General features: G+C 58.9%; 48 protein-coding genes (1 of these 48 only partly in view). 30 read left to right on the top strand and 18 right to left on the bottom strand.

Annotated features, from left to right (window positions below; all coding sequences use genetic code 11):
• Positions 1 to 527 carry the 5' portion of a TIGR04211 family SH3 domain-containing protein gene (locus tag FS665_RS09520; RefSeq protein ID WP_145186838.1) on the bottom strand. 127 nt of this gene lie to the left of the window's left edge, so only the first 527 of its 654 coding nucleotides appear in the window; the start codon lies at positions 525 to 527; its stop codon lies off the left edge, out of view.
• Between the two features lie 680 nt (positions 528 to 1207).
• Between FS665_RS09520 and tssB the strand changes: the two genes are divergently transcribed.
• From tssB to FS665_RS09405, 23 genes are all read left to right on the top strand, one after another.
• Positions 1208 to 1711 carry a type VI secretion system contractile sheath small subunit gene (tssB, locus tag FS665_RS09515; protein ID WP_145186835.1) on the top strand — a complete coding sequence of 168 codons (504 nt, stop codon included), beginning with the start codon at positions 1208 to 1210 and terminating at the stop codon, positions 1709 to 1711.
• A gap of 33 nt (positions 1712 to 1744) precedes the next feature.
• A complete protein-coding gene (gene tssC / locus FS665_RS09510; protein ID WP_145186832.1) occupies positions 1745 to 3283 on the top strand; it encodes a type VI secretion system contractile sheath large subunit in 1539 nt (512 codons plus the stop codon).
• Between the two features lie 23 nt (positions 3284 to 3306).
• On the top strand, positions 3307 to 4662 hold the full coding sequence (gene tssK / locus FS665_RS09505; RefSeq protein WP_145186828.1) for a type VI secretion system baseplate subunit TssK: 1356 nt from the start codon (positions 3307 to 3309) through the stop codon (positions 4660 to 4662).
• Positions 4659 to 5339 (top strand): type VI secretion system protein TssL, short form, encoded by a 681-nt coding sequence (gene tssL / locus FS665_RS09500; RefSeq protein WP_145186826.1) that lies wholly within the window; start codon positions 4659 to 4661, stop codon positions 5337 to 5339. Before tssK ends, tssL begins: the two co-directional genes overlap by 4 nt.
• A gap of 5 nt (positions 5340 to 5344) precedes the next feature.
• Positions 5345 to 7066: an OmpA family protein gene (locus FS665_RS09495; RefSeq protein WP_145186824.1), complete on the top strand. Its 1722-nt coding sequence runs from the start codon at positions 5345 to 5347 to the stop codon at positions 7064 to 7066.
• Between the two features lie 16 nt (positions 7067 to 7082).
• Positions 7083 to 7586: an Hcp family type VI secretion system effector gene (locus FS665_RS09490; protein ID WP_145186821.1), complete on the top strand. Its 504-nt coding sequence runs from the start codon at positions 7083 to 7085 to the stop codon at positions 7584 to 7586.
• A 151-nt stretch (positions 7587 to 7737) separates the two neighbouring features.
• Positions 7738 to 10392 carry a type VI secretion system ATPase TssH gene (tssH, locus tag FS665_RS09485; protein ID WP_145186818.1) on the top strand — a complete coding sequence of 885 codons (2655 nt, stop codon included), beginning with the start codon at positions 7738 to 7740 and terminating at the stop codon, positions 10390 to 10392.
• Positions 10393 to 10394: 2 nt separating this feature from the next.
• Entirely contained in the window at positions 10395 to 12899 is a 2505-nt protein-coding gene (locus FS665_RS09480) for a type VI secretion system Vgr family protein (protein WP_145186814.1), read from the top strand.
• A gap of 17 nt (positions 12900 to 12916) precedes the next feature.
• Positions 12917 to 15184, top strand: a complete 2268-nt coding sequence (locus FS665_RS09475; protein WP_145186811.1) for an ATPase — start codon at positions 12917 to 12919, stop codon at positions 15182 to 15184.
• 21 nt (positions 15185 to 15205) lie between these two features.
• Complete coding sequence (locus FS665_RS09470; protein WP_145186809.1) at positions 15206 to 16222, top strand: SUMF1/EgtB/PvdO family nonheme iron enzyme; 1017 nt, start codon at positions 15206 to 15208, stop codon at positions 16220 to 16222.
• A 71-nt stretch (positions 16223 to 16293) separates the two neighbouring features.
• Complete coding sequence (locus tag FS665_RS09465) at positions 16294 to 16581, top strand: PAAR domain-containing protein (protein ID WP_256675074.1); 288 nt, start codon at positions 16294 to 16296, stop codon at positions 16579 to 16581.
• Positions 16563 to 17402 (top strand): hypothetical protein, encoded by an 840-nt coding sequence (locus FS665_RS09460; protein WP_145186806.1) that lies wholly within the window; start codon positions 16563 to 16565, stop codon positions 17400 to 17402. The genes FS665_RS09465 and FS665_RS09460 overlap by 19 nt, the downstream gene beginning before the upstream one ends.
• Positions 17403 to 18273: 871 nt before the next feature.
• Positions 18274 to 18633, top strand: a complete 360-nt coding sequence (locus FS665_RS09455; RefSeq protein ID WP_145186803.1) for a hypothetical protein — start codon at positions 18274 to 18276, stop codon at positions 18631 to 18633.
• A 496-nt stretch (positions 18634 to 19129) separates the two neighbouring features.
• A complete protein-coding gene (locus tag FS665_RS09450; RefSeq protein ID WP_218570364.1) occupies positions 19130 to 20146 on the top strand; it encodes an SUMF1/EgtB/PvdO family nonheme iron enzyme in 1017 nt (338 codons plus the stop codon).
• Between the two features lie 84 nt (positions 20147 to 20230).
• Positions 20231 to 20494: a PAAR domain-containing protein gene (locus FS665_RS09445; RefSeq protein ID WP_145187636.1), complete on the top strand. Its 264-nt coding sequence runs from the start codon at positions 20231 to 20233 to the stop codon at positions 20492 to 20494.
• Between the two features lie 73 nt (positions 20495 to 20567).
• Positions 20568 to 21701, top strand: coding sequence for a hypothetical protein (locus FS665_RS09440; protein WP_145186801.1), 1134 nt, complete (start codon positions 20568 to 20570; stop codon positions 21699 to 21701).
• Between the two features lie 46 nt (positions 21702 to 21747).
• Positions 21748 to 25041 (top strand): ImcF-related family protein, encoded by a 3294-nt coding sequence (locus FS665_RS09435; RefSeq protein ID WP_145187633.1) that lies wholly within the window; start codon positions 21748 to 21750, stop codon positions 25039 to 25041.
• Positions 25038 to 26624 carry a type VI secretion system protein TssA gene (gene tssA, locus FS665_RS09430; protein WP_145186798.1) on the top strand — a complete coding sequence of 529 codons (1587 nt, stop codon included), beginning with the start codon at positions 25038 to 25040 and terminating at the stop codon, positions 26622 to 26624. Before FS665_RS09435 ends, tssA begins: the two co-directional genes overlap by 4 nt.
• Positions 26625 to 26647: 23 nt before the next feature.
• Complete coding sequence (tssF, locus tag FS665_RS09425; RefSeq protein ID WP_145186795.1) at positions 26648 to 28417, top strand: type VI secretion system baseplate subunit TssF; 1770 nt, start codon at positions 26648 to 26650, stop codon at positions 28415 to 28417.
• Positions 28381 to 29478, top strand: a complete 1098-nt coding sequence (gene tssG, locus FS665_RS09420) for a type VI secretion system baseplate subunit TssG (protein ID WP_145186792.1) — start codon at positions 28381 to 28383, stop codon at positions 29476 to 29478. Before tssF ends, tssG begins: the two co-directional genes overlap by 37 nt.
• Entirely contained in the window at positions 29459 to 29995 is a 537-nt protein-coding gene (gene tssJ / locus FS665_RS09415; RefSeq protein ID WP_145186786.1) for a type VI secretion system lipoprotein TssJ, read from the top strand. The genes tssG and tssJ overlap by 20 nt, the downstream gene beginning before the upstream one ends.
• Positions 29996 to 29999: 4 nt before the next feature.
• Positions 30000 to 30446 (top strand): type VI secretion system baseplate subunit TssE, encoded by a 447-nt coding sequence (tssE, locus tag FS665_RS09410; RefSeq protein WP_145186783.1) that lies wholly within the window; start codon positions 30000 to 30002, stop codon positions 30444 to 30446.
• An 11-nt stretch (positions 30447 to 30457) separates the two neighbouring features.
• Complete coding sequence (locus FS665_RS09405) at positions 30458 to 31585, top strand: OmpA family protein (RefSeq protein ID WP_145186780.1); 1128 nt, start codon at positions 30458 to 30460, stop codon at positions 31583 to 31585.
• Positions 31586 to 31649: 64 nt separating this feature from the next.
• On the opposite strand, the gene FS665_RS09400 is transcribed toward FS665_RS09405, so the two are convergent.
• Together FS665_RS09400 and FS665_RS09395 are read right to left on the bottom strand one after the other, a co-directional pair.
• A complete protein-coding gene (locus FS665_RS09400) occupies positions 31650 to 32987 on the bottom strand; it encodes a hypothetical protein (protein ID WP_178108320.1) in 1338 nt (445 codons plus the stop codon).
• Between the two features lie 128 nt (positions 32988 to 33115).
• Positions 33116 to 34090: an AbrB family transcriptional regulator gene (locus tag FS665_RS09395; protein WP_371921255.1), complete on the bottom strand. Its 975-nt coding sequence runs from the start codon at positions 34088 to 34090 to the stop codon at positions 33116 to 33118.
• 216 nt (positions 34091 to 34306) lie between these two features.
• On the opposite strand from FS665_RS09395, the gene FS665_RS09390 reads away from it, so the two are divergent.
• Entirely contained in the window at positions 34307 to 35209 is a 903-nt protein-coding gene (locus FS665_RS09390) for a LysR family transcriptional regulator (protein WP_145186774.1), read from the top strand.
• Between the two features lie 20 nt (positions 35210 to 35229).
• Here the strand turns inward: FS665_RS09390 and mrdA are convergent, their stop codons facing one another.
• From mrdA to FS665_RS09360, 6 genes are all read right to left on the bottom strand, one after another.
• Positions 35230 to 37122, bottom strand: coding sequence for a penicillin-binding protein 2 (mrdA, locus tag FS665_RS09385; protein WP_145186771.1), 1893 nt, complete (start codon positions 37120 to 37122; stop codon positions 35230 to 35232).
• 230 nt (positions 37123 to 37352) lie between these two features.
• A complete protein-coding gene (locus FS665_RS09380) occupies positions 37353 to 38732 on the bottom strand; it encodes an 8-oxoguanine deaminase (RefSeq protein ID WP_145186768.1) in 1380 nt (459 codons plus the stop codon).
• A gap of 124 nt (positions 38733 to 38856) precedes the next feature.
• A complete protein-coding gene (gene nhaA, locus FS665_RS09375; protein ID WP_145186765.1) occupies positions 38857 to 40215 on the bottom strand; it encodes a Na+/H+ antiporter NhaA in 1359 nt (452 codons plus the stop codon).
• Between the two features lie 108 nt (positions 40216 to 40323).
• Entirely contained in the window at positions 40324 to 40653 is a 330-nt protein-coding gene (locus FS665_RS09370; RefSeq protein ID WP_145186761.1) for a DUF202 domain-containing protein, read from the bottom strand.
• Positions 40646 to 41032 (bottom strand): YidH family protein, encoded by a 387-nt coding sequence (locus tag FS665_RS09365; RefSeq protein ID WP_256675073.1) that lies wholly within the window; start codon positions 41030 to 41032, stop codon positions 40646 to 40648. Before FS665_RS09365 ends, FS665_RS09370 begins: the two co-directional genes overlap by 8 nt.
• Positions 41033 to 41124: 92 nt before the next feature.
• Positions 41125 to 42447 (bottom strand): MFS transporter, encoded by a 1323-nt coding sequence (locus tag FS665_RS09360; RefSeq protein ID WP_145186758.1) that lies wholly within the window; start codon positions 42445 to 42447, stop codon positions 41125 to 41127.
• A 234-nt stretch (positions 42448 to 42681) separates the two neighbouring features.
• Between FS665_RS09360 and FS665_RS09355 the strand changes: the two genes are divergently transcribed.
• The gene (locus tag FS665_RS09355; RefSeq protein ID WP_145186755.1) at positions 42682 to 43086 is read left to right on the top strand and encodes a DUF2251 domain-containing protein; all 405 of its coding nucleotides are present in this window, start codon (positions 42682 to 42684) and stop codon (positions 43084 to 43086) included.
• Between the two features lie 45 nt (positions 43087 to 43131).
• Here FS665_RS09355 and FS665_RS09350 read toward each other — a convergent pair whose 3' ends face one another.
• Positions 43132 to 44358, bottom strand: coding sequence for an MFS transporter (locus FS665_RS09350; RefSeq protein ID WP_145186752.1), 1227 nt, complete (start codon positions 44356 to 44358; stop codon positions 43132 to 43134).
• A gap of 163 nt (positions 44359 to 44521) precedes the next feature.
• The gene (locus tag FS665_RS09345) at positions 44522 to 46369 is read right to left on the bottom strand and encodes an ABC transporter ATP-binding protein (RefSeq protein WP_145186750.1); all 1848 of its coding nucleotides are present in this window, start codon (positions 46367 to 46369) and stop codon (positions 44522 to 44524) included.
• A 182-nt stretch (positions 46370 to 46551) separates the two neighbouring features.
• On the opposite strand from FS665_RS09345, the gene FS665_RS09340 reads away from it, so the two are divergent.
• Complete coding sequence (locus FS665_RS09340; RefSeq protein WP_256675072.1) at positions 46552 to 46830, top strand: hypothetical protein; 279 nt, start codon at positions 46552 to 46554, stop codon at positions 46828 to 46830.
• Between the two features lie 16 nt (positions 46831 to 46846).
• Here FS665_RS09340 and FS665_RS09335 read toward each other — a convergent pair whose 3' ends face one another.
• On the bottom strand, positions 46847 to 47143 hold the full coding sequence (locus FS665_RS09335) for a hypothetical protein (protein ID WP_145186747.1): 297 nt from the start codon (positions 47141 to 47143) through the stop codon (positions 46847 to 46849).
• Positions 47144 to 47380: 237 nt separating this feature from the next.
• Between FS665_RS09335 and FS665_RS09330 the strand changes: the two genes are divergently transcribed.
• Complete coding sequence (locus FS665_RS09330) at positions 47381 to 47623, top strand: hypothetical protein (RefSeq protein WP_145186745.1); 243 nt, start codon at positions 47381 to 47383, stop codon at positions 47621 to 47623.
• Entirely contained in the window at positions 47620 to 48411 is a 792-nt protein-coding gene (xth, locus tag FS665_RS09325) for an exodeoxyribonuclease III (RefSeq protein ID WP_145186742.1), read from the top strand. The genes FS665_RS09330 and xth overlap by 4 nt, the downstream gene beginning before the upstream one ends.
• Before the next feature lies 1 nt (position 48412).
• Here the strand turns inward: xth and FS665_RS09320 are convergent, their stop codons facing one another.
• Genes FS665_RS09320 through FS665_RS09305 form a run of 4 tightly spaced genes read right to left on the bottom strand, consistent with a single transcriptional unit; the run spans position 48413 to position 53922 of the window.
• Entirely contained in the window at positions 48413 to 50614 is a 2202-nt protein-coding gene (locus tag FS665_RS09320; RefSeq protein ID WP_145186738.1) for a xanthine dehydrogenase family protein molybdopterin-binding subunit, read from the bottom strand.
• Positions 50611 to 51612, bottom strand: a complete 1002-nt coding sequence (locus tag FS665_RS09315; protein WP_145186735.1) for a xanthine dehydrogenase family protein subunit M — start codon at positions 51610 to 51612, stop codon at positions 50611 to 50613. The genes FS665_RS09320 and FS665_RS09315 overlap by 4 nt, the downstream gene beginning before the upstream one ends.
• Entirely contained in the window at positions 51609 to 52115 is a 507-nt protein-coding gene (locus FS665_RS09310) for a (2Fe-2S)-binding protein (protein WP_145186732.1), read from the bottom strand. The genes FS665_RS09315 and FS665_RS09310 overlap by 4 nt, the downstream gene beginning before the upstream one ends.
• Positions 52116 to 52134: 19 nt before the next feature.
• Positions 52135 to 53922 carry a thiamine pyrophosphate-requiring protein gene (locus tag FS665_RS09305; RefSeq protein WP_145186729.1) on the bottom strand — a complete coding sequence of 596 codons (1788 nt, stop codon included), beginning with the start codon at positions 53920 to 53922 and terminating at the stop codon, positions 52135 to 52137.
• Positions 53923 to 54068: 146 nt separating this feature from the next.
• Between FS665_RS09305 and FS665_RS09300 the strand changes: the two genes are divergently transcribed.
• Both FS665_RS09300 and FS665_RS09295 read left to right on the top strand, forming a co-directional pair.
• Positions 54069 to 54614, top strand: coding sequence for a cupin domain-containing protein (locus tag FS665_RS09300; RefSeq protein ID WP_145186725.1), 546 nt, complete (start codon positions 54069 to 54071; stop codon positions 54612 to 54614).
• A 117-nt stretch (positions 54615 to 54731) separates the two neighbouring features.
• The gene (locus tag FS665_RS09295; RefSeq protein ID WP_145186722.1) at positions 54732 to 55415 is read left to right on the top strand and encodes an SOS response-associated peptidase family protein; all 684 of its coding nucleotides are present in this window, start codon (positions 54732 to 54734) and stop codon (positions 55413 to 55415) included.
• Between the two features lie 184 nt (positions 55416 to 55599).
• On the opposite strand, the gene FS665_RS09290 is transcribed toward FS665_RS09295, so the two are convergent.
• Both FS665_RS09290 and FS665_RS09285 read right to left on the bottom strand, forming a co-directional pair.
• On the bottom strand, positions 55600 to 55980 hold the full coding sequence (locus FS665_RS09290; protein ID WP_145186719.1) for a termination factor Rho: 381 nt from the start codon (positions 55978 to 55980) through the stop codon (positions 55600 to 55602).
• Between the two features lie 80 nt (positions 55981 to 56060).
• The gene (locus FS665_RS09285) at positions 56061 to 57533 is read right to left on the bottom strand and encodes an MFS transporter (protein ID WP_145186716.1); all 1473 of its coding nucleotides are present in this window, start codon (positions 57531 to 57533) and stop codon (positions 56061 to 56063) included.
• Positions 57534 to 57671: the final 138 nt, after the last annotated feature.

Here is a 57671-nt window from a genome sequence, read left to right as displayed (position 1 = left end):
TCGCCCAACCGCGCCTGGGTGTCGCGCAAGCTCGACTGGCTCTGGTCAAGCTGTTCGTTCAGCGCCTGATTGCGCGCTTGCAGTTCGTCGATCAGTTGCTTGCGTGAGTCCAAGGTTTCCTGCATGCCCTGCACGCGGTTCTTCCAGCTGTCGTCGATGTTCTTGAGCTGTCCGGAAAGCTCGGCAACCTGGGCGTCGAGTTGCGGCAGGCGCTCGTTCTGGCCGGGTACCGACTGCAGGTCGCTGGTGAGAATCCAGACCAGATCGCCATTCTGTCCACGCACCTGGCTGTAGTTACCTTGGTTGCCAACCAGGGTCACCGGTTGGCCGGACTTGAGCGTGCCGACGATGCGGTGACCGTCGGTCGGACCACTGCGCACGTAGGTGCTCAGGCTGTCGCTGACCCAGCGGGCGTCGCTGGCGGGCGCTTGTTCGGCATGGACCGGGACGGCGAGGGCCAGCAAGGTGGCGAGCAGGCTGATGCGCAGGGCAGGGAAGGCGGGGGAGGCTGGGCGGGATTCAGGCATGTCGGGTCTTCGCTGGAACGGGAAATATAGGCGCGGGGGCTGGGAAGGCAGCCACGGGGCCGGCGAACTGGTCGGTTATTTGACCGTCAGGGACAGACCGCGATTTTCGGGGCAGGTTCACTACCTGACGTCGGAAAATGCTCAGGTTGGCGCCAAGTTTCGCGTTGGAAGTGGCAACTCGTCAATGAGGCGAGCTTGGAAGAAGTAACCGTGATCGCAATAACTTTAAGTAACGGTTTAGTTGCCGGGTCGGGTTGATGCGGGTGCCTAGTAGGGACACCTCGGTAAGTTGGGCTTGCTCACGTAATGAGGAAGTCTCTGACTTCAAATGTGCAACTGCAAACACTGCGTTTATTTTTTCTGCGAGTGAATATATCGTCGAAATGACCACTTTTTGATTTAGGTCAATGCGTCGATGCAGTTCAAGTTGCTTTTATTGAAATGCGGTGGTGGGGTGGCATGAGGACTTTTTGGTCGTTTTTGGGCGCAGCTTGTAGGAAGCTTCCTTATTTCTCTAATGGGCTGGCGTCACCTCAAAAGATCCGTCATTGTGGTCAAGGGAAAGGCTTCCGGCTGTACTGGCGTTCATATACCCGTATTCAAAGTTTCATCCTATAGTTCAGGGGGCGGCGGCGTTTATAGATAACGTCGGTTGCCGCCAGGTATTCGCAGGAGGCGGTATGGCGTCAAACAGTTTTCAGAACGAAGTGCCCAAAGCACGCGTGAACATCAAGCTTGATCTGCATACGGGCGGTGCTCAGCGCAAGGTGGAACTTCCGCTCAAACTCATGCTGATGGGGGACTACAGCAATGGCAAGGAGCAGCGCCCGCTGTCAGAGCGGCCGAAGGTAAATATCAACAAGCAAAATTTTGATAGCGTGCTGTCCGATCTTTCTCCGCGTCTCAAGCTTGTTGTTGAAGATACGCTGTCGGGCGACGGTGGCGAGACCCCGGTCGAACTGACTTTTCAGCGCATGAGGGACTTCGAGCCAGAGCAGGTTGCTCGACAGATTCCCCAGTTGCGTGCGCTGCTGGCGATGCGAAACTTGCTGCGTGAGTTGAAGGCCAATCTTCTCGACAATGCAACGTTCCGAGCTGAACTGGAGCGCATTCTTAAAGATGAAGCGCTGAGTAACGAGCTCCGCAAGGAACTCGCTGCTCTTGCGCCGCAAAGCGACTGCTAGAAAACCATCATCTCGACAGACGGGAAGCTAACAATGTCCGAAGAACAATCTTCTGCGCAATCGCGTGGCACGGCTGTGCAGGTGGAAGAACAGCAAAGCGTCTATCACGCGCTATTCGAAAGAATAAACCTTGACCCACTTGATCAGATGGGCGGTATTGAGGTTTACCAGAGTGTGGATGCCTTGTCGGAGGCAACCGTCAACGAGCGTGTGACGGCGTCAGTGAGTGTCTTTCTGGAACGCCTCAAGCAGGTTTCTCCCAAGGTGGAGAAACTCGACAGGGCCTTGCTCGATGAGCACATCGCTTCGATTGATGCACAGATCAGCGGGCAGTTGGACGCGGTCATGCATCACCCGGATTTCCAGAAGGTCGAAGGACTCTGGCGCGGCGCGAAGTCGTTGATTGACCAGACGGACTTTCGGCAAAACGTTCGTATTGAGCTGCTCGATATCAGTAAGGACCATCTGGCGCAAGACTTCGAGGACGCGCCAGAAATTTCGCAAAGCGGGCTGTATCTGCACACCTATACCCAGGAATACGATACACCTGGTGGTGAGCCGATCGCAGCCGCTGTTTCGAACTACGAGTTTGGACGAGGTCCGCAAGATATCGCGCTGCTGCGCAATGTTTCCAAGGTGGCCGCTGCCGCGCATATGCCGTTCTTGTGCTCGGTTGGCCCTGCGTTCTTCGGAAAGCGCACCATGGAGGAAGTTGCCGCAATCAAAGACATCGGGAACTACATGGATCGCGCTGAGTACATCAAGTGGCACGCCTTTGCCCAAAGTGACGACGCGCGCTACGTCGGGCCGACCATGCCCCGTGTCTTAGGTCGCCTGCCTTATGGGCCCGACACGAACCCCGTGCGCTCTTTCAACTACGTAGAACGCGTCAAAGGGCCGGACCACAGCAAATACCTGTGGGTAAATTCAACATTCGCGTTTGCGGCCAACATGGTCAAGAGTTTCATCGCCAATGGTTGGTGCGTGCAGATTCGAGGGCCGCAGTCCGGAGGGGCAGTCACGAACTTACCGATCCACTTGTACGACATGGGAACCGGTAGTCAAGTCAAGATTCCTTCGGAAGTGATGATCCCCGAAACCCGGGAGTTCGAATTTGCCAACATGGGTTTGATTCCGCTGTCCTACTACAAAAATCGTGATTACGCCTGTTTCTTTTCTGCTAACTCAGCCCACAAGCCGGCGCTGTACGACACGGCCGAGGCCACGGCGAATAGCCGTATCAATGCGCGCCTGCCTTATGTGTTCCTGCTCTCGCGTATTGCTCATTATTTGAAATTGATCCAGCGCGAGAACATTGGCACCACCAAAGACCGGCGCCTGTTGGAGTTGGAACTCAATCGGTGGGTGAGTGGATTGGTTACCGAGATGACGGACCCTGGAGATGATTTGCAAGCCTCGCATCCACTGAGGGAAGCAAAGGTGATTGTCGAGGACATCGACGACAATCCGGGCTTCTTCAGGGTCAAGTTGTTCGCTGTACCGCATTTCCAGGTTGAAGGTATGGACATCAATCTCTCACTGGTTTCGCAGATGCCCAAAGCAACATCTTGACGGCGGTTGCAGGAGTTTATGGCGTGAAGATCGATCGACCTCTATGGGCGTCCGGCGTGGTGTTGTCTGCGCAGCAGTTTCAACAGCAGGCACGCTATGAATCGTGGGCCAATCAAAGTATTGCCTCACTGACCTTGGTCCATCCGTGGGGCATCCGAAATGTGGCATTCGATGCCGATGCACTGAGGTTGGGCAAGCTGATGGCTACTCGGCTTCAGCTGTGTCTGCCGGACGGTACTTTGATTGACACCGATCGGTTGGATCGACTGCCCAGTGCCCTGGACCTCTCTCGGGTAATGCCCGCTGATATCCAGACGGTAACGGTTGTGCTCGCTTTGCCACTGGAGCAGGCCAACGGTAACAACTGCCTGTTCGAAGGGATCTGCGCGCAGCGGCCCATCAGGTATCACCAGGCATGGCGTGAGATCAAGGATCTCTACACCGGTGAGTTGCAGTCGATCAGCGTGCTCGAACAGGCGTTGAGCTTGCGTCTGGCTGATGACGATAACGCGGATTACCTGACGTGCCCGGTGGCTCGTTTGCTGCGTGATAGCAAGGATGGATGGGCCATCGACGCTACCTACATCCCGCCATTGCTGAGGTTTGATGCGCATGCTGGATTACTGCTTCAACTCGACAACCTGCTGACCCAACTGTGCGCCAAGCGTGAGCGCTTGATGGGTATGCGACGGGAAAGCAATGAGCGCATGGCCGACTTCGCCGTTGCGGATGTCACGTTGTTCTGGTTGCTCAATGCCTTGAATACGTACCAGCCTGTTTTCGCTGACCTGAAGGCGCAGCCTGGTCGACATCCCGAGCAGGTTTACCAGCAACTGGTGAAGTTCGCTGGCGGCCTGATGACCTTCTCGCTCGACCAGCAGGTGGAAGACATTCCTGCCTACCAGCACGCGAATCTCGAGGCGGTTTTCCCACCGTTGATGCGCATCCTTTCCAGCTTGCTAGAGGCAAGTCTTCCGTCTCGTATGTTGGCGTTGGTCCTGGAATCGCGTAGCGCAAACCGCTGGCAGGTTGCTTTGAACGATCCGCGTCTGCGGGAACCTGGAGGTGCCGACTTCTATTTGTCGGTCCGCTGCCGGCTGCCTGCCGTTCAAGTTCAAAGCCAGTTCCCACGGCTTTGCAAGATCGGCTGCCCGGATGATGTCGACCACTTGGTCAATGCTGCGCTCGATGGCGTCCCTCTGACACCTTTGAGCCACGTGCCCGCCGCAATACCGCTGCGCCTGGAGAATCAGTACTTCGCGGTTGACCTCAGCCATGCAAAAGGTCGCGCCATGCTGGCCGATGGGAACTGTGCGGTGTATGTCCCGAGTGTATTTCAGGATGTCCAACTCGAATTGTTCGCGGTGCTTCGCTCATGAATCGTGCAAGGCAGAAGACCATCGCAGCCGAAGTGGACATCGATGCACTGCTACAGGACACCTATCTGTTGGTGGTCGAGCTGCGACACGGTAAAGAGGCGCACGCCAATCCAGCGCTGTGGTCACATTGCGTTGCTGATATAGAACATGTGCGAGCCATGCTTCAACAGGGCGGTATGGATCACCGTAGCATTGAGCTGATCAGTCATGCGCAATGTGCCCTGCTGGATGAGACGGTGCTTGCTTGCGCCGAGGGGCAAGCCCACGAGGGCTGGGTGATGGAGACCTTGCAGGCGAAGTTCTTCAGCAGCCACCAGGCGGGGGAATCGCTTTATGAAGACATGCGCGCTGCGCTAAGTGACGCGACGGTGCACCCTCACGTACTCACGGTCTTTCACCGGGTACTGATGCTCGGCTTTCTTGGCCGCTACCGAGATGTCAATGACCCAGAGCGACAGCAGTTGTCTACCGCCATCTCTGCCGCGGTGCCACCTATGGGCATTAGCCACTCGCTGGTCATCCCGTCAGGCACTGGCCCGCGGATGCCTATCTTCGGATGGCTGCGCGCTCCTCTGATCCACATCGTCATGGCCGCTGCCCTGGTGGTGGGGGCCTGGTGGGGGCTGGATTACGCGTTAAGCCAGGCAGTGGACTCACTCTTGCCGGTGCAGGAGTGAGCGTAATGCCGCAGATACACAAACAAGGGCTTTGGCTATGGGCCGGTGTACTGTCCTTGTTGGTAATTGCCACGTTGCCGCTGCCTGTAGAAGTTCAAGCCTTCGCTGTTCTGGTAGTCGCTGCTTTGGTGGTGTTGGCTTGGCGGCGGATTTCGCGTGCTGCAGGAAGACGTACAGCGCAGCAAAGGATCGGTTCTGTAAGCCTGCCTGCTGGGTCCTATCGTCATCCCGTAGTTCTAGTGGTCGGCGATTGCTTGGCCGAACTGTTTGGAACCTCGTCTGCTGAACAGTTGGCGCTGCGGGTTACAGGTGAGGGGTGTTATGTGCCAGTGCCCGATCTTTTGCAGTTGCCCGCAACCGTGGCCGATCTCTTGCTCGAGCGGCCAGAGTGGCACGGGCAGCTCAGCGTCATGTGGCTCGTCAATCCCAGCGCCCATTCTGACGGCGCAGTGCTTGCGAGCCAGATACAAAGCTTGCGCCACCAGGTCACGATAGCGGGCAAACAGGTTATGCCGCTGCTGGTTGTGAGCTATTTCCAGAGTGCAATAGGGGCCTCGCCCTGGTTCAGCTGGGAGGCTAAAGCGTCGAGTGTGCGAGTACGAGAGGGGGGTGAATGCCTGAGCCTGCCAGAATGGCAGCGCAGGTGCAAAGGTCCCGAGCGCCAAGCTGATCGACTACGGATTACGGTGCAGTTGAACGCTGCCATCGGTTGGCTGAACGCAGTGTGCTTGCCGGAAATGCGCCTGCGAAATACCTATCACGGGATCGCAACTGCATTAGCTGTCGCGGTTGCATTCGTTCCCAGGCCTGAGGGGGCGCGTGGCAACGACCTCTGGCAACGCTCGCTAGCAGAGCGGACAGGCCTGTCCTTCAGTGGTGGGGCTGATCATGGCAAGGCGTCGTTGCCGTTTCCTGATGCATTGCTCCATTTGCTGCCCGGCAGAATCAAACACAGCCCGCGCAGTAGGGCTGTGGTGATAGGGGTCTGGTTGTTCGCACTAGCGGCTTGCGTCGCGTTGATCAGCTCGGCGAGGCAGAACACGCTCTTGGTGCGTGAGGTCACCGATGATCTGCGGCGCTACACCAGCGCTTCGCGCAGCGCCGATGCGGAAAAAGGGTCGCAGCGTCAGGGAGCTCTGATAGTCCTGCGCCGGGATGCACATCGCCTGGATCACTATTATCGCCAGGGAGAGCCGTGGTCGATGGGAATCGGGCTTTATCAAGGCGAAAGATTACGGCCTTCAGTGCTGGCTACGATCAACGGGCACCGCATCCCGGTGATGCCTCAAGGCCCCCCTGACAAGCCGCGCACGATTCGTCTGGACAGCTTGGCGCTGTTCAACAGTGGCAGCGCGCAGTTGAAGCCAGAGTCGACCAAGTTCCTGGTGAATGCGTTTGCGGGGATCAAGGCCCAGCCAGGGTGGCTGATCGTGATCACGGGCCACACGGATGCGACCGGTAGTGATGAACAGAACCTGCGCTTGTCGCGAGCACGCGCCGCTGCGGTTCATGACTGGATTCAACACATGGGTGACATACCGGGCAACTGCTTCGCAGTACAAGGCTTGGGCGCAAGCGAGCCCGTTGCAAGCAATGACACGGAACAAGGACGGTCGGCCAATCGCCGAGTCGAAATTCGCCTGGTGCCGGAGGCGGGGGCTTGTCAGTCCTCGACTACGGCATCGGGATTGCAACCCCTGTCGCACTCCGCGACTCCCAACGCTTGAAATGAGGAACTTCTAAATGGCTATCCCTGTTTATCTGTGGCTGAAAGACGATGGCGGAGCCGATATCAAAGGCTCGGTGGATGTAAAAGATCGTGAGGGCAGTATTGAAGTGGTCGGTCAAGATCACACCCTTTATATCCCCACTGATAACAACACCGGCAAATTGACCGGTACGCGCATTCATACGCCGTTCGTATTCACTAAAGAGATCGACGGCTCTTCGCCTTATCTCTACAAGGCTGTGACGACTGGACAAACACTTAAAGTAGCGGAATTCAAATGGTACAGGATCAACGATGCCGGCCAGGAGGTGGAATACTTCAATACCAAGCTGGAAAACGTCAAGGTCGTGAAAGTTGCGCCGAAAATGCATGACGTCAAAGACCCCGCCAAAGAAAAACACAATCACTTGGAGTTGGTCGAGCTGCGCTACGAAAAAATCACGTGGGCTTTCAAGGATGGAAACATCATCCACTCGGACTCCTGGAATGAACGCCCTGGCGCCGCTGCGGCTGGATGATAAAGGAACGTCGCTTCCGTTTCATTGACGGCCTCCAAGCTCTTGGGTTGAACGTCCGTGCGCGGACGTTCAGCTGAGTACACCTCAGATAAAACAGATGCGCTTCGCACCTGTGGCCACATGCTGGTCATTGACGACAAGGATGCCCTGTATGGCACATGATCCCACTCGCTTGCTACGTCGGCTTAACGCCTATTGTACGCAAGCACTTACGGCGGCCGCGGCTCTATGCCAGGCACGTGGGCACCGTCATATCACAGTTGAGCATTGGCTGTTGAAACTGTTTGAGCAAGGCGAGGGTGATCTCGCCGTCATTGCACGCCGATATGAATGGGACAAAGATGCTATCTGGCAAGGGCTGCTCAAGCATTTCGATACGCTGCCACGCAGTGCCCTTGGTAAACCTCAGTTGAGCAGTGAGGTGCAGCAGCTGATCACAGATGCCTGGCTGTTGGCATCCCTGAATCTCGACAGTGAGCAATTGCGTTCTGTTCACCTGCTGGCCGCGCTATTCGAAACACCCAACTTACTCAAGTGTGCAGCCGCTTGGCCGTTATGGAGCGTCGGTCCTACACAATTCGAACAAGTCAAAACGCTGCTTGAATGCCATTCCGAAGAGGGTCGCCTTCAACCGTCTCCAATGTCTCAGCCAGAAGAGCCAAGAAAGGCCAATGATGCGGTCGTTCCAGGCAGTGCTGCAGCATCGGTCGCTTTACTGGATCAGTTCAGCCATGACGTGACTGCCAAGGCAGCAGCAGGGCAGATTGACCCGATATTTGGCCGTGACGATGAAATCCGTCAGATGATCGATGTACTCAGTCGTCGGCGCAAGAACAATCCCATCCTCGTGGGCGACCCAGGGGTTGGCAAAACCGCGCTGGTCGAGGGCCTGGCTTTGCGCATCGCCGGCGGGGATGTACCCGATAGCTTAAAGCCGGTGCGTATCCGTACCTTGGATCTCGGCTTGCTGCAAGCGGGCGCAGGAGTCAAAGGTGAGTTCGAGCAACGCCTGAAGAACGTCATTGACGCCGTTCAATGCTCGGATACGCCCGTGCTGCTCTTTATCGATGAAGCGCACACGTTGATTGGCGCAGGCAATCAGGCAGGCGGTGCGGATGCGGCAAATCTGCTAAAGCCGGCGTTGGCGCGTGGTGAGTTGCGCACTGTAGCTGCTACCACCTGGAGTGAATACAAGCAGTACTTCGAGCGCGATGCAGCTCTGGAGCGGCGCTTCCAGATGATCAAGGTCGACGAGCCGGATGATGCCACTGCGTGTGTGATGCTGCGAGGACTCCAGGCACGCTATGCCAGCTTTCACGGCGTGCATGTTCAAGACGCCGCAGTGCAAGCGGCGGTTACCTTGTCTCGACGCTTTCTGACCGGGCGCCGGTTACCTGACAAAGCGGTAGATCTCATTGATACCGCCTGTGCGCGGGTTCGCATGAGTCTGGATTGTGAGCCCCACGCACTGGTGCAGTTGAAGACGCAAATGGCGGCGCTGGCCGCCGAGCGCTTGGCGATTGAAAAAGACTCGCAGCTGGCCGGCAAGCTGGCAGAGCCGCGCCTGGCCAAGATCGATGCACAGCGGGGGCAACTTGAAAGTCAGCAACGGGCATTGGCGGTGCAGCACCAGCAAGAGCTCGGTCTGACCCACCAGCTGCTCAATGCTCGTCAGGCCGAGCAGATCGATGCGGCTGCGTGCGCTCAGCTTCAACAAGACCTCAGCGACGTACAAGGGAGTCGGCCCCTGCTGGCCCTCGACGTGTGCGCCCGCAGCGTGGCGGAGGTGATCGCAGACTGGACGGGCGTGCCTCTGGGCAGTCTGCTGAAGGACGAACAGGCCAGCCTGTTGAACCTGGAAGATCAGTTGGCCGAGCGTGTCATCGGGCAAGACTTGGCGCTTCGTGCCATCGCTCAACGATTGCGCGCCGCTCGGACAGGCCTTACTGACGACAAGGCACCGATGGGTATATTCCTGCTGGTAGGCACCAGTGGCGTTGGCAAGACAGAGACTGCGCATGCATTAGCCAATTGCCTGTTCGGTGGTGAGAAGTCGCTGATCACGCTCAATATGTCTGAGTACCAAGAGGCGCATACCGTCAGCCAACTCAAGGGATCGCCACCCGGTTATGTGGGTTTCGGCCAGGGCGGCGTACTCACCGAGGCCGTCCGCCAGCGTCCCTATAGCGTTGTGTTGCTCGACGAAGTCGAGAAAGCCCACCGCGACGTGCTCAACCTGTTCTATCAAGTATTCGATCGCGGCTTCATGCGCGACGCAGAAGGAAGGGAGATCGACTTTCGCAACACGGTCATCCTCATGACGTCGAATCTGGGCAGCGACTTGCTGCAAAGCAGTGTCGAGCGCCAGCCAGACATTGAGCAAACGACGCTGCACGAATTATTGCGCCCCGTGCTACGCGAGCACTTCCAGCCTGCGCTGTTGGCGCGCTTCCAGACGTTGATCTTCCGCCCACTGGGGGCCAATGCACTCAAGCGCATCGTCGCCATCAAACTCGATCACGTGGCCAAGCGCTTGCTGCGTCATTACGGCTTGCCCTGTGAGATCGATGAATCGCTCTACGATGCGCTGGTCAACGCCTGCCTTTTGCCCGACAGCGGCGCCCGCAACATCGATAGTTTGCTCAATCAACAGATTTTGCCGGTGCTGAGTCAGCAATTACTCCAGCGGCAAGCGCTCGGCCAGCCCATCCAGGCCGTGACGCTTGGATACTGCGAGGATACTGGCATCAGCTTGAGCTTTGCAGATGCTCATCAGCCAGCAGTGCTGGCTGCTCAGAGGGCTTGATCATGACGAGCGCTCTAACGGGTTCGACCCATAATCACTACCAGCTTGAAGTCCAAGGCCTTGCCGCTGAAATCGATATCCTGTCATTCAAAGGCGAAGAGTGGCTGAGCCAGCCCTTCAGCTACACCATTGCGTTCACCTCTCCAGAGCAGGATATCGAGGCCGCGCACATCCTTGCAAAGGACGCGAGCTTCTACCTGGGCAAGTCACATCACAGCGCTCAGCATTTAATGGTCAACGCGGCTTCCCACACCTTGCATGGCGTGATCACCGGTTTCAAACGCGTCTCCGGCTCCCGCGATGAGGCGCGCTACCAGGTTACGCTCGAAGCGCATCTGGCATTGCTCGGACGGGGCAAGCAGTACCGGATCTACCAGCATCAATCGGTACCGGAGATCGTTGAAAGTGTCCTGCGTAATCGCCACCGGTTCGAAGGGCAACACTTTTTGTTCGACCTGGCGCGCGAGTATCCAAAGCGCGAACAGGTCATGCAGTACGGTGAAAGCGATCTGGTTTTCATTGACCGATTACTGGCCGAGGTCGGCATCTGGTACCGCTTCACTCACGATGATCGCCTTGCCATCGATGTGGTCACGTTTCACGATCATCAACGGTATTACCAGTTCGGCGTTACGTTGCCACACCGTCCGTTGTCGGGTTTGAGCGGTAATACGCAGGACGGCGTGTGGGCGCTGCAGGTCGAACATCAGGTCGTGGAGCAGCATGTGAACGTGCGTGCCTATCATCACCGAGAGGCGGCCGCTTATCTGGACGGCGAGGTTGACCACAGCGGTGGTGCGAGCACCACTTATGGCGAGGGCTACCACTATGGCGAGCCGTACACCGCGCTGGGCGATGCCCTTGACCAGGACGAGGATCTGCTCAGCGAAAGCGGCTACTTCTACGCGCGCCTGAATCATGAACGCTACCTCAACGACCAGACGCGTTGCAGTGGCATCAGCAGTAGCGTGACGCTTACCCCAGGACACGTGTTGACGGTCTCTGGCGGCGCGCCACAGGCCTTCGAACCTGGGGTGGTCATTACCCATATGACCGTCGAAGCAGCACGCGATCGCAGCCTGGAGGCCAAGTTCGACGCGATTCCTTACTCGGAATCGATAGGCTTTCGGCCGAACTTCAAAGGCAAACCACAAATTTCCGGGACGGTGCCGGCGCCGGTCACCAGTACTCAGAAGAACGATCCTTACGGCCATATCGATATGGAGGGACGTTACCGAGTCAACTTCCTGTTCGACCGGGACACATGGCGAGCAGGCGAGGAAAGCGTCTGGCTACGTCTGGCACGCCCCTACGCCGGTGACACCCATGGCCTGCATTTGCCGTTGATCTGCGGTACTGAAGTGGCGGTGGCGTTCGAGCAAGGGGATCCAGACCGGCCCTACATCGCTCATGCCTTGCACGACAGTGAACACCCCGACCACGTGACGCTGCGCAACTACAAACGCAACGTGCTGCGGACACCGGCCAACAACAAGTTGCGCATGGACGATACGCGTGGGCAGGAACACATCAAGCTCAGTACCGAGCACAGTGGCAAGAGCCAGCTCAATCTGGGGCATGTAGTTGACGCTGAGCGCAAACCCCGAGGGGCGGGGGCAGAACTGCGCACTGATGGGCATGTCGCCATGCGCGGTGGCAGCGGCATCTTCATCAGTGCTGATGCTCAGCCTCAAGCCCAAGGGACAATGCTGGAGATGGGAGCAGCGTTGGCTCAGCTCAATAACGCTCTGGCATTGGTGAACGCACTGGCGCAAAGCGCAGCTGTGTCGGGAGCATTACCAGCTGATTATCAGGCCCAACAGAGCCTGCGGGAGGCATTGGCGCGGCTCAAAGATGCGGGGCTCATTGCCTCGGCACCTGCCGGGATAGCTATGGTTACACCTGCAAACATCCAACTATCGGCAGAAAACTCTATTACAGCTACGGCTGGTGACAGTGCTGACTTCAGCCTATTCAAACGTTTTAGCGTGGCCGCAGGTGAGGCAATCAGTCTGTTCGCCCAAAAGTTAGGGCTCAGATTAATTGCGGCTCGTGGCCCTGTGGACATTCAGGCACAAAGCGATGCGATGACGTTACAAGCGGACAAGGAACTTGCTTTAAATAGCAGTAACGGCGAGATCGTTCTCAATGCGCAGCACGGCATCACTCTGGTTAGCAGAGGTGCCTATATCAAGATAAAAGACGGATCTGTTGAGATCGGCGCCCCGGGTGAACTGCATATCAAGAATGACAATATCGCTTGGGGAGGCGCTGCCTCATTGGAGAAGGCCCTCGCACCGATGATTCTGGAAGATCCCGTTTACAGCAATCCCATGCAAGGTGGCTTTCAAGTTAGAGATAAAGTCAGTGGCAAGCCAAAACCTCATGTACGGTATCGAATTGAAGCTGCTGATGGCAGCGTGCTGAGAGGCATGACAGATGGAAATGGTTATACACAATCCCACTATGGAGTTGATCTTCAAAGCATAAAGTTATTCTTTGAGTAACGTCGGGGTGATAGGAAATGAGTGGTGCGGATATCTCAGTAGCAGAGAATAGGATTTGCAAAAGTAAACCCGTTGTAGTAGCTCATCATCAATCGGCGCAGTGTTATTTTTGTCCGGAAGCCGAAGAGTTGGTCTTTATTGCTGATAGTGAGGCTGCAGCGTTTGAGGCGCATTGGAAGGAAATGCAGCAGTGCGTAAATGATTTTCATCAGGAAAAAATTAATTACTCCGTTGCAATTGAAAAATATGGAATTGCTGCAGAAACCACAGCAGCGCCTGAGGCGTCATTTCATGATGCTGTAGTGCGAGCTGAGGAAAAATTGGAGTTGAAGCGAAAAGAGTTAAAAGAAAAAATTGGTGAGTTTTCTACCCAGGACATGAAATATAATGATGTTGTGGAGCTTATTCCTGTTAGTGGTCAGTCTGCTAAAAGAAAAGCGGGTGAGAAACGAGCGCCTGTAGTTTATGTAAAAAAAGGTTACTACAGTGAAGGCAAGGATGGCAGAAAACTCCATACTGTGTCGTTGAAAAGTAGTGACAAAAAAGGCGGCGCTGAAAGTATCTTTGAACGACGCAGTGATGGAAAAATTCGACGTATAGACGACAAGAAGCTTAAGAGGCAACTTGCCGGATTGAATTGGCCAAAAATAAAATTTGATCTGAAGAATGTTGTTAAATGGACAGGCCTTGGTTTTGATCCTGAGGCGCTGAGTATGGATTGTTCACTTTTTGACTGGGCGGATAGCTGGAATGCTGCCGCACAAGGTGAGGCAAAGTGGGGGGATCATATTGACTTTGAGGGCGGAGCACAGTTTATGCGCTTTGTTTCCAATTTCGGCGCAAATGTTGAAATTGATCCACGTAAGCAACAATTCTCCATCAAAGGAGAGGGTGGCGGCAGCTTGACTGCGGCTGCCGGCATAGCGTCCTTTTCAATTTACGCCCCGGATCGCATCGGATGGGCGCTTACAGTTAATCCCTCTGATGAGAACGAGGTCCCGTTTGATTTAGGGATGATGCGCCTGAGTTTGAACGTTCGCTTGGCCGCATTTATTGGAGCGACGCTTCAGGTGGAGACTCAATTCCAGGTGGTCAGGAGTGGTGACCAGCAAACCGTCATGGGTCAACCTGGTCGTTTGAGACGTTTCAGTGAAAGAAGAAGCCGAGCTTACGATTTTCATAAGCAGATGAGCAGTGAAGATGAAGGGATAAAACTTTCGGCAGAAGCTTTTGCGGGTGCGAGGGCGGAAGGAACACTGACGGGATCACTGCAATGGTTAAAGCCGACAGCGGCAGGGGAAACAAATGGCGGTATACTGGAGACCAGTGGAGAGTACGTCGATTTTTGTGAAATAGGACCCAGTATTGCAGGGTTAGCGGGGGTGGGTGCCGGATTGAGTTTTCATTGTACTTTTATTAATGGAAAGTTTTGTTTTCATTTTGCAGCATCTCTATGCAAAGGGGTGGGTGCCAAAGGTGGCTTTATTTGTGAGGTGGATGGCAATACGTTTCTAGAGTTTGGTGCCTGGTTGATTTATCAATTGAATCAAAGGGATTATGGTTTTTTTAGAGTCATGGATGTTGATGCATTTAGTGTGTATACGAAGTATTGTGTTATGCAAATGGAGGTCGTTGGCGCTAATGTATATGAGCATTACTTGTTCGCAAAAGAATCGATTAAAGAAATTGCACGTGATTTCACAAGACAGGTTGGTGAATTGGCTGATGAAACGAAGAGGAGTGTTGACGCTTCGAGACGACGGAATCAGTTAGCTAAAAATGTTATCACCCGACAGTTAGATCTGTTGCGCTACACACCTGAAGCTAAGGGTATATTGCTTTACCTTCTAACGCGTCATGGTAAGTGGGATAATATAGATCCAGGAAACATAGAGTTTCTCGATCGCTACGGCGAACGAAAAGAGGCGGTGCTTTGTGTGCTTAGAAGTATTCAGAGCAAGCCGGAGTGGCATAAAGTATTGTCTCGTGTCAATGCGCAAGGGAATGGCCCATCAGAGGAATATGATGAGTTAGACGCCGTCGAGCGGCATGAGCGAAGCCTGGTTGACTTTCTTGAGTTAGGGAGGGATCGAGACAGAGAGTTCTATGAAATAAAATATGAGCGAAGCGAATTGGCCATAATTTATGATCGGTTGAAGGAGTTTGGTTCTTCTGGTTATGCGCTCGCTATGAATGATACGGTCTATTATAAGCTAAACGTTGGTCGTAATCCGAATTACCCGCGAGGCTGCAAGTTTGGTCCTTGTGGTGCGGGCATTGCTTAAGTAAATCTAATTGGAGTGGTCGTGAAAATTTTTGAGGTGTCTCTATTTTGTTTGGTTTTTGTGAGTTTGTCAGGCTGTGACCAGTTGGCGAGCGGAGTTGATCATAAGGAACTCGGGATAACGCCGATAGAGATGAAGCATTTTATCGAAGAAGTAAAAAGGGACTTGGTGTTCGTTGAGGGTGGTGAATACTTGATGGGGGATTATGGCTTGCAGTATGGGCCGGAGCAAATGTCTTATGATAGTGATGAAGACAGTCGGCCAGTACATAAGGTCAAGTTGAGCGCCTTTTCTATTGCAAGATTTAAGATCTCAAATAAAGAGTTTGAGATGTATCTTAAAAGCAATGGTCTTAATTTGCGTTCTTTTGAGAATGAGGAAATACAGGAGGAATGGAAGAATATTCATTCTTTACCTAATTTGCCAGCGCATATGGACTGGTATGAGGCCGACCGCTATTGCAACTGGCTGGCTAAAGTGTCCAATCTTCCTTTCTCATTACCCACTGAAGCCCAGTGGGAGTACGCGGCACGCAGCCGCGGTCAGTTTTTGATGGTGGCCACTGATGACGGTACCTATAGGCAGACAAATGATGGTTTTACTAAATATGGGGGAGGGCCGAAAGGAATTAACATTTCTACTTCTCGAGATCGTCGGGATTTTGCTAGACAAATGGGATGGAGCACGGACGGACTTACGCCCTTGCCAGTAGACAGGTTTCCTCCCAATCCGTTGGGCCTTTACGCCATGTCGGATAATGGGCTGGAGTGGGTTAAAGATTGGTATGACGAAAATTATTATCAGTACTCCCCTGAAATTGACCCCCAGGGGCCGGAGACACCAGTGAGCAAGGACTACTATAGCCGGGATACAAAAGTTCTGCGTGGTCAGGCATATGCCAATCCAAGCTGGGGAGGAGGAGTGAATGTGCACAGAACCCCTAAGAACCCGCATGGTTATGCATCTGAACATAAAATGATTGTGTTGGGCGATAAAACGGCTAGGTGCGTTGTTAATAGTGACAGTCGGATTGAGTAGCGGCGAGCTCTCAATTTCAGGGAGCATTTAGATATAGGATGCCTGGAAGGCGGCAATGATTTTATTATTAGGTGCTTAATGATTTGAGCGGAGTTATTCGTGTTGGCGATAAACTGTCTTCGGGAGGCAAGGTGCTTGCCGGCACCCGAGGATTGAAATTCATGCAGCTTGATGTCGCTTGCGTAGGTGATGCTGTTTTTTGTCCAATACCTGGGCACGGCGTGAATGAAATAGCAGAGGGGGATACAGGTTCACAAGTTAAAGGTCGGCCCATTGCTTTAGACGGTCGTTGCTGTTCCTGTGGTTGTGAGTTGATCACGTCGCTTCAGTGGGGTCTGTTATGCGGATCACGTTCTTGATGAATAGGCAGCTTGTGGGATTGATTGGGCTTTTTCTCCATGCCTTTTGCGTGGTCGGGGCCTACGCCGGCGAAACTCGTTGGGTTGATGCCAAGGGCGGACAAGTAGTGGTGGTAGTTCAAAACGGAGACGAATATCTAGTTGGCGTTCCTGTTGGAGTAAAAGGGGGCTATTTTGATGGGGGGCTGCATCGCGTCGGTGACAAAAATTACCTCTCCATATTTCAGGTGATCGACTCGAGTTCAATGCGTCCGGATGGGTTCTGTGGTTCTGGAAATGAAGTCTGGCTTCAATTATACGAAACTTCATCTGAAGTAAGTAGTCGTATATTGGTAAGTCGCTGCCTGAATTCGATCTCTCTGGCAAGCCAAAACTCAGGTCTGGAGGGGCAGGATAGTGATTTCTCATCAGTAAAATGGGACGATTGTGGTTTTGCAATTGAGTGGTTCGAACGGGGCGATGCGGGGTTAGTGGCTATTGATAAGTGGCTTGATCTAGGAATTGATGATGATTGTCTGCCCTTGGTTGTTGCATATCAATTTGCTCCGAACGAATCGCGAGATACTGCTGAAGTAGTGGGTGGCTTGCTGTTAGGGAACTGTAATCCCACGCCGTCATTACACCCGATAGCTTGTCTTCATCGCCCGGAATTTTTGCGTGAGTCTGGTTCGGAAGTTGGGTTGTCGGGGCAGCAGGCGCTGGAATGGGCTCCTATAAATGTATGCTCGATTGAGCATGTATGGCGATCAGGAGTTGATCAATGTCACGACAGCTTAGTGCGAATGGCGTTAGCAAGCCTAAGGCGAGGATGGCGCCAATGAAAAATATTTTCATGACTTGGACTCATTGCTTAGGTCAGCAGGTAGTGCAGCTCCTTGGTTGGCGATTTCGCTTGCTTCGGAGAGTATTGAGCTGGGTGCGGGGGCGCAGTTTGTCAATGCGGGTGGCTCTGACGGCTTTATATTCTGCAGCTGTGCAGTAACGCCTGTTTTTCCTGGTTCGGGATAAAGCTGTATATGTTCGCAATATTTGCGTGGATGCTTGCGGTTATGATGGCTATTGCTGGGTTTGCAATCTTTCTTGTGCTGGGATCTTGGTTGGTGAACATCCACCATGATGAGCTCGTTGTGCCTGTGTCCGTTGGTGCTTTTGCTGCTGGGGTTTAGGAGTTTCGAATTACGACCGTCGTTGGAGATATTCTTTCCAACACATGCTGTAGGAAGTTTTGTTAAAAAGATTCCATTTATTGAAATAAATCAATGCGATATCGTTCCTCAGGTTGCTCCTATTAGATGGTTTTATTGAGGTATCGGTGTGCTGGTATGGAAGTCTATCTGTCATTCCGCCTGAAGCTTGTAGGACATTTCCTTATTTGAAGAGGGGGCTGGCGCAGGACAAAAAAATGCGCCATGGTTAGCGAGAAAGCCGTTCCGGTTGATACTGTCGGTCATGTGGTTTCAATCATTTGACAGCGCAATGTGATACAAAATTTTTGCTTGGTTGTTCACAAACGAGAGTCTGCAGCTGCCGGCAACCTTAAGCCTTAGAGCGAATACCTAAAATGGCACTCTGAGTGTCGAGCTTCGCGAGGAGCTAGCAGCGCCTGTGAATCAAGTAGAGCGCAAAAAACATTACGTATTTCGACTGGCAGCTAATTAGAAAAAATTCGGACAGTCAAGTTTTTCGAATCGCATGACGTCGCTGAGCGCGTGGAAGAAGTGCCAGGTCCTCGCTGGGAAAGCACCCGATGTCAGCTCGAGCTTTTCTGATGAAAATTATGCGAAAGAGCCTGTCATGATGAGACCAATAATTAGCTCCTCCCATAACCACTACCAGCTTGAAGTCCAAGGCCTTGCCGCTGAAATCGATATCCTGTCATTCAAAGGCGAAGAGTGGCTGAGCCAGCCCTTCAGCTACACCATTGAAAAAATTGCAGATGATTTCTCAAACCAGGTTGGTGAATTGGCTGATAAGACGAAGAAGAGTTTTGATGCTTCGAGACGACGGAACCAGTTAGCTAAAAATGTTATAACCCGACAGTTGGATCTGTAGCGCTACACACCCGAAGCTAAGGGCATATTGCTTTACCTTCTAACGCGTCATGGTAAGGGGATAATGTTGATCCAGGAAACATAGCGTCTCTCGATCGCTACGGCGAGCGAAAAAAAAGGCGGTGCTTTGTGTGCTTAGTATTCAGACCAAGCCGGAGTGGCATAAAGTATTGCCTCGTGTCAATGCGCGAGGGAATGGCCCATCAGAGGGATATGATGAGTTAGACGCCGTCGAGCGGCATCAGCGAAGCCTGATTGACTTTCTGAAGTTAGGGGAGGATCGAGATAGAGGATTCTATGAAATAAAATATGAGCGAAGCGAATTGGCCATAATTTATGATCGGTTGAAGGAGTTTGGTTCTTCTGGTTATGCGCTCGCTATGAATGATACGGTCTATTATAAGCTAAACGTTGGTCGTAATCCGAATTACCCGCGACGCTGCAAGTTTGGTCCTTGTGATGCGGATGTTGTCTGAGTAAGCTCAGTTGGAGTGATCGTGAAAATTTTTAAAATGTCTATATTTTTGCTGGTTTTTTTGAGTTTGTCAGGCTGTGACCAGTTGGCGAGTGAAGTAGATAATAAGGGGCTCGAGATAACGCCGATCGAGATGAACCATTTTATCGAAGAAGTAAAAAGGGACTTGGTGTTTGTTGAGGGAGGTGAATATTTGATGGGGGATTATGGCTTAGAGTATGGGTCGGAGCAAATGTCTTATGATAGTGATGGAGATAGCCGGCCAGTACATAAGGTCAAGTTGAGTACCTTTTCTATTGCAAGATTTAAGATCTCAAATAAAGAGTTTGAGATGTATCTTAAAAGCAGTGGTCTTAAGTTGCGTTCTTTTGAAGTGGGGGGGATACAGGAAAAGTGGAAGAACATTAATTCTTTACCTAATTTGCCAGCGCATATGGACTGGTATGAAGCCGAACGCTATTGCAACTGGCTGGCTAAAGTGTCCAATCTTCCTTTCTCATTACCCACGGAGGCCCAGTGGGAGTACGCGGCACGCAGCCGCGGGCAGTTTTTGATGGTGGCCACTGATGACGGTACTTATAAGCAGACCAATGATGGTTTTACTAAATATGGGGGAGGACCAAAAGGAATTAACATTTCTACTTCTCGAGATCGTCGGGATTTTGCTAGACAAATGGGGTGGAGCACGGAGGGGCTTACGCCCCTGCCGGTGGACAGGTTTCCCCCCAATCCGTTGGGCCTTTATGCCATGTCGGATAATGGGCTGGAGTGGGTTAAGGATTGGTATGACGAAAATTATTATCAGTACTCCCCTGAAATTGACCCCCAGGGGCCGGAAACACCAGTGACCAAGGACTACTATGGACGGGATACAAAAGTTGCACGTGGTCAGGCATATGCCAATCCAAGCTGGGGAGGAGGAGTGAATGTGCACAGAACCCCTGAGAATCCGCATGGTTATGCATCCGAAGATAAAATGATTGTGTTGGGCGATAAAACGGCTCGGTGTGTTGTTAATAGTCACAATCGGATTGAGTAGCAGTGAGCTCAATATTTCAGGGGGCATTTAAATTTGGGCTGCCTGAAAGGCGGGTAGTGATTTTATTATTGGGTGCTTATTGATATGCGCGGAGTTATTCGTGTTGGCGATAAACTGTCTTCGGGAGGCAAAGTACTTGCCGGTACCCGTGGATTGAAATTCCTGCAGCTCGATGTCGCTTGCGTAGGTGATGCTGTTTTTTGTCCAATACCTGGGCACGGCGTGAATGAAATAGCAGAGGGGGATACAGGTTCGAAAATTAAAGGTCGGCCCATTGCTTTAGACGGTCATTGCTGTTCCTGTGGTTGTGAGTTAATCACATCGCTTCCTCAAGCAGGTAGGCTGTGAGATGGCAGTTGACCTGAACTCATTACCCGAGAGGCGATTGCTACCCCGGCAACCTCGACACTGGCGATGGGGTGTGGTCATCTTGCTTTGTTCGCTCGTCGTTGGCGGGTTGATGGTCCTGCTTTGGCGGGTGGACAGTTGGCATACATCATTGTGGTTTTGGATCTGCGCATTATTAGGAGTTTTGATTGCCGGGTTAGTGATCTACGCACTGCGTTTGTTGGCGTACGAGAAGCATCGAGATTATATAGAGAGTTGGAATGAGAGTCGCGATGAGTTGGAGCGGTCACTCATTCGGCGCGGACAGCGTACGGTTGCCGTATTGGCCGTATCCTATTGTTCCGGGGCGGGTAATAATAAACTCGCTCAGGCTCTGCGTTTGGGTAGTAAGCCTCTCCAGCCTATTTATCTGGAAGGGCAGGCCTTGACAATGCGGTTAAGCCAATTAAAACCGTCGGTACAAAATCACTCAAAGTCCGAATACGCTAAGCGTTTACGTGGATTTTTACAACAAGTTGTACGTGGGTTGGAGACTGATTTAGAGATCGGGGCGCGCAGTCTTGTTGTGGATGTTCGTATCAGGCATAACCATGTGCTTTGCAATGAGGAGCTTCTGTCTATTTGGTCTGCAGTTACCACCAACCCCCGTTTAACGGATAGCGTGGTCTTTGCGATGGACGATGATGGCGTAATGTGGCTGGATACTTGGTTGGATGCGCCGGAACGGCATCAGTTGTTAGTGTCCGTCGAAATTAATCTTTTTCTAAACCCCGTTGCTGAACTGGCCGAGACCGTGACAGCTGTGTTGTTGGGCTCTTCGCAGTGGTGTAACACGCAAAAAACTGATTCGATCGCCCTGGTTCATCGCCCTGTCCAACTTGAACGCGCTGGTCGCTCTATCAAGGATGCAGTTACGGATGCATTTCTTTGGGGGCAACTGCGTGCCGGAGAAGAAACGTACTTCAGTTGGCAGGCTCAGGTGCCTGGTGACGTTTTACGTGAGACAAGTATCGCTGTGAATGCAGCACGTTTTCCTTTTAACGTGACCAGGTGTCATCGATTGGATGATTCGTTTGGTTTGCCTGGATGTGCAGTAGGTAATGTCGCATTAATCGTTGCTAGTGAGTGTGCCCAGGCAGAGGACGGTCCGCAGGTTGTCCTGCTACACGATGCTTCTGCTCAAATTTTTATTGTCCGGCCTGCATGAGATCTTGAAATAGGGATTGATCGTGAAGAAGAGAATCAGCGTCTGGATGGTGATCCTGTGTTTGCTCGTTGCGGGTGGGGTATTGATCTGGGTCGATAATCCCGCGGGGCAGGTGAGGAGTGAGACTGCACGCTTGCAATGGTCAGCAGTGTTGTTGATCGGCTGTTTGATATTTCTCTTTCTCGATGGCGTCGGCGAATTGGCTATCCGAATGTTGGGCGCGAGAGATTTTATTGCTCTGATGGGACAAAGGCTTGGAGTCAACTGGACTCGTTCGACTGGCAGTAACGTGGTTTCTAATGCTGAGGATCCATTTGGCGTACGCGAGTTGAGGGCGCATTTGAATGGAAGCTACGGCTTCTTCTGGCGGCGAAAAATTCGACTGTTGTTGGTGGTCGGTGAGTCTGAGCAGATCGAGGCGATTGCCCCTGGGTTGAGCGAGCAGCGTTGGCTGGAAGGGCAAAACACCGTGCTGCTGTGGGCCGGCAGCATCCAAGGTGAACCGCAAGACGCGTTGCTTTTGCAGTGGCGCGGCCTATGCCGCAACCGTGCGCTCGATGGGGTGGTCTGGGTGTTGAACAAAGACCAAAGCAATAACGTGAGCGCGATGAACGATAGCGTTCGTCGTTTGCAGAATCTGGCCAAAACCCTGCGCCGCCAATTGCTGCTGCATGTGTGGCAGGTCTGCGACAGTATGTGGCCGCAGCACGCCCGCGAAATCGGAGCGGTAGGCTGCATGCTTCCGGTACCATTATCGCCAGTGCGGCTCGCCGATAACTTAGGCATGCTCGCACGCCCCTTACGTGAGCAGGGTCTATCGCAGCTTCAAAAAGACTCTGATCATGATTTCCTGCTTCGATTATCACGCGATGTTGCGACCGACGGTGTCTCCGGATGGTGCGCTGCATTGTCTGCGCTGTTCCGCCGACGCGACGTTTGGTTGCGTGGAGTGTGGTTCAGCTTACCACTGCGACACCAGAACAACCCTCGCGTGGGCCATCACTGGCCTGAAGACCCAGCATGGTCAGGGATCCTCAACGATCGCTCCGCCCGAGCCCGGCGATTGGGCTGGCATCCAGCCAAAATAGCCTACGTTTCTGCGTTGGGCCTGGCTTCTATCTGGGCCATCGGCATGCTGTTGTCGTTTGCCAGCAACCGTGCCGAGGTCGGTCAGATCGCGGCGGCGTACAGCGCGTTGCAGCAGCCCGAAGCAAACGCCGACACCAAAGAGGCTCTGGACGCGTTGGTCCGCGAACTTTCCCGCCTGGACTACCGATCAGAACACGGCACACCGTGGTACCAGCGCTTTGGCCTGAACCGGTCGCACGAGCTGCGTGAAGCGGTGTGGCCCCTCTATACGCAGGCCAATAACCAGCTGCTCCGTGACCCCGCCGTCTCTGAGCTGGAAAACCGGCTCAACGCGTTGGTCAACTTGCCTCCCGCGAGCCCTCAGCGCGCCAGGCAAGCGCAGCAGACGTACAACTACCTCAAAGCCTATCTGATGCTGGCGCGCCCGGAAAAGGCTGATGCCGCGTTCCTGGCCCAGACCTTGGGCTCTGCCGAACCGGCACTGTGGACGTTCTACGGCCAGCATCTGCCCGAGCACTCGGACTGGGCGATCAAGGCCGACCTCAGGTTGATTGCCCAAACACGCCAGGTGCTGCTGCGCGAACTGGGTCAGCGAAACGCTGAAAGCAGCCTGTACCAGCAGGTCCTCGACACCGCGGCGAACCACTACCCGGCGTTGGATTTACAGCAAATGGTCGGCGACACCGATGCAAGCGCCCTGTTCACCAGTGCCGAACAGGTCCCCGGTGTATTCACCCGCCAAGCGTGGGAAGGGCAGGTTCGTGCAGCCATTGAAGAGGCGGCGCAGGCGCGGCGCGAAGAGATCGACTGGGTACTCAGCGACAACCCTAACGAGATCGCCAAGGAACTGAGCCCCGAGCAACTCAGGGAGCGGCTGACCAGACGCTACTTCCAGGATTACAGCAGTGCCTGGCTGACCTTTCTCAACAGCCTGCGCTGGCAGCAGGGACACGGCCTGAGCGATGTGATTACACAGTTGACGCTGATCAGTGACGTGCGTCAGTCACCACTGATCGCCTTGATGAACACGCTGAGCGACCAGGGACAAGCCGGAGCTCGTGGCCAGGCCCTGGCCGATTCCCTCATCGAATCGGCACAGAAGTTAGTAGGGCAAAAAGCAGCGCCGATCGTCGATCAACTGCCCCAAACACCGAGTGGCCCACTTGACACTACTTTTGGCCCATTGCTTTCGCTTCTGGGAAAGGACGCTGATGGCCGAGCGGGTAATGACCGCCTGAGCCTGCAAACTTACCTGACGCGGGTTACCGCTGTGCGCTTGAAGCTCCAGCAACTGGTCACTGCGCCCGACCCTGAGGCAATGATCCAGACACTGGCGCAAACGGTGTTTCAGGGGAAGAGCGTGGACCTGACAGACACCCAGGCCTATGGCAACCTGATCGCCGCTAGCCTGGGCGCCGACTGGGGGCCAGCGGCCAACACGCTGTTCGTGCAGCCGTTGGATCAGGCCTGGCAGCAGATTCTTCAGCCCTCGTCGGCAGGCCTCAACAGGGCGTGGCAGCGCGCAATTGTCGATGAGTGGCAGAGCGCTTTCAGTGGCCGTTATCCTTTCGCCGCCACCAGCAGTGACGCTTCATTGCCCATGTTGGGGCAGATGATCCGAGCCGACTCCGGGCGGATCGAACAGTTTCTGGCTCAGCAGCTCACGGGGCTTCTACGCAAAGAAGGCAGCCGCTGGGTGGCCGACTCGCGGCGAAGCCAGGGGCTGCGTTTCAACCCGGACTTTCTGAAAGCGATCAATCAGCTCAGTCAGCTGGCCGATGTGCTGTATACCGATGGCGGCATGGGTGTGAGCTTCGAGCTGCGAGGCAAACCTGTGCGTGATGTAGTGCAGACCATCTTCGTACTCAATGGGGAGAAGCATCACTACTTCAACCAGCGAGAGAGCTGGCAACGCTTTCGCTGGCCCGGGCAGGGGGATCACCCCGGCATCAGCCTGACGTGGAGCAGCGTCCATGCCGGCGAACGTTTGTTTGCGCATTACCAGGGCACCTGGGGGCTGATTCGTCTGCTGGAGCAGGCCAATGTCACCGCGCTGGAGGACGGCGACAGCCGCTTTAGGGTCGTGCTGAGCGCGCCGGATGGTCTGGGCCTGACCTGGCACTTGCGCACGGAGTTGGGCGAAGGGCCGCTGGCCCTGATCAAGTTGCGCGGGTTCAGCTTGCCGCGAGAGATCTTTCTGGTAGAGGGCCGGGATACCCCGCAGTACACGCAAAATGGGGGTTACCAATGAGCCTGAAACGACTGGTAGAGAGCTGCTTGCCCACAAGCGAGCCAGTGGTCATTGCCCGTAAACACAGCGAATGCTGGGAGTCTTGGCTAACGCCGATCAGCGGTGGTGCGCCGGTGGGAGAGGATCCGGGCTACGACGACGATTTCCAGCGCATGCGCGAAGAGGTCAACAAGCTCTCCGGGGCGGACGTGGACCTTGTGGCGCAACTGGCGCAGAAGCTGCTCCAGCAGTGCTGCAAAGACCTCCGTGTTGCCACCTACTACCTCTGGGCCCGCTTGCACAGGGACGGTGAGGCTGGCTTGGCAGATGGTCTGAATCTGCTGGCGGCGCTGTTGGAGCGATATGCCACCGATATCCTGCCGGTGCGGCCCAATAGCCGGAGGATGGCCTTGGAGTGGCTTGCTGGCAGCAGGGTTCTGGCGAGCCTGTCGCTGTACCCTCAGGTGGTCAAGGCTGAAACCGAACGAACGGTGGCTGCTTTGGTGTGGTTGGAGCACGGCTTCAGCCAGTGGCCGCAAGACCAGCGACCACGACTTGATGCTTTGTACAGCGCCCTCGACATTCGACTCGCCGCGTCAGGAGGCGTTGATGCAATCGTCCCTCAGACGGGTAGTGACTCACCCGTAAAGGGTAGGGCGGCAGGCCCCAGCCCGACACCCATCAAGTCCGGGCGAGATCTGCTGGACAGTGGTCGAGTGCTAGCCAGCTATCTGCGTGATCAACCGGAGGGGTGGTTGGCGGCACATCGGCTGATGAAGAGCCTGCGCTGGGACACCGTGCATCAGGTGCCGCCGCATGATGCACAGCGCATTACCCGCCTCAAACCGCCTCGCGGCGAGTATCGCGCGCAGCTCAAGCGCTTGCACCTGCAGCAAAGCTGGCGCGAGCTCATCGACTTGGCCGAGCAAATGTATACCGAAAGCGTCAACCACTTCTGGCTGGATTTGCAATGGTGCCTCCATCAGGCCTTGAGCAAGTCGGCTGAGCCTCACAAGAGCTGGGCGGATATCGTCAAACACGATCTGGCCATGCTGCTGCACCGTCTGCCTGGCGTTGAGCTGCTGTGCTGGAGCGATGGCTCGCCATTTGCCGATGAAGCCACGCGTGAGTGGATCAACCAGCAGGTCAGCGGTAACCGCCCAGAACGATGGCTGCCCGCAGCGGCCCCCGCACCGTCGACGGCCTTATGCGAAATACTCGCCTTGGAGCCTGAGGCACTGGCGCAAGCGGATGCCGATGGAGTCGAGCAAGCGCTGGCCTGGTTGGCGAGCCGCCCCGATGTGCAGGCCGGGCGACAGCGCTGGTTACTGCGTTTGCTGATGGCGCGGGTGGCCGAGCAGTGTGGCAAGGCCGAACTGGCCATTCATTTGTTCACTGAGCTGGACGCTGCCGCGCAACGCCACACAGTGGCCGACTGGGAGCCTGACCTGCTGTTCGAGGTCAAGGCGCGCTTGCTCAAGCTGCTGCGTTTGAAAGCCCAGCGCAACGACGCTGACCGGCCTGCGTTGGCGCGGCAGATGGAACAGCAGCTGGCAGCACTCGTATCCATTGACCCGGTGCGTGCTGCAGTGCTGTGCAGCTAATTCACTTTGATCAGGAATCTGTTTTGACTACGGACAACCTAACCCTGCGTTACTTCGACGCTGAAATGCGCTACCTGCGCGAAGCGGGCAAGGAGTTTGCCCAGGCTTTTCCGGACCGAGCGGCGCAGCTCAACCTGGACAAGCCCGGCGCTGAAGACCCCTTTGTCGAGCGCTTGTTCGAAGGCTTCGCGTTCCTGATGGGGCGCCTGCGTGAGAAATTGGACGATGACCTTCCCGAGCTGACGGAGGGGCTGGTCAGCCTGCTGTGGCCCCACTATCTGCGCACCATCCCATCATTGGCCATCGTCGAACTGATGCCAGATGCCAGTCAGATGAAAGGCTGCGAGGCGGTCGCAAGGGGTTTTCAAGTGCTGTCACAGCCGGTGGGGCAGCATCGTACCCGGTGCCGCTACTGCACCACTCAGGATTTGACGCTTCGGCCGCTCAATCTGGAGACCGTGCGGCTTGACCATGGACCTGATGGGCGTGCAATTCTACGCCTGCGCTTCGCGCGTGGAGCACTGGCCAACTGGGATCAACTCGACCTCGCGGATATACCCTTGTATCTGAATGCCGATGCAGCGCTTGCCAGCGTGCTGCACCAAGCGCTGACGTTGAGCGTGCAGGCGCTGCATGTGCGCTTGCCAGGCGCGGCGCAACGCAAGGCATTTGCGGGGCATTTCAAGCCAAAGGGGTTTGCCGACGATGATCGCCTTTGGCCCAAGGGCGACAGTGCTTTCAGTGGCTATCAGCTGTTGCTGGAGTACTTCACGTTCCGTGAGAAATTCATGTTCGTCACGCTCTGTGGCCTCGATTCGCTCGAGTTGCCACCTGACGCCCATTGGTTCGAGCTTGAAGTCGTGCTCAGTGAAGCCTGGTCGCATACGTTTACGCCCACCCAGGAGCACATTCGTCTGCACGCGGTTCCCGTGATCAATCTGTTTGCACTGGAGGCGGATCCACTCACCTTGGACCCGTTGCAGAATGAATACCTGCTGCGCCCAATGCGCTTGCAGGACGGTCATACAGAGATCTACTCAGTAGACAGAGTTTCTGGAACGAAGGACAGCGTGCGTCAGGATTACGTGCCTTTCAGCAGCTTTCGCCACAAAGGGGGAATGCTTCGCGATGAGGCACCCGAGCGCTACTTTCATACCCGCTTGAGGCGCGGCGCCAACGGTCTTCACGACACCTGGCTGATCCTCGGCGGCGAGGGCTTCGACAAGGATGTGCTGCTCAATCGCAAAAGCCTGTCGTTGCGCCTGACCGGTACCAATGGACAGTTGCCGCGCAAAGCCTTGCGTAGCACGTTGCTCGATGCCGCGGCTCAGTCCACTCAGGCAGGCTTGAAAGTACGCAATCTGACCGCGCCGACCCTGCCGTGCTACCCGCCGAACCGAGATCGTTTTCACTGGCGTGTGCTCAGTCACCTGGGATCGAATTTTTTACCGATGCTCAACAGTGCTGAAGTACTGCGTGGCACGTTAGCGTTGTACGAGTGGACGGGCAGCGAAACCAATCGCCGCCGTCTGGAGGCCATCGTCGACGTCAAGCATCACCTGATCCAGCGCTTCGAGAAAGGCTTCTTGCTGCGAGGCGTGGATATCGAAGTGACGGTCGATAGCAATGGTTTTTCGGGCGAGGGCGACATCTGCCTGTTCGGTGAAATGCTGAGCCGGTTCTTCGCGCTATACGCGGACATTCATTTGTGCACTCAACTGACGATGATACTGCAGCCGACGGGGAGGTGCCTGCGATGGAACGAACATCACAGTCAGCGTATTCCCGGCTAAAGGCCGAAGGCATTCTGCACATGCTGGCTGAACAGGTGTCGACGGCGAACGTCTACCGCTTCTGCCAGGTGCTGGAGCAGGTGCTGGCTGAACAGCCACCGCTAGGCAGCACTGCACATCCCGGTGATGACTGGGTCAGGTTCCGCCCAGACCCTGGAATGGGATTCCCGGCAGGCGAGTTGAAGGCCATTGAAATCGACGAAGCTTCTCCAGCTCGACCGTTGACTGTGCGCACCCGGCTGCTGGGTTTGTATGGGGTCGACTCTCCTTTGCCCACGGCCTATCTGGACGCTATTGCCCAGCGGCGCGAAGGCCATGAAGCGCTGGAGCACTTCCTCGATATCTTCAATCATCGAATATTCACTCAGTTCTACCGGATCTGGCGCAAGTACTCCTACCCGGCAACATTCGAGCCGGGCGGGCGCGATGCCACTTCACAGTGCCTGTTGGGCTTGATCGGATTGGGCATCCCCGGTACGGCAGAGCGTATCGCCACACCGATGTCACGTTTTCTGGCCCTGCTCAGCGTGATGCGTCTACCCACGCGCAATGCCGAAGGGATTGGTGCGTTGGTGAAATTGCTGGCCCCGCACACGGATACGCACGTCATCGGGCATTGGCCGCAGAGCACTGTGCTTGAGCAGCCCGCCAGTCTTGCGCCAGAGCATCCGGTGACCTTGGGCCAGGGTATGCCTCTGGGCGCTGTCGGCCACGACGCGAATAGCCAACTGCGGCTGCGGCTGTGCACCGAGAACCAGGATGAGGCGCATGGATGGCTTCCTGGTGGCCAGCTGATCGCTGATTTGCGCGTGTTGCTTGAGGTGTATCTGGGGTGGCGTTGCACAGCGCTGCTTCAGCTCTCAATCCCACACCAGATGGTGCCGGCGCCTGTACTAGGACGCACCCGGTCGATGCTTGGCATGACCGCTGTATTGAAGCGTGGGGAGAGCGTACTCGCATCGGCTCAAGACGACACGATCACGATCAACCTGGGCCGATATCAGGGTCTGCATTTGAACCCTTGCAGAAAGGAGGTGCAGCATGTTGCGTACCGTGCTTAATGGCGTCACCGCATCAACGTTGATTGCTGTTTTGAGTGGGTGTGGCCTTGCACAAAAGGTGGCAGATGGCACGGCGTCCACTGCCCAGGCGATCTTCTACAAGCAAGTCAAAACGCTGCACCTGGATCTCAACGGCCGGGCAGCGATAAATACCGATGGCGCCGAGATGAGCGGATTGTCGGTGCCAGTGCTGGTACGGGTCTACCAGCTAAAGGACAACAAAGCGTTGGAGAGCGCCGGCTATGACGATCTGCTGAACCAGGGTGCGCGTGTGCTTCGCGATGATCTGCTCGATGAGCGCGTCGTGGTGATAAAACCCGGCGAGGCGGCGCAGGTGAATACAGCTCTACAAGGCGGCGCTCAGTATGTTGCAGTGGTTGCGCTGTTCCGCAGTCCAGACGTGATTGAAAATACGTGGCGCGTTGTATTGCAGCGGGACGACCTCGAACCGGATCAGGCCAGAGTGCTCGAATTGGCCGATAACCGGCTGACGCTTCGACCGCGTGCGGAGGGCTGAACGCATGCCTGAGTCCAGTCCTTCTCTTTACGAAATCCTGTTGCAGAACTTCCGCGGTGAGCTAGCGCTGGATCAGGTGAATGAAGATGACCAGCTGACCCTCTCGGTACTGGACAATATTCAGCGCATCCTCAACAGCCGTGCCGGTTCACTCTCGCATCTGCCCGACTATGGCTTGCCGGATATGGGCAAGGTGCTGCAAGGGCTACCGGCTTCAGCCCATGGCTTGATCAACGACATCGCCTGCACCTTGCGCCGCTATGAGCCGCGGCTGGCGCAGGTGAGCGTCCAGCTGATCCCTCAGTCTCGTCCCGGTCATCTCGACTATGCCCTTGACGTGCTGATCAAGGGCGGCGGCAGGGCGTCCTTTGGGACCACACTCGGCGCCGGAGGCAGGATTGTGGTGCATCACCTCAAGCAGGAAGGCTGCCTTCCCGTGCAATGGAACTGACAGGGGGCCAGATGACGGCACTTTTTGAGATGCGTGTTCGCCTGGGTGGGGATCCGGGTAACTTCGATGAGTTCAAGGTGCTGCGCGATGAGTTGGCAAAACTCAATCACCCTGCCTGCCCAGACGTGGACTGGGCAAAGGTTGAAGGGCTGTGCCTGCGGCTTTTCGAACTGAACGGGGTTGAACTGCAGACGGCGGTGGCTTTCGTGCTGGCGCGTAGCTACCGTACGGGTGTGACGGGCTTGACCGAGGGTGTCGCGCTGCTCGCCGCATTGAGCGATGAGTGGCCGCGCTTGTGGCCAGTGCAGGCGTCAGCTCGCATCGATCTCATTGCATGGCTGTTTACTCAGTTGCACCCATTGGTGCGCATGGTGGAGTGGGGCAGGTCGAGTTCGGCGGCGTTGAGCGAAGTGATTGGCGAATTGAACCGCCTCGAACACTGCTTGGAACGCCTTGGCCATGCACCTATGGTGACATTGCAGGTTTTCCGAAACCAACTAGCCAGCCTCTTGCAGCGCATGTCAGAAAGCCGGGTGGCGGCGATGCCGCTTCCTCTGCGATCCTGGGCAACGATTGCTCAGCCCTCCATAACGCCTCAAATTGCTGCCGTCGTTCCTGCGCCCTCCACCTACACACTGGTAGTCGAGCCTGCGGCACAGAAGCGAGCCGTATGGCCGTGGGTGCCGGTGTGGGTGGTCATGATTGCATTGATGGGGTGGCTAGGCTGGCAGGCGTGGCCATCCAGGCAAGCCGACGCGCTTCCTGCGCCCGACCCTATCCAACTCGACAGCTTGAGCTTGTTCGATCCTGGCAGCGCTGAACTAAAACCTGGTTCAACCAAGCTATTGATCAATGCGCTCGTTGGAATCAAGGCTCAACCGGGCTGGCTGATCGTTATTTCCGGGCATGCCGATGCGCAAGGGGATGCCGCCCGGAATCTCGATCTTTCTCGCGCCCGTGCCTCTGCGGTTCGCGACTGGATGCAGCGTATGGGCGATATTCCGGACAGTTGCTTCGCTGTTCAGGGTGTCGCTGCCAGTCAACCACTCGGCAGTAACGACACCCTGAAGGGTCGGGCTGAGAATCGTCGAGTGGACATACGATTGGTACCCCAACGAGATGCATGCGGTGAGGTATGACTCACCCGCTCTAGGGCGAGTTGCATCGCCCTTGCGGCATCGCCTGTTGATGGCTACGGGTGGGTCAAGTCGCCACCCGTGTGCGTGCCAAACAGTCTTTGCAATTGACCACCGTCTGCGCCATCGCATGCTCCACATGCACCAACCCCGAACCACACATCGAACAAAACCACGCCCCACCCCCGCCAGCCCCCGCCAACGGCAGCTCGGCGAGGTAATCCGCCACCCGCCGCTGCAACCCATGATCGACCTGCTGCAACAGCACATCGAACAACGCCTGACTCAACCCGGAACGCGGCCCCGACCCATCGTAGCTCGACGAATTGAACTGCCACTGCTCCCTGACCGCGCGGTCGCTCAGCGACAGCATGCTGCCCGGAATGCTGTTGGACGCCTGCCGTTTGCTGACCTGAGCCCGCGCCACATACGACAGCGCCCCGCGCACCGCCGTGTTGGCCAGCGACCAGATATGCCGCACCGGGTGCACCTCCAGCAACTGCGCCGTCACCTGCGCAGCCTTTTTCCTCGCCTCGAACGGCAGGCCATGTTCGGCGCATCGGTTGGCCACGTAGGCGCAGACCTCCTCGATACAGACCTGTCGGATCAATTCGCCGACCTCATCGCGCCATTGCGCTTGCGCCCCGCTTGACAGCCCCGCGTGCAGCGCACGATACAACCCACCAACCCCAGCGCGCTGCGTGCCTTCCAGGCTGACATTGGCGACCCAGCGCACTTTGTTCTGCCACGCCTTGGGCATGGCATCATCGCTGAACGCCGCCAGCGGTGAATCCGGGTCGACCAACAGCACATGCGCCACGTGCAGAGCCAGCAGGATCTCAGTATCCATGTGTGCCGAGGGGCTGACCCGCGCGTCATCGGTGGCCGTTTCGGCGGCTTGGATGCAATCGCGTTGAGCATCCATGCGCACCTCCAGTAACGCCAGCAACTGCAATCGATGGGTGATCGACAGCCTGTCCAACGGCACCGGCGGCCGCTTGCCCAGGCACCAGTGATCCTGGATGCGTTTGCGCTTCTCCAGCGCCCGTTGCTGCTTGGCCAGCTCACGTGCCGTCAGGCATGGCGCGCAGGTGCATTCGCGGTGCCACTGACTGCGGCCTGGATAGAAATAGCGATGCTGGCACTGCGTGCAATACGCCATGTTGTCATTGAAGCTGTGCGCCGAGCGGCTTCTGCGTCGCTCGAACAGCGGCACATTGCAGTAAGGGCACTGGTGTTCAGCACACGGGACCGGCGCAAAAGCCTTGATCAGGCTGCTGGGAGCGATATCGATGGCGTAGCGTTCGAGCAGCACCGCGATCTTCTCCCCGCCTATGTAGGCCGCATACAACGCTTCGATTTGCTCGGCGGTGAGGTGCTGCAATTTTGAGGTGTAGTCCGACAAACCTGATTCTCCCTGCGCTCAGTCGCTTGTGAGGTTTGTCGACAATGATGCAATGCCAGGCAAGGTGCAGGTTGTGGGAGGCGTCCGTGGCGCTGGTAGGAGTTTTCCGATTTACACAGCCAGCAGCGCTACCGCGCCTGGGTCAAGCGAATGATCTGCCGCGCGCAGAAGGCGCCGGTCAGAATTACCCCAAACAAGCGCAAAGTCTGCATCGCCAGCACCAGGCCGACATCGGCGTGAGTCTCCACGGCGATGATCGCCATGGCATCCAGCCCCCCAGGGCTGGTCGCCAGGTACATGGAAAGAAAGTCCGTGCCCATCGCCACTGCCAGCAGGTACGCACAGGCAGCGCAAGCCAGAATCAACGCCAGGGCACCGGCGATCATGGTCGGCAAACGCCTCCAGACATAACGCACCGTTGGCCGATCGAAACGCAGGCCGATATAACAGCCAATCGCGCCATAAGCTGCCGCCAGTAGCGGCTCGGGCAAACTGATGGTCAGTAGCCCGCTCAGTTGCAGTGCACCGCCGAGCAACAGCGGCGTCAGCAGCGCGCCGGCAGGCAGGCGATTGCCCAGGGTGATGCCGGCAAGCACCACGGCCACGCTGAGCAGGGTAGCCATGGGTTGGGGATCTTGCACGACCGCAGGGGCGCCGGCCGCCACGCTTGCCCCCGCGGTAGCGCCTAGCAGGTGGCTGACCAACGAACCGATCATCACCACGCAGACCACTCGCACATACTGCATGGTCGCCACGACGCGGCCATCCGCGCCGTTCTCTTCGGCCATCATTACCATCGCCGAAGCTGCGCCGGGCGCCGTGCCCCAGGCGGCGGTGCTGCCCGGGATACCGCCGAAGCGCACCGTGCCCAGGCCCACCAAGGCGCTGAGCAAGACCGTGATCAGCGTCGCCACCAGCATCAGGTGCCAGGATTGGGCCATGGCCGACAGTACCGCCCAGGTCACCGAGTGCGCCACCAGCAGCCCGACGCAGCCCTGGCCGAAGCGAAAGATTTGCCGGTGCAGGCGCAGGTTGCTACCAGCGATGCCAAAGCCCATGGCCGCCAGCATGGGGCCCAGGAACAGCCCGGCTGGTACGCCCATGGCATGCAGCAACTGCCCGCAAGCCGCGGCGCTGGCAGCCAGGGCAAACCATTTGAGTAGTTGTCCGCTTGAAGCGGGAAGGGCGATCTGCAACGTCGGTACTCCTTGCACAGCGAAAACCCGATACTGGCAACGCCAGCCAGAAAATTATCGACGGCACAATCGATCAAGTCTATTTTCTACTTTTGATCAATCTATAACTGAAATTCATCGATCATGGATCTACGCGACCTTACCTACTTCGAAACCATCGCCGAACTCGGGCATCTGGGCCGGGCCGCCGAAAAGCTCAATCGCAGCCAGCCAGCGCTCAGCAAAAGCATTCAGCGTCTGGAAGAGTCACTGGGCACACGGTTGTTCCAGCGTGATGGCCGGCGCATCAAACTCACCGATGTGGGTAAGCTGCTGCTGGCTCGCGGCAAGCAGTTGCAACTGAACATCGCCGAAACCGAACGTGAGGTGCGCGATTTTGCCAGTGGCCTGGTAGGCAACATCCGCCTGGGCTGCGCGGCCAGCATGGCCGAGCACCTGCTGCCGCACCTGACTGCCGCGCTGCTGGCGCGTGCGCCAGAAGTCACCGTGACCCTGTCCATCGCCCAGGACGATGTGCTCAAGGAAGCCCTGCGCGGCGGACGGCTGGACGTGATCATTTCGCCACAGATCGCCATGGATCCGGACTTCACCACCCACCCGATCCTTGAAGACGAGGCCGTGGTGGTGGCCAGCGCCGAGCATCCGATCTTCGACAGCCCGATCACCCTGCAGCGCCTCTGTCAGTACCGCTGGGTACTCGGCGGGCCCACGGTCACGGCGCGGCGCTGGATCGACAATGTATTCGCCACCCACCTGCTGCCGACCCCGCAGGTACAGATCGAGACCAACGCCATTTCGTTGCTGCCGCGGCTGATTGCGCGGACCCAGCTGCTCAGCTTCGCCGCGCGGGAAACCCTGGAACACGGGCTTGGCGTATCCTGGCTGCGCGAAGTGCCGCTGGCGCAAACCACCATGCGCCGCACGGTCGCGGTATCGGTGCGAACCGACGGCTACCTGTCACCGGCTGCCGGTACCCTGGTGTCGTTGCTCAAGGAGGAGGCGGGCAGCTTTTTCGAGCGCGATTGATCACCTGACCGCAGGCCCTGTCAGCTATGCGGCACGGCCTTGGCAGCGGCGGCGCCAGCGTATTGCGGCTTCAGGTGGCCTTGCTCGTCCAGCAGGTAGGCGTCCATCACCTCGCGCACCACCGGCCCGGCAACGCGGCCGCCCGCTTCGCCGTTCTCGATCATTACTGCCACCACCACACTGGGGTGATCGGCGGGAGCGAAGCCGACGAACAGGGCATTGTCACGGTGACGTTCGAGGGTCTTGTTGCGGTTGTAGCGCTCGCCTTGCTTGATCGCCACGACCTGCGCCGTGCCGCTCTTGCCGGCGATGCGGTACTGGGCGCCGGCAGCGGCGGCGCGGGCGATGCCGCGCGGGTCGTGCATGACCATCTGCATACCCGTGTTGACCTGATCCCAGGCATGTCTGTCGTGCAGCACGATATCAGGCATCGGGTTAGGGTCGACCGGTGTCTGGCCGCCCACGGTCATCGCCAGGTGCGGGCGGTGCCAGGCGCCCTTGCTGGCCAGCAGGCTGGTCGCCTGGGCCAGCTGCAGCGGCGTAACCTGCATGTAGCCCTGACCAATGCCGAGGATCAGGGTCTCGCCTGGATACCAGGCCTGGCGGCGCGTCGCGCGCTTCCAGGCTTGCGAGGGCATCAAGCCGGCCGCTTCTTCGTTCATGTCCAGCGAGACCTTCTGGCCCAGCCCGAACTCGGCCATGTAATCGTGCAGGCGGTCGATCCCCAGCTTGTGCGCCAGGTCGTAGAAGTAGGTGTCGTTGGAACGCATGATGGCGGTGTACATGTCCACCCAGCCATCGCCGCTGTGGTTCCAGTTGCGGTACTTGTGATCGTAGTTGGGCAGCTCGTAGTAGCCGGGGTCGAATACCCGGCTGCCAGGGGTGATCACCCCGCTGTCCAGCCCGGCGATGGCCACTTCGGGCTTGACCGTCGAGCCGGGTGCATACAGGCCGCGCAGCACGCGGTTGAACAGGGGGCGGTCGATCGAGTCGCGCAGGGCGGCGTATTGCTTGAAGCTGATGCCCTTGACGAACAGGTTGGGGTCGAAGCTTGGGTTGCTGACCATTGCCAGCACATCGCCATTGGCCGGGTCGAGCACCACCACCGCACCACGCCGCTCGCCCAGGGCCTTTTCGGCTGCCACCTGCAGGTGCGCATCCAGGCTCAGGACAATGTCCTTGCCTGGAATCGGATCCTGGTGCTTGAGCACCCGCATGACCCGACCCTGGGCATTGGTTTCCACTTCTTCATAACCGACGTGGCCGTGCAGTTGGGCTTCGTAGAAGTGCTCGATGCCAGTCTTGCCGATCGACTGGGTGCCACGGTATTCGGTGCTGTCGAGGGTCTTGGCTTCTTTTTCGTTGATACGCCCGACATAGCCCACGGAGTGGGCGAAATGCTCGGCCAAGGGGTATTCCCGGATGAACTGAGGCTCCACGTCCAGCCCGGGGAGACGGAACTGGTTCACAGCCACCAACGCAATCTGCTCTTCGCTCAAGCCGACCATCAACGTCACCGGCTCGAACGGTTTGCGCCCACGGCGCAGGTCTTTGTCGAACTGCTGGCGCTCGTCTGCGCCGAGATTCAAGACCTGGGCCAGGGTATCGAGGACCTTGGCCGAATCGCCGGCCCGCTCGCGGGTCATGGTCAGGTCGAAGCTTGGCTTGTTGTCGGCCAGTACCACGCCATTACGGTCGTAGATCAGTCCGCGCTCAGGGGCGATCGGCAGCACGTGCACGCGGTTATTCTCCGACACGGCGCTCTGCTGGTCATGCTGCAGCACTTGCAGTACATACAGGCGGCCGATCAGCACCGCGCACAGGCTGACCACCAAGGCGGCGCAGGCCAGCAGTCGGCGGTTGACCAGGTGCTTTTCCTTGTCGTGGTCCTTGAGCGGGATCGGTTGCGGCATGGGCGGTCTAGGCAGCAAGAGGCGGGGCCGGGATGCTACGCGTGCGGGCGCGCAGGCTCAAGGCGTCGGCCATCGCGCAGGACAGCGGATGGGCCGTGGCCGCCCACGCACAGGGCGTCGGCAGCCAACATGAAGATTTGTTTATGCGCGCCGGGTCGGTGCTTGCCGGTAGCCACGCGAGGGCTGAGCCAGGCAAGCACGCACACGCACTCAGCGTGGCCCAGCAGGCATCATTGGCCGGTCACCAGCTGATAGGCCAGTTGGTTGTGGCGCTCCAGCACGCGTGGCAAGTCGATGGTGGTGATGCGCCCATCCTGCACCACCACCCGGCCGTTGATCACACTGGTGTCTACGTGGGTCGGGGTGCAGAACACCAAGGCCGCCAGCGGATCGTGCAGGGCCCCGGCATACGCCACCTGCCCCAGGTCGAAGGCGACGAAGTCGGCCACCATGCCCGGTGCAAGGGCGCCGATGTCATTGCGGTTGAGCACCTTGGCACCGCCCAGGGTGGCGATTTCCAGCGCTTCACGGGCGCTCATGGCATCCGGGCCGAAGCCGACCCTTTGCAACAGCAGGGCCTGGCGCACTTCGCCGATCATGCTGGCACCGTCGTTGGATGCCGAGCCATCGACACCCAGCCCCACCGGCACGCCGTGGTCACGCATCTTGCGAATCGGCGCGATACCCGAGGCCAGGCGCATGTTCGAGCAGGGGCAGTGGGCGACCCCGGTGCCGGTGCGCGCGAACAGTTCGATACCGTGCTGGTCGAGCTGCACGCAGTGCGCGTGCCAGACGTCGTGGCCAACCCAGCCAAGGTCCTCGGCATACTGTGCCGGGGTCATGCCGAATTTTTCGCGGCTGTAGGCGATGTCGTTGACGTTCTCCGCCAGGTGGGTGTGCAACGACACCCCGTACTGGCGGGCCAGCACCGCGGCTTCGCGCATCAGGTCGCGGCTGACCGAGAACGGTGAGCAGGGCGCCACCACCACGCGCAGCATCGAGCCGTGGCTGGCGTCGTGGTAGTCCTCGATCAGGCGTTGTGATTCCTTGAGGATGTCGGCCTCTTTTTCCACCACAGCGTCCGGCGGCAACCCGCCCTGGCTTTGCCCTACGCTCATGCTGCCGCGCGCGGCATGAAAGCGCATGCCGATCTCGCCAGCGGCGTGGATGCTGTCGTCGAGCTTGCAACCGTTGGGGTAGATATAGAGGTGGTCACTGGAGGTGGTACAGCCGGAGAGGATCAGCTCGGCCATGGCGGTCTGGGTCGAGACTTCGATCATCTCTGGCGTCAGGCGTGCCCAGATCGGATAGAGGTTGGTCAGCCAGTTGAACAGCTCGCCGTCCTGGGCCGCTGGCACCACTCGAGTGAGGCTCTGGTACATGTGGTGATGGGTGTTGACCAAGCCTGGAATGACGACCTTGCCGGCCATGTCGAGTATCACGTCGGCGTGTTGCGGCAGGGTGTCGCTTGGGCCTACCTGCTTGATCAGGTTGTCTTCGATGTACAGGCCGCCGCCTTTGATTTCACGGCGCTGGCCGTCCATGGTAACCAACAGTGCGGCGTTCTTGACCAGAAGGGTCTTGGGGGAGTGTCGCTGAGCAGCTTGCATCGCTTATGCCTGGCGCAATACGCAGCGACGATTGTCGATGTCGTAGGCGCACAGGCATGTATCTAAGCAAAGTCTGGTTTTCTTGTATACAGCAAAGTGCGCGGCCGGCTGGCCGCGCGCGTCTTCAGCCGGCCTGCTCGGAGGGCGTGCTGATGCCCTTGCGCAAGGCAGTGAAGCCCCACGTCAGGCCCAGCACGGCGGCAATCACTGATCCCGACAGCACGCCAAGCTTGGCCGCGCCCAGCGAAGCCGGGTCGCTGAACGCCAGGTTGGCGATAAAGATCGACATGGTGAAGCCGATGCCTGCAAGCAAGCCGATCAAGGTGATGCCGCGCCAATCGACCTGGGCCGGCAGGCTGCACCAGCCCAGGCGTACCATCAACCAACTGACGCTGATGATACCCAGCGGCTTGCCGGCCACCAGCGCCACGGCCACGGCCATCATCACCCAGTGCGGCGCCTGAGCAGACAGGTCGATGCCCGACAAGCCTACGCCGGCATTGGCCAGGGCGAACAACGGCATGATCGCGTAGGCCACCCAGGGATGCAGGGCGCCCTGCACACGGGTCACAGGCGGCTGCATTTCGCGCTGCGCGACACGCAGGTGCTTGAGCGGGGCGCTGAGGTCACTGCTGTCTTGCTCAGGATCCTTGGCGCGGCCAAGCAGGTCGTTGGTGAAGCGCGAAACGGCGTCGAGCGGGCGCTCGCCCAGGGGCATGGCCGCGACCGGGGTCATCAGCCCCAATACCACGCCGGCCAGGGTCGGGTGGGCGCCGGTCATCAGCATCCCGACCCAGGTAATGGCGCCTGGGATGATATAGGCCCACGCCGAGCCGACGCCGATCTTTTGCAGGCCAATGACCAGCAACAAGCCAATGGCAGCCACGCCGAAGCCGCTGTAATCCAGCCCGCCGGAATAGAAGATGGCGATGATCAGCACGGCGATGATGTCATCGATGATCGCCAAGGCCAGCAGAAATACGCGGATATTGGACGGAATCGACTTGCCCAGCAACGCCAGCACACCGACAGCAAAGGCGATATCGGTGGCCGTAGGCACCGCCCAACCTTGCTGCTCGGCTGGCGCATGGCCAAAGGCCAGGTAAAGCAGCGCCGGCACCGCGACGCCGCCCACCGCCGCCGCCATCGGCAAGGTGGCCTGGCGCAGGCTGGCCAGCGCCCCTTCGTGGATTTCGCGGCGAATTTCCATGCCCACCACCAGGAAGAAAATGGTCATCAGGCCATCGTTGATCCAGAAGTGCAGGGACTGCGAGAACTGCCAGGGCCCGATGCCGAAGCCGATCGGCGTGTGCCAAAGGGCTTCATAGCTGGCGGCGGCGGGCGAGTTGGCCCAGATCAAGGCGGCCACGGCGGTGATCAGCAGGACGATGCCGCTGACCGCTTCGATATGCAGGAAACGCTGAAGGTTGGCCAAGGCCTGTTGGGCCAGGCGCTGTGCAGCAGAGGGCTGTATTTTTTGCATAGGCGCAAAAACTCCCGCATGGCGGCCCGACCAGCGCTGTTCTTTAACCTGCTTCACTGCACCCTGCAGCTAGCACCCGAGGGCGATTCTAACGGGCTGCGCCTGGCGTTACCAGACCAGGATCGCCACCAGCTCGACCGCGCACAGTGCCGTCACACACGCGGCCAGCAGCAGGTTGACGGTGACGCCGGAGGCAATGGCCTCGGCGCGGATCCCTGTGACATGACGGTCATAGCGCCGGCGCAGGCGTAGCCAGGCGACGGCGGCGGCGAGCAGGCACAGCGCTGCGGGCGCTACCGCCAGCCAGTGGTGCTGCGGTACCCAGCGCAAGAAGAAACAGCTGCAGACGACCATCGCCAGGATGGTACGGCGCCAGGCCAACAACGTGCGTTCTGCTTGCAGGCCGTCATCGGCGGCAGGGCGTTCGCGTTCAGGCATGGAAGAACACAGCGTAGGCGAAGAAGGCCATGACCAGCGACACGCCGATCGACAGCGCCGGGGCGATCAATGGAAATGGCAGCGGGCGTTTCTGGCGCATGGCCCGCTCGACGTTCAGCCAGCGCGCGAAGGCCGGCAAACTCAGCAGCAGGGCCAGGCTGATCAATGCCACCGCGAGCAGACGCCGGGTGCCTGCACTGAAGATCTCGGCGGTGAACATGTCCACGGCGATGCCGCTGGCCAGCAGTGCCAGTGCGGTCCTGATCCAGGCCAGAAAGGTGCGTTCGTTGGCCAGGGTGAAACGCGGGTCCGGCTCCTGGCCGTCAGCCAGCAGCTTGCTGGCCAGCCAGCCACGGGAGCGCTCGTTGTTGTTGTTCAAAGGCAGTCGTCCTCCTTGCATAAGGTCGGTGGGCACTCGGCCTGCCCAGTTTTATGCGCAAGCGCTGCCAATGTCCATGACTCGATGAGCGATCAGCCCTCCAGCGTGCGCGGTGCCATGAAGTACATCCATACCAGGGCCAGGAAGTACATCGCCGGTATCAGGGTGAACAGCACGGCGTAGTTGTTGTGCGTGGCGGTGAGCACGCTGCCGACGATCTGCGTCATGAACATGCCGCCGATCGCCGCGCACATGCTGGCGAAGCCGAACACCGTGCTGATCAGGTGCTTGGGTGTGTAATCCATCACCAGGCTCCAGATGTTGGCGGTCCAGGCCTGGTGCGCGCCGACCGCCACGGCGATGGCCAGCACGGCGATCCACAGGCCGCAGGCATGCGCGGCGAAAATCACGCTGAGCATGGTACAGGCGAAGATCAGCATCGACACCAGCCGCGCCGTGGTCGCTCGCACGCCCCGGCCGATCAGCCACGAAGACAGGATGCCGCCGCCGATGCTGCCGAAATCGGCGGTCAGCCAGATGAGCATGAGCGGCAGGCCCATCTGCGTCACGCTGATGCCCAGGTCGTATTGCTGGTTGAGAAACGGCGGCAGCCAGTACAGGTAGAACCAGAACACCGGCGCTGTGATCGAGTAGGCGACGGCAAACGCCCAGGTGCCGCGCATGCCGAGAATACGCCGAAACGGCACTCGGGTTGGCGCAGGCTCGATCTCCTGCTGGATGTAGGCCAATTCGCGCTGGCTGACGCGCGGGTGCTCCTCGGGATTGAAGTAGCGCAGGCCCCAGAACACCAGCCAGACCAGGCCCAGGCAGCCCATGCCGATGAACGCCGCCTGCCAGCCCCACACCGTCAGAATCAACGGCAGCAGGGCCGGGGTGACCATGGCGCCGACATTGGTACCAGCATTGAACAGGCCGGTGGCGATGGCGCGCTCGCCGGCCGGGAACCACAGGCGCACGGTCTTTACGCAGGCCGGGTAATTGGCTGCTTCGGTCAGGCCGAGAATGAACCGACAGACCATGAATCCGGCGGCCGAGGTGGCCAGGCCGTGTGCGCCGGTGGCCAGGCTCCACAGCAAGACGGCGGCGAAGAAGGCGCGCTTGACGCCGACCCTGTCGATCAACCGGCCCTGCAAGACGAAACCGACGGCGTAGCCGACCTGGAACCAGAAGTTGATGTTGGCGTAGTCCATCGCCGTCCAGTTCATGGCCTTGGCCAGTTCCGGCTGCATGATGCCCAGCGCGGCGCGGTCGATGTAGTTGAGGGTGGTGGCGAAGAATACCAGGGCAAGCATGCCCCAGCGCGTGCCGCCAACGGCGAAGGCGCCGCGCAGCTTGTCGCCGATGCCTGTGCCTGGCAGCGTGGAGCTGGCGGTAGTGAGCTTGGAATGGTTCATAGTGGGTCGATTCTTGAAATTGTAATGACTGACGGTGTCGCGAACGTGACCTCGCCCCAGGCAGGGGCAACACGCAAGGCCGGTGCATGGTGCGCAGGGAAACGTCGAGCGTCAATTCAAGGTCAGGCGCTACTGTTCGGTAACCGCACGCTTGTCGGTTGCCGATTGGCGCTTGCGGGCGCGCGCGCATGCTGGGCATGATCAGGCTTCCAACACAGGAAAAGGATCAGCCACATGCCTGCCTATCTCGTTGCACAGAACCAATTGCTGGTAGGGGACGGCCTGGTGGTCGAGGCGCCGGCCGGCGAAGGGCCGTACGCGGTGGTGTTCGAGGACGATGAAGAAACGGGCTATTTCTATGCCCTGGATACCTCAAGCAGCGCAAACCCGATTCAGAACGCCCTGCACATCTACGACGTGGAAAGCGTGAATGACCGCGACATACCTTCCGAGGTGAAGATTGCCTGGTCCGAGGACCACCGCAAGGCGCTGCTGCTGATCAACGACCACCCCCACGCGGTGTTCGATTTCGAAGCCAAGCAAGGCCATTGCCGCAGCGGCTTGCCGTTGCCGATGGACAGCGGCTGGTCACGCGCCGGGCATGAATGGGACGACAGCGCGCTACGGCATTTCGCCTAGCGCGCCGGGCAAGTGGCGGCGCCTGCCACTTGCCATCACCTGCCGTCAGGCCGCTTGTGCGGCCAGGCGGTTACTGACGTTGCGACCCAACACCAGCACGGTGACGAAGCCGCAGCCGACCAGGGCGGTCGCCAGGCTCATCAGCACCGCGCTGCCCAACTGGTCGACGATGCGCCCACCGAAGAACGAGCCCAACGCGATGATCACCTGGAACATGGCCACGAACAGCGGCATGCCGCGTTCGACGTCCTTCGGCGCGACCACGAACATCCAGATGCTGGCGCACGCCGGGAATGCCCCGAACGCGAAGCCCCACAAGGCGATCAGCATGCCAGCGCCGCTCAGGCTGGTGGCGAAGTGCGGAAACAGCGCCGTACTGACGCCAATCAGCAGCGCCACCAGCAGCAACGTGTAGCGCACGCTCTGGTTGGCAGCGAAGCCGGCGAACAGGTTGCCGACCACCCCAGCCACGCCGTAGAGCAGCAACAGCGAGCCAATGGTCGGGCCATCGAAGCCGGCGCTCTGTTTGAAGAACGGTGCGACGTAGGTGTATGCGGCAAAGTGCGCAAGCCCGATCAACAGCACCGCGATCAAGCCCACGCGCGCCAACGGGTTGATGAACAGCGCCGGCAGGTCACGCACGTGAATGGCCTTGTCAGGATTCAAGCGCGGCAGGAAGCACACTTGCGCGAGCAGCACCGGGATGCCCACCAACGCTGTGACGAGAAAGGTCATGCGCCAGCCCATCAAGCCGCTGAGCCAGGTGCCCACCGGGACGCCAAGCACCGTGGCCAAGGTGACCCCGACCATGATGATCGACGTCGCCTGGGCCACGCCCACGCCCCGCGGCGCCAGGCGGCTGCTCAGGGCAATGGCAGTGGCCCAGAAGCCACCGATACTGATGCCCAGCAGCACGCGGCCGAACAGCAGCAGGGTGAAATCACTGGCGTAGGCCACGACCGTATTGGCGATGATCATGATCAGCGTCAGGCCAATCAGCAGGTAGCGCCGGTCCATCCCGCCGATGCCCACCGACAGCAGGGGCGCAGCCAGGGCGGCCATGATGCCGGGCAAGGTCACCATCAAGCCGGCATGACCGGCACTGATGCCCAGGTCGCTGGCTACATCGTTGAGCACACCTACGGGCAAAAATTCGCTGGTCACCAGCGCGAAGGCGCCGACGGCTACGGAGAGTATCGCCAGCCATTGCTGGCTCACGCGCTGTTCATTGTGTTCGGGACGGCCGTGAGAGGCCTGACCGGAAGTCGGCATGGGGCGGGGCTCCAAGAGGGAAGATCGCCTGTTATGGGCGGTACGAGCGGGGGGATTGGCGGCGATTATACGAACCGCGTGTGCAGCTGGCACAGAAACGCGGTTCGATAATAAACATCGATGAGATTGATCTGAGCACCGTGGCTAGGCGGCGCGCGCCGCATCACCCCTCGGCGACCCCCTGGTCTTCACCCAGGAAACCACCGCTCTGGTGCTGCCACAGCCGGGCGTAGGTGCCTTTTCTGGCCAGCAGCTCAGCGTGGGTGCCTTGCTCGATGATGCGCCCTTCGTCCATCACGATCAGCCGGTCCATGGCAGCGATGGTCGAGAGCCGGTGGGCGATGGCGATGACGGTCTTGCCTTGCATCATCTCGTCGAGACTTTCCTGGATGGCCACCTCGACCTCGGAATCGAGGGCGCTGGTGGCTTCGTCCAGCAGCAGGATCGGCGCGTTCTTCAGCATCACCCGGGCGATGGCCACGCGCTGGCGCTGGCCGCCCGAGAGCTTGATGCCGCGCTCGCCGACCAGGGTGTCGTAGCCGCTGTTGCCATCGCGGTCGCTGAGCTGACGGATGAAATCGTCGGCTTGGGCATTGCGCGCGGCGCGTTGGATATCGTCGTCGCTGGCGTCGGGCCGACCGTAGGCGATGTTGTCGCGAATCGAACGGTGCAGCAGGGAGGTGTCCTGGGTGACCATGCCGATGGCGCTGCGCAGGCTGTCCTGGGTCACCTTGGCGATGTCCTGGCCATCGATGCGGATCACGCCGTTGTCGACGTCATAGAAGCGCAGCAACAGGTTGATCAAGGTCGACTTGCCGGCGCCGGATCGGCCTACCAGGCCGACTTTCTCGCCGGGGCGTATGTGCAGCGTCAGGCCATCGAGCACCTGACGCTCGCCATTGTAGTTGAAGCTGACGTTATCGAAGCTGACCTCGCCGCCACGGGTTTGCAGCACGCCGGCATTGGGTACGTCCTGCACCTTGGGGCCGCGCGTGAGGGTGTCCATGCCGTCCTGCACGGTGCCGATGTTTTCGAACAGCGAAGTCATCTGCCACATGATCCAGTGCGACATGCCATTGATGCGCAAGGCCATCGCGGTGATCGCAGCCACCGCGCCGGTGCCGACCTGGCCTTGGTGCCAGAGCCACAACGCATAGCCGCCTGCGCCGAAAATCAGCCCGACCACCAATGCCTGGTTGACGATCTCGAACTGGCTGACCAGGCGCATCTGGCGGAACCCGGTCTGTTTGAAGTCTTCCATCGCGGCACGTGCGAAGTGCGCCTCGCGCTTTGAGTGGGAAAACAACTTGACCGTGGTGATGTTGGTATAGGCATCCGACACACGCCCGGTCATCGACGAGCGCGCGTGGGCCTGCTCCTGACCCACCTTGCCCAGGCGCGGCACGAAATACAGCATGGCCAGGCCGAAGAGGGCGAGCCAGGCCAGAAATGGCAGCATCAGCTTGGGCGCGAAGCCGCCCGCCAAGGCAATGATGGCGATGAAGTACACCCCGATGCCCGGCACGATCTCGATCACCGTGAACAGCACTTCACGCACGGCCAGGGCGGTCTGCATCACTTTGGTGGTAACCCGGCCGGAGAACTCATCGGAGAAGAACGACAGGCTCTGGCGCAGCATCAGCCGGTGGAAATCCCAGCGCAGCCGCAGCGGCAGGTTGATCGCCAGCACCTGATGCTGCATCAGCGTGCGCAACGCTACCAGCACGACGCTGGCCACCAGCAGTAGGCCCACACCCCACAGCACGCGCGCTTCCTGCGCGGTGACTCCACCGCCGGCCTGCCATTTCGACAGCAGGTCGACCACCTGACCCAGGAAGGAGAACAGCCAGGCCTCGTAGATCGACACCCCGGCGCTGAACACCGCCAGCGCCAGGATATAGCCGCGCGCACCGCGCGTGCAGGCCCAGAGAAAACGCAGCAGGCCAACCGGTGGTGGTGGCGCCTCATCAGGCGGGAAAGGGTCTAGCCAGCGTTCGAACGCACGAAACATGGGGGTCTCCGAAAACAGGGTTTTGCCTAGCTGCGACAAGAACAACCGCCGCAACGTTCATCACAGTACCCAGGTCGGCCACCCTAACGCAGATTTACGCGTAAATAATCGGCATTTGAGCATGAGCCATCTTGATGCTTAGGTGCATTGCGACTAATACTTAAGCGCTGCCTAGAAGAGGGATGGTCATGCAGACGCGTTTCGTCGTGGTTCCAGCGTTACCCGAGCACCGAGAGTGCCTGCCCAGGCGCGTCGGTTTCCCCCAGGCATTGGGCAAGGGCTACGACCTTTATGACACCTTCGACAAGCTCAGGCTGACCCTGAATTTCGCAACCCGTGCAGAAGCTGACTATGCCTGCGCATGCCGCAATGGCTTGTGTAGCGTGGGTGAGGAATCGTGCGAGGGGAGTGGTGGTGTGTTGCGCGGAGCCGAAGGGCTAGGGCGGACGCTGCCGCCCTAGTGACAGCTGGGCGCTATCAACGATCTTGATCGGTTTGCTGGGTCTGGGTATTGCCCTGCGAACCTTGCTCGCTCATGTTGCCTTGATCCGCCGGCATCTGCTTGTCGCTGCCGGCCTGCCCACCTTGGCTGCCGGTATCCTTGGACTGCTCCCAGCCTTCATCCATCTTGTCGTCAGGTTTCTGACCTTGCTGATGGCCCTGCTGCTGACCCCCCTGCTGCGAGCCAGCCATGCCCCCCTGACCGCCGGTGTTACCGGTATTGGCCTGGTCGCTGCCACCTTGGTTCATGTTGTTGTCTTGATTGTTAGCCATGATCGCTTACCTCAAGTCGAACACAGAAGATTCTGTGTTTCCTTGTGACTGATCGGCAGCGTGCTCTGCTGCAACGGGCAGCGGTGATTCGGACGAGGCGCACGAACCAACCCCGGTCGAACAATTAGCGCGTCAAATCCAGTCGCTGCTCCGCCCGGCGTCAACTGCTCACAGGCAGTTGAACGTTGCCTCGGGCCGAGCCCTCTTACCTGCATCAGCGTGCGAGGAGGATTCGACATGAGCATCGAACGTAGCATTCCTGAACTGGCGGCCTGGTATGCCCAGTACGACGACATCAGCTATCGCCGAGCGTCGCCGGACGCGTACCACCATGAGTTGGTTCGTACCGCCGAGGCCTTGCGCGACGACGGCATTATCGACTGGGACGACTGGTTGGCGCTCAAGGCGCTGGCAGATCAGGCCCACGTGCATGCCCTCGAAGACGCCGTGCAGGCCCACGTGAGCGACCCAGACGCATGAAAACGCTGAAAATCGCCACGTTCAACATCAATGGCATCCGTAGCCGTCTGCCGGCATTGCTCGCCTGGCTTGAACGCGAGCAGCCTGATATTGCCTGTCTGCAAGAGCTCAAAGCGCCAGATACGCAATTTCCGCGCGCCGAGATCGAGGCCGCCGGTTACGGCTGCCTATGGCAAGGCCAACCCTCGTGGAATGGCGTGGCGATCCTGGCGCGCGACGGTGAGCCGCTGGAGGTGCGACGCGGCCTGCCAGGGATGGAGGATGACACCCAGAGCCGCTACCTGGAAGCGGCAGTGCACGGCTTGCTGGTCGGCTGCCTGTACCTGCCCAACGGCAACCCGCAACCGGGGCCAAAGTTCGCGTACAAGTTGCGCTGGTTCGACTGCTTGCTTGAACATGCCAAGACGCTGCAGGGCAGTGGACATCCCACGGTGCTGACTGGTGACTTCAACGTCGTGCCCACTGACCAGGACATCTACAACACCCGCTCCTGGCTCAAGGACGCGTTGCTGCAGCCTGAGTCGCGCGAGCGCTACCAGCAGTTGCTGGCGCAGGGCTGGGTCGATGCGATTCGTCACCTACACCCTGATGAGCAGGTGTACACCTTCTGGGATTATTTCCGCAAGCACTGGGAGCGCAACGCCGGCTTGCGCATCGACCACCTGCTGCTCAACCCGGAGCTTGCGCCCTACCTCAAGCGCGCCGGTGTCGATGCCTGGGTCCGTAACGAAGCCAAGGCCAGCGACCATGCGCCGGCCTGGATCGAGGTGGGTGGGCGCAAGCGCTAGCTCACAACAGTTTGTCAAGGGTGATCGGGAATTCCCTGATCCGTTTGCCGGTGGCGTGGTAGATGGCATTGGCGACTGCCGCAGCCACGCCGACGACCCCGATCTCACCCACGCCCTTGGAACCCAGCGCGTTGACGATGTCGTCATCCTCCTTGACGAAGATCACCTCGATGTCGTTCACATCTGCGTTCACCGGCACGTGGTATTCAGCCAGGTTGTGGTTGAGGATCCGCCCCAGGTGATGATCGGTCTGCGAATGCTCGTGCAGCGCCATGCCGATGCCCCAGACCACGCCGCCCAGAATCTGGCTGCGCGCAGTCTTCGGATTGACCACCCGGCCTGCCGCCACGGCGCTGACCACGCGGCTGACCTTGATGGTGCCGAGTGCTTCGTCGACCTGTACTTCAACGAATACCGCCGAGTGGGTGGCAGTGGAGAACGGCGTGCGTTTGGCGCTGGGTTCGGCGTCGATCTGCACCTCGACGAAGCCATCGGCGGACTTGCCGGCGATGTCTGCCAGAGCGATACGTTGAGCGTCGGCATGCAGGTAGCCGTCGGCAAAGCGGATATCCTCCACCGCCACACCCGCCAGTGCCGGATAGGCCTGACGTGCGCTTTCCAGCAGCTTGCCGCGCAGGATCTCGCAGGCCTGCTGGACTGCCGAGCCTACCGATGACACGGTAAACGAGCCGCCCTGCAAGGGCGCCTTGGGCAGCGAGGAGTCGCCCAGCAGGAACGTGGTGTCGGCGAGCTTGACCCCCGCCGCATCAGCAGCGATCTGGGTCATCACTGTGTAGGTGCCGGTGCCGATATCGGTCGTGGCGCTGCTGACCGTCAACTTGCCCTGAGCGTCGAGGCGCGCCTTGGCGCTGGCCTTCATCTGCATCGATTCCCACACCCCGCCGGCCATGCCCCAGCCGACCAGTTGCTTGCCCTCACGCATGCTGCGGGGCGTGGCGTCACGCTTGTGCCAACCGAATTGCGCGGCGCCTTGGTCATAGCAGGCCAGCAATTCCTTGCTCGAATAGGGCTTGCCCTCGTTGCCGTTGTGGTCAGCGAAATTGCGCCGACGCAGCTCCACAGGGTCGAGGCCGGCCGCGCAGGCCAGCTCGTCCATCGCGCACTCCAGTGCCAGTACCCCAGAGCCAGCGCCAGGCGCGCGCATGTCCAGCGGGGTATAGACATCCAGTGGAGTCAGGCGATAGCTCAGCGCGACGTTATCGCACTGGTAGAGCATGCCGCTCCACTCCACCAGGTGCTCGGTGAAATCCTCGAAACGCGAGGTCTGGCCGATGGCGTCGTGAGCGATGGCTTGCAACTTGCCGCTGGCATCCACCCCCAGGCGCAGGCGCTGCTGGGTGCGCGGTCGGTAGCCAAAGGTGAACATCTGCTGGCGGGTGAGCGTAACCCGCACTGACCGTTTGAGCTGCAGTGCTGCCATGACTGCCAGGGGCAACTGATACTGCGGGCGCAAGCCGGAGCCGAAGGCGCCACCGACATAGGCGGCCAGCACGCGTACATTTTCCTTGGCCAGGCCGAACACGTTGTGCAGGTAGTCCTGACAATTCTGCGTGCCCTGGGTCTTGTCGTGGATCTCCAGCTTCCCGTCAGCCTTGTACAGCACCGTGGAGGCGTGCGGCTCCATGGGGTTGTGGTGCTCGTTGGCCGTAAGGTAGGTGGCATCGACCTGGACCGCCGCCTGGGCGAACTGCCCGGCAAAGTCGCCACGGGGCTTGGGCGTTTCCGCCGGCGCTTCATGGCTGTCGGCCAAGACCGCCAGCATGTCGGTCTGATGGGCTTGGGCGCTGTACTCGATCTTCACCAAGGAGCCTGCATAGCGGGCGAGCTCAAGGTTTTGCGCAATCACCAGGGCCAGCGGCTGGCCGCTGTACAACACCTGGTCGTTGTACAGGGGGCGAAACGGCGAACCCTCGGCCGCGTCATCGTCGCTGTAGTCGTCGTCGTAGCTGGAGATGTGCGGGCGGTTGAGGTGATCGATCACTGCCACCACGCCTGGCACCTTCAGCGCTTCGCTGGCATCGATACGCAGTACCTTGCCGCTGGCCACGGTGCTCGACACTACGCTGCCGTGCAGCAGATCGGCCTCGGGGTACTCGCCCGCATAACGCGCTTGGCCAGTGACTTTGGCAACGCCGTCAACGCGGTCCAACGGCTTGCCGACATTAGGGGTCATGCTGTTCATGCTCTGGCTCCTGTGAAGGCGTCACCGAAAGCTGCCTCGTCCAAGGCGCGTATGATGGCGCGATGGGCAAGCGGCACTTTGAAGGCGTTCTGGCTCAACGGTGCGGCTGTTTGCAGCAGCACATCCGCCGCCTGGGCGAACAGGGCCGGGGCGGGCGCCTGACCTTTGAGGATCTGTTCAGCGGCGGGGTCGCGCCAAGGCTTGTGGGCAACGCCGCCCAATGCCAGCCTTGCATCCTGGATGACGCCTTGTTCGATGTGCAGGGCCGCGGCCACCGAGATCAGGGCGAACGCATAAGATGCCCGGTCACGAATCTTCAGGTAGCGCGCATGGGCGGTGAAAGACGGGGCCGGCAGCTCGATGGCAGTGATCAGTTCATCGTCTGCCAGGTGGTTGTCGCGCTGCGGTTGATCGCCAGGCAAGCGGTGGAACTCGGCGAAGGGGATCTGGCGCTCGCCGTTGCGGCCTTGGACATGCACCACAGCCTCCAGCGCTGCAAGGGCCACGCACATATCAGAAGGATGAGTTGCCACGCAGGCGTCGCTCGCACCGAGGATCGCATGGCTGCGGTTCAAGCCATCGCGCGCGGGGCAGCCACTGCCAGGCTCACGCTTGTTGCAGGGCGTGCCGGTGTCGTAGAAGTAATAACAGCGCGTGCGCTGCAACAGATTGCCGCCCGTGCTGGCCATGTTTCGCAGTTGCGGCGATGCGCCTGCCAGGATGGCTTGGGACAACAGTGGATAACTCTGTTCCACCAGCGGATGCCAGGCCAGCTCCGCGTTGCTGACCAGCGCCCCGATGCGTAGACCGCCAGTGGCAGTCTGCTCGACGTCCTTGAGAGCCAGGCCGGAAATGTCGATCAGGCGCTCTGGGCGCAGCACGTTTTCCTTCATCAGGTCGAGCAGGTTGGTGCCGCCGGCGATAAAGCGCGATGTCAGGCCGCTGAGGCTGATGGCTTCGTTGACCGATGCAGGCTTGTGGTAGCTGAACGGTGTCATTTGCGCACCTCACGCATCTGCGGCAGGGCTTCTTCCACGGCGGCGACGATGTTGCTGTAGGCCCCGCAGCGGCACAGATTGCCGCTCATCTGCTCACGAATCGCATCGCGGCTATCGGCTCGCCCTTCATTGGCCAGGCCGATGGCCGAGCAGATCTGCCCTGGCGTGCAGTAGCCACACTGAAACGCATCGTTGGCGATGAAGGCGCGCTGCATCGGGTGCAGCTGCTCGCCATCGGCCACGCCCTCGATGGTCACCAACTCGGCACCATCGCACATGATCGCCAGAGTCAGGCAGGCATTGACCCGCCGCCCGTCGCGCAGCACCGTACAGGCACCGCACTGGCCGTGGTCGCAGCCTTTCTTGGTGCCGACCAGGTCGAGTTGCTCACGCAGCAGGTCGAGCAGGGTGGTCCACGGCAGCACCTGTAGCGTGCGCGGCTGGCCGTTGATCGTCAGGCTGATGGAGTGCTCTTTGGCACCCTCTGGAATGATCGCGTTCATGGGTGATCCTCACGGTTGGTCACTTCTTGCCCGGTAACACCGAGCTAAGTACCTGTTTGGCGGTTTGTACGATGATTCCAGCTTGGTCGGGGTCGCCTTTGAGCAAGGTGCTGGCGAACTTCTTGGCCTGTTCGAGCTTGATGTGCGGGGGCAGTGGCGCGACGTTGGGGTCGGTCTTGAATTCGATCAGTACCGGGCGGTCAGCGGCCAAGGCTTTTTCCCAGGCGCCGGCGACGTCTTCTTCACGCTCGACGTAGATGCCTTGCAGACCAATGGAGATGGCGAACAGGTGATAGGGCACATCCGGGATCGACTGCGAAGCCTCGAACTTTGGATCGCCCTCCATTACCCGCTGCTCCCAGGTGACCTGGTTGAGGTCCTCGTTGTTGAACACCGCGCAGATCCACTGCGGGTTCTCCCATTGCTGCCAGTATTTGGCCACAGTGATCAGTTCCGACAGGTTGCTCATTTGCATGGCGCCGTCGCCAACCAGGGCAATCACCGCTTGCTGCGGGTGGGCGAACTTGGCAGCGATGGCGTAGGGCACCGCAGCGCCCATGCTGGCGAGCCCGCCTGACAGCGAGCACTGCATGCCTGCGCGGATCTGCAGGTCGCGGGCGAACCAGTTGGCGCAGGAGCCCGAGTCGCTGCTGATGATGGCGTTGTCCGGCAGGCGCGGTGACAGTTCATAGACCACCCGCTGCGGGTTGATCGGATCGGCCTTGACCAAGGCCCGTTGTTCCAGGGTCTTGTCCCAGTCGGCCCGCCAGCGCTCGACCTTGCTGCGCCATTTGCGCTCGTTTTTTTCCTCGAGCAGCGGCAACAGGGCGCGCAGGGTCTGCGCAGCGTCGCCAACCAGGTTGACTTCCATCGGGTAACGCAGGCTGAGCATGTCGGGTTGCAGGTCGATCTGCACGCCACGTGCCTGGCCTTCCTTGGGCAAAAATTCCGAATACGGAAAGCCCGAGCCGATCATCAGCAAGGTGTCGCACTCGTCCATCAAGTGGTAACTCGGCTCGGTGCCCAGCAGGCCGATCGAGCCGGTGACCCAGGGCAGGTCGTCGGGCAGTACGGCCTTGCCCAGCAGCGCCTTGGCCACCCCGGCGCCAAGCTTTTCAGCCACGGCAGCCACTTCCTCACTGGCGTCCAGTGCCCCGGCGCCAACCAACAGGGCAACCTTGCGGCCGGCATTGAGCACCTCGGCTGCCCGCTGCAGATCGTCCTCGAACGGCACCACTTTGGGTTTGCTGTAGCCGACACCAGAGTGGACCGTGCCGTGAGACCGAGGCGGATCGTTGTAGGGCAGTTCCTGCAGGTCATTGGGCAGGATCACGGCGGTAACGCGGCGCTCACCGACGGCTGTGCGCACTGCCCGGTCAAGCAGGTGACGGACCTGCTCTGGGGTTGAGGCTTGCTGCACGAAGGCCCCCGCCACATCCTTGAACATCGACACCAGGTCGAGCTCCTGCTGGTAGTGCCCACCCAGCGCAGCGCGCGCTTGCTGGCCGACGATGGCGAGCACCGGTTGATGGTCCATGCGCGCATCGTAGAGGCCGGTCAGCAAATGCGACGCGCCTGGCCCGGAGGTGGCGATGCACACGCCCAGCTCGCCGGTGAACTTGGCGTGGGCACTGGCCATGAACGCGGCCATCTCTTCGTGGCGGGCCTGGATGAATTCGATCTTGCCACCAGCGCGATTGAGCGCGCCGAACACGCCGTTGATGCCATCGCCCGGGTAGCCGAAGATGCGCCGTACGCCCCATTGATACAGACGCTCTACCAAAAAGTCGCCTACCGTGCCTGTCATTGTCCTCTCCCGGTGTGTACTCGATAGGGGTCTGGACTTGACCGGCTCGGGGAAAGTTTCAATGCATGTGATGACCGTCGGTTCACTGGAACCTATCGCTCGCCATCTCGTTCACACCTCAAAGTGAAACGATTAGGCAGCCACTTATGGTGAATTTTGCTGAGGCATACCTGTTACCCGTGCAGACGCTGCAGTTCGAAGATGACGGCGCGACCCCCAATAGCGGTCTGCCGGTACTGATTTACCGAATCCAAACGCCTATGACAGCTGCCTCGCCTGCCGCATTCGAAGCGCTGTTCGCACGGCACCACTGGACCCCGTTGTGGCGCGACGGGATCTTCCCCTACCACCATTTTCATCCCAACGCCCACGAAGCATTGGGCATCTGCGCAGGGCGTGCGCAGGTGATGCTGGGCGGCGAGGGCGGCTTGCAATTAGATCTTCAAGCAGGCGACGTGGTGTTGTTACCGGCCGGTACCGGACATTGCTGCCTGACGTCGAGCGAGGATTTCCTGGTGGTCGGCGCGTATCCACGCGGCCAGGAAGATTACGCCACGTCAAGATCTGGAAAAGCCGCGCATGCGCAAGCACTGACGCGCATCGCGCGCGTCAGCACACCAGCGCAGAATCCGCTCACCGGCGCGCCTATGACCGAATGGAGCGGGTGCTCGTCCGTTCGTCGCTCGCGGTAGCTGCGCGGCTGAACGCTGCACCGCAAGGGTGCCTCGGACTATCAGGACCAGGCAGAACGGTGCGCCAGCGCCGTGACTTGCCTATCAGCCGCCCTTTCAGGAAACAGGTGAAGTCAAATGTGTGAAGCGATCGTCCAGACCTGTGATGCCTTTGCGGCACTGGCGCCGCTGCCATGGAGCGCGGGGAGTATCGACCCGGTGGCAGGCCTGCCAGGTGGCAAGGCTGTGCAGGGTGTTGCAAAGCGCGAACGGCTGGTGAAACCGAAGATGCGCTTGCGCGCCATTGTGGTGCGTGACGGCCAGCCCGTGTCCGTCGAGGTGCGCTGGGGCTGGGTGCCTGATTGGTCGATGGGCGCGCGTGCACCGCTGACTCATTTGTCTCTGGAGCAGGTCATGCGCGCCAGTCAGTACGCCCGACTGCGTGGGCAGGGCCGCGCCTTGATTCCTGTGGAAGGTTGGTATGAATCGACGGTCGATGGCCCTCAAGCCAAGCGTACGCGCCAGGCATTCGTCACGTCGCGCAGTGCAGGTCCGCTATTCCTCGCAGCCATCGCGCATGTCGGCGAGCATCCCAGCGGCTGTGATGGCCTGGCACTGGTAACCCATGATGCAGGCAGTGGGACGGAACTGCTCGCACTGGACGCCCAGGCGGCACAGGCCTGGCTGGCCACCGATCTGGACTGGCAACGCGCGCAGACCTTGGCCAACAGCGTGATCGGGGAGGCCCAGCTCGAGCAGCTGTTCATTGCCAAGCGTCAGCAGACGGGCACGCAGCGCAAGGCGTTCGGCTTGGCGGGGTGAAAGATCTACCTCGCTTTTTAACCTGGCGCGATCCATTTGCAGGAGCGACCTCGTGTCGCGGAAGGGCCGCAAAGCGGCCCTGGCAATACCGGTTGCGAAGCTGCAAGCCTGGGGGGGGCGCCGCGCAGCCCTATTGCGAGGCAAAGCCGCTCCAAGAAATTGGACACCCCGCAAGACAGTCTTTCTATCGATGCTTTTGCAGGGCTGCGATCAACTGCGCCTTGGTCATGCGCGAGCGGCCCTTGATGTCCTTGCTGCGCGCCTCCTTGAGCAAGCTTTCCTTGGTTTGGCTTTCCAGCGAATCGCTCGACGAACGCGCATGACCCTCACGGGTCTTGGCGGCGCGCTTGGCAGAGTCGGAGCGTGCTGTTTTCTTCTCGTGCGCAGACGTCTTTTTGCCCGAGCCGCCAGATTTTTCGCCGCCGCCTGATTGTTTGTTTACCGTCGCCCAGGCGCGGGATTCGGCCTCGTCCTTGTTCATGCCCTTGTGCTCGTAACTTTCCTCGATGTGCTCGGCTTTGCGCTTTTGCTTTTCGGTGTACTTGTCTTTGTCGCCACGTGCCATGGTCCTTTCTCCTCGCAGTTTCTTCCGAACAGTTGAATGCCGCGCCGCGCGGCAGTGCCTTTGGCTAGACGAGCGGCAGGTTATCGGTCATTGACCTGAGACAGTGGTTTGGCCACCTCTTCCAAGGATCGACGCTCCGCCGCAACGCCCCAAAGCGCTTGGGTCAAGCCAGCGATGACCATCAGGGCGGCGCCGATCAGATAACCGACCAACACATTGGCGCGCTCACCTGATTCGATCAGCGCGCCGAACAGGGTCGGGCCGATCAGGCCGCCCAGGGCGGTGCCAAAGGCATAGAATACGGCGATCGCCAGGGCGCGAATCTCTAGCGGGAATGTCTCCGCCACAGTGAGATACGCTGAACTGGCTGCTGCCGAAGCAAAGAAGAAAATCACCATCCAGGCCAGGGTTTGCTGCGTGACGTCAATCAGCTGCTGCTCGAACAGGTAACCGCTGAACGCCAGCAGAGCGCCGGATATCAAGTAGGTGGCGCTGATCATCACGCGCCGCCCGATGACATCGAACAGCCGGCCAAGCAACAGCGGACCACAGAAGTTACCGAGCGCGAACGGCAGGATGTACCAGCCCACCTTGGCTGCCGGCACGCCGTAGAAGTCGGTCAATACCAGGGCATAGGTGAAAAAAATTGCATTGTAGAAAAAAGCCTGGGCGCTCAGCAGGGTCAGGCCGACCCAGGCGCGGCGCCGATGCGTGACGAACAGGGTGCGCATCACCTCTGCCAAAGGCGTGTGCTGGCGGGCGCGCAGGCGCAGTGGCGGCGCTTGGAGCGGCGGCAGGTCGATACCCCGCGCGCGGTATTGCCGCTCGATGCTGGCGACTACCCGTTCTGCTTCAGCTGGCTGGTCGTGGATCATTAACCAGCGTGGACTTTCAGGGATCCACAGACGCATGAGCATGATCAACAGACCCAATACCGCACCGATGCCAAAGCACAGACGCCATCCCAGATCTCCTCCGGCAATCGCGGGGTCGAGCAAGTACACCGCACCGATTGCGCCCAATGCAGCACCCAACCAGAACGTGCCGTTGATGGTCAGATCGACCCAACCGCGATAGCGCGCCGGGGTGAATTCCTGGATGGTCGAGTTGATGGCCGTGTATTCCCCGCCAATGCCTGCGCCTGTCAGAAAGCGCAACAGCAGGAAGCTCCAGAAATCCCAGGCAAAAGCGGTAGCCGCGGTCGCGCCGATATAAAGAAACAAGGTGATGAAAAACAGTTTGCGGCGTCCCAGTCGATCGGTCAGCCAACCGAAAAACAAGGCACCGATTACTGCGCCGCCGATATAAGCCGCGCCGGCCAAGCCGATGTCTGTGTTACTCATGGCCAATGCCGGGCTGCTTTTCAGCGCACCGGAAACTGCGCCGGCCAATGTCACTTCGAGTCCGTCCAGCAGCCAGGTGATGCCCAGCGCGAACACCAACAGGGTATGAAAGCGAGTCCAAGGCAGGCGGTCGAGGCGGGCGGGGATATCCGTTGTGTACAGGCGCTCTTGGGACGAAGTGCTGGATTGCTGCACGGCCCGAGTCGTCATGCCAGCTCCTGAGATTCAACAACCTGTCAGCGGCTTGAGGGTAGCTGCTGATCAGCACGGTCGTCGCATCGAGTGATGTTTCGGCGACCGCTACCGATCAACAGAGAGTAGATGTTGCGGTTTGCACGTGGGTCTCCT

Origin of the sequence: Pseudomonas sp. URMO17WK12:I11, from assembly GCF_007677725.1 — a bacterium.
Classification (GTDB): Bacteria; Pseudomonadota; Gammaproteobacteria; order Pseudomonadales; family Pseudomonadaceae; genus Aquipseudomonas.
This window is presented reverse-complemented; position numbering and strand designations above follow the sequence as displayed.

What these genes read in the sequence shown, in the direction of transcription:
- tssB (WP_145186835.1), top strand. Translation starts at nt 1,208, where the DNA reads ATGGCGTCAAACAGTTTTCAGAACGAAGTGCCCAAAGCACGCGTGAAC.
- tssC (WP_145186832.1), top strand. Translation starts at nt 1,745, where the DNA reads ATGTCCGAAGAACAATCTTCTGCGCAATCGCGTGGCACGGCTGTGCAG.
- tssL (WP_145186826.1), top strand. Translation starts at nt 4,659, where the DNA reads ATGAATCGTGCAAGGCAGAAGACCATCGCAGCCGAAGTGGACATCGAT.
- FS665_RS09495 (WP_145186824.1), top strand. Translation starts at nt 5,345, where the DNA reads ATGCCGCAGATACACAAACAAGGGCTTTGGCTATGGGCCGGTGTACTG.
- FS665_RS09490 (WP_145186821.1), top strand. Translation starts at nt 7,083, where the DNA reads ATGGCTATCCCTGTTTATCTGTGGCTGAAAGACGATGGCGGAGCCGAT.
- tssH (WP_145186818.1), top strand. Translation starts at nt 7,738, where the DNA reads ATGGCACATGATCCCACTCGCTTGCTACGTCGGCTTAACGCCTATTGT.
- FS665_RS09480 (WP_145186814.1), top strand. Translation starts at nt 10,395, where the DNA reads ATGACGAGCGCTCTAACGGGTTCGACCCATAATCACTACCAGCTTGAA.
- FS665_RS09475 (WP_145186811.1), top strand. Translation starts at nt 12,917, where the DNA reads ATGAGTGGTGCGGATATCTCAGTAGCAGAGAATAGGATTTGCAAAAGT.
- FS665_RS09460 (WP_145186806.1), top strand. Translation starts at nt 16,563, where the DNA reads ATGCGGATCACGTTCTTGATGAATAGGCAGCTTGTGGGATTGATTGGG.
- FS665_RS09455 (WP_145186803.1), top strand. Translation starts at nt 18,274, where the DNA reads ATGACGTCGCTGAGCGCGTGGAAGAAGTGCCAGGTCCTCGCTGGGAAA.
- FS665_RS09445 (WP_145187636.1), top strand. Translation starts at nt 20,231, where the DNA reads ATGCGCGGAGTTATTCGTGTTGGCGATAAACTGTCTTCGGGAGGCAAA.
- FS665_RS09435 (WP_145187633.1), top strand. Translation starts at nt 21,748, where the DNA reads ATGGTGATCCTGTGTTTGCTCGTTGCGGGTGGGGTATTGATCTGGGTC.
- tssA (WP_145186798.1), top strand. Translation starts at nt 25,038, where the DNA reads ATGAGCCTGAAACGACTGGTAGAGAGCTGCTTGCCCACAAGCGAGCCA.
- tssG (WP_145186792.1), top strand. Translation starts at nt 28,381, where the DNA reads ATGGAACGAACATCACAGTCAGCGTATTCCCGGCTAAAGGCCGAAGGC.
- tssJ (WP_145186786.1), top strand. Translation starts at nt 29,459, where the DNA reads ATGTTGCGTACCGTGCTTAATGGCGTCACCGCATCAACGTTGATTGCT.
- tssE (WP_145186783.1), top strand. Translation starts at nt 30,000, where the DNA reads ATGCCTGAGTCCAGTCCTTCTCTTTACGAAATCCTGTTGCAGAACTTC.
- FS665_RS09405 (WP_145186780.1), top strand. Translation starts at nt 30,458, where the DNA reads ATGACGGCACTTTTTGAGATGCGTGTTCGCCTGGGTGGGGATCCGGGT.
- FS665_RS09395 (WP_371921255.1), bottom strand. Translation starts at nt 34,090, where the DNA reads ATGGGCGTACCAGCCGGGCTGTTCCTGGGCCCCATGCTGGCGGCCATG.
- FS665_RS09390 (WP_145186774.1), top strand. Translation starts at nt 34,307, where the DNA reads ATGGATCTACGCGACCTTACCTACTTCGAAACCATCGCCGAACTCGGG.
- mrdA (WP_145186771.1), bottom strand. Translation starts at nt 37,122, where the DNA reads ATGCCGCAACCGATCCCGCTCAAGGACCACGACAAGGAAAAGCACCTG.
- FS665_RS09380 (WP_145186768.1), bottom strand. Translation starts at nt 38,732, where the DNA reads ATGCAAGCTGCTCAGCGACACTCCCCCAAGACCCTTCTGGTCAAGAAC.
- nhaA (WP_145186765.1), bottom strand. Translation starts at nt 40,215, where the DNA reads ATGCAAAAAATACAGCCCTCTGCTGCACAGCGCCTGGCCCAACAGGCC.
- FS665_RS09370 (WP_145186761.1), bottom strand. Translation starts at nt 40,653, where the DNA reads ATGCCTGAACGCGAACGCCCTGCCGCCGATGACGGCCTGCAAGCAGAA.
- FS665_RS09360 (WP_145186758.1), bottom strand. Translation starts at nt 42,447, where the DNA reads ATGAACCATTCCAAGCTCACTACCGCCAGCTCCACGCTGCCAGGCACA.
- FS665_RS09355 (WP_145186755.1), top strand. Translation starts at nt 42,682, where the DNA reads ATGCCTGCCTATCTCGTTGCACAGAACCAATTGCTGGTAGGGGACGGC.
- FS665_RS09350 (WP_145186752.1), bottom strand. Translation starts at nt 44,358, where the DNA reads ATGCCGACTTCCGGTCAGGCCTCTCACGGCCGTCCCGAACACAATGAA.
- FS665_RS09345 (WP_145186750.1), bottom strand. Translation starts at nt 46,369, where the DNA reads ATGTTTCGTGCGTTCGAACGCTGGCTAGACCCTTTCCCGCCTGATGAG.
- FS665_RS09340 (WP_256675072.1), top strand. Translation starts at nt 46,552, where the DNA reads ATGGTCATGCAGACGCGTTTCGTCGTGGTTCCAGCGTTACCCGAGCAC.
- FS665_RS09335 (WP_145186747.1), bottom strand. Translation starts at nt 47,143, where the DNA reads ATGGCTAACAATCAAGACAACAACATGAACCAAGGTGGCAGCGACCAG.
- FS665_RS09330 (WP_145186745.1), top strand. Translation starts at nt 47,381, where the DNA reads ATGAGCATCGAACGTAGCATTCCTGAACTGGCGGCCTGGTATGCCCAG.
- xth (WP_145186742.1), top strand. Translation starts at nt 47,620, where the DNA reads ATGAAAACGCTGAAAATCGCCACGTTCAACATCAATGGCATCCGTAGC.
- FS665_RS09320 (WP_145186738.1), bottom strand. Translation starts at nt 50,614, where the DNA reads ATGAACAGCATGACCCCTAATGTCGGCAAGCCGTTGGACCGCGTTGAC.
- FS665_RS09315 (WP_145186735.1), bottom strand. Translation starts at nt 51,612, where the DNA reads ATGACACCGTTCAGCTACCACAAGCCTGCATCGGTCAACGAAGCCATC.
- FS665_RS09310 (WP_145186732.1), bottom strand. Translation starts at nt 52,115, where the DNA reads ATGAACGCGATCATTCCAGAGGGTGCCAAAGAGCACTCCATCAGCCTG.
- FS665_RS09305 (WP_145186729.1), bottom strand. Translation starts at nt 53,922, where the DNA reads ATGACAGGCACGGTAGGCGACTTTTTGGTAGAGCGTCTGTATCAATGG.
- FS665_RS09300 (WP_145186725.1), top strand. Translation starts at nt 54,069, where the DNA reads ATGGTGAATTTTGCTGAGGCATACCTGTTACCCGTGCAGACGCTGCAG.
- FS665_RS09295 (WP_145186722.1), top strand. Translation starts at nt 54,732, where the DNA reads ATGTGTGAAGCGATCGTCCAGACCTGTGATGCCTTTGCGGCACTGGCG.
- FS665_RS09290 (WP_145186719.1), bottom strand. Translation starts at nt 55,980, where the DNA reads ATGGCACGTGGCGACAAAGACAAGTACACCGAAAAGCAAAAGCGCAAA.
- FS665_RS09285 (WP_145186716.1), bottom strand. Translation starts at nt 57,533, where the DNA reads ATGACGACTCGGGCCGTGCAGCAATCCAGCACTTCGTCCCAAGAGCGC.